A 57,671-nucleotide genomic window follows, 5' to 3' on the forward strand; every position below is an offset into this window, starting at 1 on the left:
GCATTTGTTGGTTTATATATCATAACAAAATATGTACAATTGCCATACACAGCAAAGCAAGATGATGCAATAGTTGTGACTACATGTATAGTTAACGTAATACTTGTATTTGCAGCAATTGGCACATACAATAATGTTTATATAAGACAGATGGAATATAAATATAAGATGCTACATAATATTGCAGATTTTGACCAATTAACTGGACTTGGCAATAGATATTATATGAATGATGTATTGCTTGAAATTGAGAATAGCAGAATTAATAAACAAAATTTTTGCGTGGCAATGCTAGATATAGATTATTTTAAGTCGGTTAATGACTCTTATGGACATGATAAGGGTGATGAGGTCTTAAAAACTATTGGTAAGATATTAAACGAGAATCTTCCAGAGGGGGTTACTCCTGGTAGATGGGGTGGTGAGGAATTCTTAATTGTAGCCCAACCTGATATTTCTCTTGAAGAATTTGTAAACCTTCTTGAAATTATTAGGCTTAAAATCAAACAGGTGAAATTTTCTACAGGTGAAGTTGATAAGACTTTTAGTTGTACTATTTCAGTTGGCGTTGCTCAGTATAATCCGAATTTATCAATACCTGATATAATAAAAAAGGCAGATGATAATCTTTATAAAGCTAAAAAACTTGGTAGAGATAAATTGATCTACAGTTAATCTAATTAGCGATTGATTAACATATAGATAAAACTAGAATATAGAATAAAGAATAATAAAAAATCCCCATAAAGGTTAAGTAGTTTGGTTTTTGGTGCCTTTATGGGGATTTTTAATATTTATTTAAAGAGAAAACAAAAAATGTGTGTTAATTAATAGTTAATTAACCGATAAGGATGTACATTAGCACAGCTATAATTGTACTTGTTAAACCAACTAAAGCTTCATAAGGGATGAGCTTCATTCTTGATTTAATTGACATTGATACTGAACCACCTGTGGCATGGAAGAATGAGCCATGTGGAAGAGAATCAATAACTGTAGAACCTGCATGAACCATAGCAGCTGCTGCTAATGCTGGAACACCACTTGCAATAAGTGTTGGTGCAAATGTCTGTGCTGCAATTGTAGCACCACTTGTTGTACTTGCTGTTGCACCGGCCATTAAAATACCAGAAAGCGGTGCTAATACAAATGCTGGCATATTTAATACTTCTAGGAGATTGATTACATCGTACTGTAATGCTGAAGCCTTAATAATACCAGAAATAGTACCTGTACCTATTAAAAGAATAGATACGCCAATAACCTTAGATAAACCAAATTCTGTAATAGAAATTGTATCCTTAAAGTTACTTGTAACTAAAATACAAACTAAACCACCAACAGGAAGTGCTATTAATGGATCAATTGTAATGCCAGCAATTGGTCTAAGGGCAAGAAGGATAATTACTACTAAAGGGCCTAATATAGCAGCAAGAAGGTTTGGTAACTTAACGTCTGATACTTCTATATCGCTATCTTCAACCATAAGACCATTCTTCTTCTTAGAAAGAAGAGATGCTAAAATAATTGTTACTACTAAAGCACAAAGTGCTGGAATAATGTTTTTAATCATAAGTGAAGTTAAGTCAACGCCGAAAGCTTCACTAGCTGCAATAGTATTTGGGTTTGGTGAAATAATATTACCAGCTTTACCGCCACCTATCATAGCTAATAAAAGGGATTCTTTTGAAATATTGGCTTTTTTGCCAATTGCAAGGGCGATAGGAGCAACTGTAATAACTGAAATATCAATAAATACACCTACTGCACAAATAATCATTGTAGCAATACTTACAGCGGCAACAGCACGTTTTTCACCTAATTTGTTTACGATTGTTTCTGCAATTTTTTGAGCAGAACCTGTCTTAATTAATGCACCAGCTAAAATACCGCTAGTCATAATTCTAAGAACAGATGACATCATGCCTGATGCACCTTTAACCATTGTGTCAACAGTAGTAGTTAAACCACCACCGCCAAGAAGTCCACCAATTAAAGCACCAAGTATAAGGCTGTATGCTGGATGAACTTTTTTTATAATTAATACGATTGCAATGGCAAGACCTATAAGGGCGCCGATTGTGTTAAAATCGTAAGTCATAATAAAAACCTCCTAGTTTTTAAGCTAAAAACTTATATGTACATTAAATTTAAATATAAAAGGGTTTTTCTTTTGTTTATTTTGCTATGCTCATACCTGCCTTAATGAATCTAAACATTCTAACAGCACCCTTGTAGTAGAGTTCTTCAGAACGCTCAATAGCTTCATCAAGTGACATTGGGGCATCAACAGTTGTCATTAGTGATACAATTCCTTCGTCAAAGATCTTCTCGGCATCTTTACCAAGACTTCCGCATAAACCAATTGCTGGAATATTCTTCTTCTTAGCACGGTTACCAACACCCTGCATAACCTTACCGAAACAACTTTGCCAATCAGTACGACCTTCGCCAGTTACGACTAAGTCTACACCTTCTAATCTTTCGTCAAAACGGATTAAATCAAGTACTGTGTCGATACCTGATTTCATCTCGCCATTTAAAAATACCTTTAAGGCAATTCCAAGTCCGCCGGCAGCACCAGCGCCCTGAATCTTGTCAGCATCAATGTTAAATTCTTTTTTAATTAAATCACGGTAATTAATCATGCCATTTTCGAGAATTGGAAGAATCTCTTTAGTTGCACCTTTCTGTGGACCGAAAGTATATGTGGCACCATTTTCACCGCAAAGAGGGTTTGTTACATCACACATAACTGTGATTTTTGTGTCTTTAAGACGGGAGTCAATACTAGTTGCATCAATAGTAACGATTTTATCTAAATCACGACCAAATCCTTCAACCTCGTTACCATCTTTGTCTAAAAATTTAACTCCAAGGGCTTTAGCACATCCGATACCACCGTCGTTTGTTGCGCTACCACCGATTGCGATAGAGATGTCTGTAAAACCTTTATCAAGAGCGTCTTTGATCATTTCGCCAGTACCAAGAGTTGTTGTATTAAGGGGATTACGCAACTCCTGCTTAACAAGAGGTAAACCTGAAGCAGCAGCCATTTCAATAACGGCTTTGTTACCGAACTTACCATAATAGCTCTTAATTTTATTCATTAATGGATCGTGTACTTCAACGTAGATTTTCTCGCCGTTCATAGCATCAATAACTGAGTCAGTTGTACCTTCACCGCCGTCAGCTACTGAAACTCCTGAAAATTCTACATCTTCAAACACGTCTTTAGCAGCCTTTGAAAGAAGTTCTACTGTCTTAGAACTTGAAAGACTGCCTTTAAATGAATCTGAAGCAAATAATAGTTTCATACAATGTCCTTTCCTGAGTGTTTTTAAAGGGATAATTATCACTCAAGTTTTTTAAAAGCCTAACTAAATTGTAAGACTGATATTATATTAACATTATGACTTCTTATTTAATATGTTAGGTGTAACATTTTAAATAGGATAAGAGTGTGTTATAATTGTTATAAATAACAAATTGATTGGAGACAATATGAAAATTGATATTAGAGAGCAGTTAGCTGGACAGATTGTTGATGCTATTAAATCTATATGTGATCACGATATTAATTTTATAAAGGTTGACGGATATATTAGTGCTAGTACTAATCCTGAAAGGGTTGGAGCATACCATGAAGCTGGAAAAAATGCGGCAATGACTGGTAAAACTGTTATTGTTAATAATGACAATAAGCTTCAAGGCACAAGGAAAGGTATTAATATGCCTATTATTCACAATGGAGAAACTGTTGCTGTTATTGGTATTACAGGCGAACCAAAGGAAGTACAAAAATACGCATATTTGGCCCAAAGAATTACGCTTTTACTTGTAAAAGAACATGAATTAGAGCTTAACAATCACGATAAAAAAGCACAGATAAATTATGTTATTCATTCACTTATTGATGAGGATAACATTAATATAGATTTTTTAAAGCAGGTAATGAGAAGTGCTGGTATTAATGATTTTGAGAAAGATTTTACAACTGTTGTGATAAAGCTAAGCAGTAGGTATAATCCACTTAATCTATCACTGATTGAGACAGATATTGTGGAGACTATTAAGCAACTAGAAGGCAGTATATATACCTTTAATTATCCTAATGAATACCTGATTATAAGTGATTCGTCAGTGCTTGATAAAAAGTTGTTTATTCTAGAGAATCTAGCTAGCAGAAATAAGAAAATATTAAAGATTGGCATTGGGGATGGCAGAGTTATTACAAGACAATGTGAATCTTATAAATTAGCTAATCTTGCACTTTTTTGTAATAATAAAGAGGGCTCTATTTCTAGATTTTCAGATTTAGATATTGAGATTTTACTTTCTCGTGTACCACTAGAATTTAAAAATACCTTCCTACAAAAAACGGTTGAGAATATAAATGATGAAGATAGGGAAATTCTAAAAATTTATTTTGAAGAGGATATGTCCCTTAAAAACACTTGCGATAAGCTTTTTATGCATAAGAATACCTTGCAGTATAAGCTTAATAGAATTGCAGCTAACACAGGTTATAATCCAAGAAGCTTTAAGGATGCCTGTGTCTTATATACAGCTTTAAAAATACTTGATATTAGTAAAAACTAAAAAGGAGATTGTATGTATTATTACGGAATTGATATTGGTGGAACAACTATTAAATGTGGACTTTTTGAAGAAAATGGACATCTGATAAAGGTAAATGAAATTCCTACTAGAAAGGAAGAGTGTGGTAAGTATATATTGCCTGATATTGCTGATTATATAGAAAAAAATAATCTTGAATTTGGATTGAAAAAAGAAGACATTGCTGCTGTAGGACTTGGGGTTCCTGGTTCTGTTACTGATGATGGAGTGGTTAATAAATGTATAAACCTTGGATGGGGTGTGGTTAATGTTAGTAAAGAATTTACAAAACTAACAGGAATTCCAAGTAAGGTTGGTAATGATGCTAATATGGCAGCCCTTGGAGAATATTATAAGGGCAGTGGAAAAAATTACAAAAGCATGGTCTTTGTAACAATAGGTACTGGTGTAGGTGGTGGAATTATAATTGATGGTAAGCCACTTAACGGTGTTAATGGTGCAGCTTGTGAAATTGGACATTTGCCAATTGTAAAGGAAGATGTGGGACAGTGTAATTGTGGTAAGAGAGGTTGCCTTGAACAGGTAGCATCTGCTACAGGTATTGTAAGAAAAGCTAGGAAACTTATAGCTAGAAAAGACCTAACTGCTAAGGATGTATTTGATTTAGCCAAGGCAGGAGACAAGCAATGCATAGAGGCTATTAATTATTCACTATCTTATCTTGCAAAGGGACTTGCCTGCATTTCTTGTGCTATTGATCCGGAAGTTTATGTAATAGGTGGTGGAGTTTCAAAAGCAGGAGATTATTTGATTGATATTGTAAGTGATTATTATAAAAAAGATGCCTTTCATCCATCAAGAGATACTAAGATTGTATTGGCAAGTTTAGGAAATGATGCAGGCATGTATGGTGCTGCATTCTTAGCCGGTTGTATGACTTTAAATTAAATTATATACAATTTAATTGTTTATTAATAAATTTTCTCAAAAATAGGCTTGATTTCTAGCTTGCTTTAATATTACAATTTTATGGTAGTAAATTTTAGAAAGGTAAGGTTATGGATAAAAATAATAGTTTTAGTAGAATTAATACTGTAAGACTAGTTGGCATTGGTATGCTTTCTGGTATTGCTTTTATATTAATGTTTTTTGAATTTCCAATTCCTGTGCTTATACCAAGTTTTATAAAGCTTGATTTATCTGATTTACCAGCACTTATTGGTGCTTTTGCATATGGCCCAATTGCTGGAATATTGATCGAATTAATTAAGAACCTATTACACTTACTTGATTCATCATCAGGCTTTGTAGGAGAATTATCAAATTTCCTTCTTGGTGCTTGCTTTGTTGGAGTGGCTGGATGTATTTATAAGATAAAAAAGACAAGAAAGGGAGCTATTTGTGGTGCTGTAATTGGTGCATTTGCAATGGCAATCTTTAGTTTAGTAACTAATTACTTTATCGTATATCCATTCTACACAAACTTTATGCCTATGGAGGCTATAATCGGGGCTTACGAGGCTATTTTGCCTGGAGTTGATAATTTATTTGAAGCATTACTAATTTTTAATGTGCCTTTTACTTTTGTTAAGGGGCTTATTTCTGTGCTTATAACTGTACTTGTTTATAAGCCATTGTCACCATTGCTTCATGGTTATAAAAAGACAGCATAAAATTTTTTTGCCTATCATGTGTAAATCTTTATTAAGATTTGCCTTGATAGGCTTTTTATAAAATATGTATTATAATGAATGCGTTAGAAACTTTAACAAAACGGGGGTAATTTTTATGTCAGTTCAGGATTACACAAGCGCATTAAAACTAGGAAAAAGGGCATATAATTCAGCTATGAATAGAGGTAAGTCTCCATATTTACCTGTTCTTGAGAATTTCTTAGACGAGGAAACAATAGAAAGAGAAGTAAATTTAGGGGAAGACCAAATCCCTTTAAGTCTAGTGGTTGGTACTTGTACAGCTGCTAGAACTAACGCTTTTGCAGAAAACTTTATGCCTTTGCTTGATTGGGGAACTGAATTTGCTGCTAAATGGGCTTCCCTTTCAGATAGCCAGGTTAATGAAGGAATCAGGGAACCAATTAAAGTTTACGAATATATGAATAAATTCTATGTTCTTGAGGGTAATAAAAGAGTATCAGTTCTTAAGTACTTTGGCGCTGTTACAATTAATGCCAAGGTTACAAGAAAAATACCTAAATATGATCCTAAGAATGTAAATGTAAAAATATATTATGAATTTATGGATTTTTATAAAGCTACTAAAATAAATGATATTTACTTTAGCAAAGAAGGCAGCTTTATTTCTCTTATGAATCTTGCTGGCATAAAAAAGGATGAAGCTCTAAATGAATCAGCAGTTAGAGATATGTGTTCGGCATATTATAATTTTAAAGTCGCTTATTTAGCACGTGGTGGCAATGAATTTGATTATCCTATTGGAGATTCTTTTTTAAGATTTGTCCATATTCATGGTTATGAAAATGTTGTTAAAATGATTCCATCAGAAATGTCTAAAAATGTGGCTAAAACATGGGCCGAGTTTGAACTTTTAGATGATAATAGTGAAGTTAATTTTAATCTTGCCCCTTCTAATAAGGCAAGAAAAAATATTCTTAGTTATTTATTGCCATTTGGTAGCACACAGACTAAGAAATTAAAGGTTGGTTTTATTTATGAGAAAAGCCCTAGTGATTCAGACTGGGTCTATGCTCATGAACTAGGTAGACAGTATATTGAAGAGACTTTTGGAAGCCAGATTGAGACCATAACTATGGAAAATGTTATTCCTGATGTTAATGATGAGAAGTGCATGAAGAAAATGGTTAAGGATGGAGTGGATATAATTTTTGTAACATCACCTTCTATGACCATTGCTTCTTTAAAGGTGGCTATTGCAAATCCAAAAGTTAAGATACTAAATTGTTCTCTTAAAATTCCACATAAATATATTAGAACATACTATGCAAGAATGTATGAAGCTAAGTTTTTAAGTGGTATTATAGCTGGTTCTATGGCTGAAAGTGGAAGAATTGGATATGTAGCTAACTGTCCTATTTTTGGTATTACTGCTAACATTAACGCTTTTGCCCTTGGGGCTAGAATGGTTAACCCTAGGGTTAAGGTCTATGTTGAATGGAGCGGAATTAAAGATAATGACGTGGAGGCTAATTTTGCTAATAACGGTGTTCACTGTATTTCAGATCAGGATATGATTACCCCAATTAAGGGAAAGAGAAATTTTGGTTTGTATTGTAATGGTGAGGGCTATAATGCGCATTTTGCTATGACTATATGGCATTGGGGTGTTTTTTATGAGAAACTAATTCAAAGTATAATTAGCGGTTCTTGGGAAAGAGAAGATGAGGACGATAATAGCGTTAAGGCACTTAATTACTGGTGGGGACTTTCTGCTGGCGTTGTAGAAATTATTGAATCTAATGCTATTCCAAAAACTACTAAGAAATTAGTTAACGTCCTAATGGATAGAATTATAAAAAATGACTTTAATATTTTTGAGGGAGAATTAATTGACCAAAATGGACGTGTTAGAAATAAAGAGGGCAATATTCTTACTCCTGAAGAAATAATTTCTATGGATTATTTACTTGATAATGTAGTGGGCAGTTTCCCTGATGTTGAAAGTCTTAATGATAGTGCAAAACGAATGGTTGCAAATCAAGGCGTAATTAAAATGGATAAGGAATTTAAGGCGAAATTGTCTAGAGGGCTTAAGGAAAAGATTATAAAAAAGAGAGGTCAATAAATGAAAATTTTGGTACTTGCTGATGTGGAATCTGAGTATTTATGGGACTATTTTAAAAAAGAGAAACTAGATGGTATAGATCTTATACTATCTGCCGGAGATTTAAACCCTAATTATCTTTCTTTTTTGGCAACTTTTTCTAAAGTACCTATTCTCTATGTTAGAGGGAATCATGATGATTGCTATAAGGATACTCCACCTGAAGGGTGTATATGCATAGAAAATAAGGTCTATGTCTATAAAGGTATTAGAATTCTTGGACTTGGAGGCTCTATTAGATATAGAAAAGGAGATAACCAATATACTGAAGCACAGATGAAAAAAAGGGTGAATAAGGCCTGGCTGTCTATAAAGAAAAATAAAGGAATAGATATACTTTTGACTCATTCGCCAGCAAAGGGTATTAATGATGGACCAGATCATGTACATACAGGTTTTGAGGCCTTTAATGAGCTTATAAACCGCTATAAACCTAAGTTTTTTATTCATGGTCATGTTCATAAAAATTATATGACAAGCTTTACACAAACCTTTAAATTAAATGAGTATACAACAGTGGTTAATGGTTATGAGAGATGTATTGTTGAGTATGATGAGAAAAATTGTACTGAAAATAATAACGAAGAAAAATAATATACATCTTGCATAAAAAATAGTTATTGTGTATAATTCATTTGTGAATAATTTACAAACAAGTGTGTAGCAAAACATAATGTATGTAATTTAAAACTATATATGGGGTCGAATAAACTCGTGAGTATGATGTATTGGGGGAATATGGCAAGGAAAACCATACAGTACGGAATATTTAGGAGTTATTCATAAAGGTTTGTTTTAACGGGGACAGGAAAGAATCGTTAAAGGAAACCTAAGACATGGTGGGCAGGAAAAACCCACCATGTTTTTTTATGCAGTAAATGAATTGGTAAAAATTTAAATTTGGAGCTTTATAGTTCTAAATAGAGCTAAAGTATAGTATAAATTGCATAAATAATACATTAGAATTATTTATTCTTTGTAAAATAGTACCTATAAAATGTATATGGTACTAAAATACCATGGGAGTACAGTATCTTTTATAAATTTATATTGCTAGAATGAAGCTGTTGTTGTTTTTATTGAATTCAAGAGTATTAACAAAAAATATGGGAGGCGAATTTATGAAACTACCTAAGAATTCAATCAGCACAAAGTGCTGGGCTATGGTACTTGCATTGGTAATGATGCTAAGTATTTTAATTCCAACTTCTCTATTACAGGCTAAGGCTGCAATAGGGAACATTACCTTGATAACTAGTTCTGGTTATCTTGAATCGGCTTATGCTACATGGAATCCAGTATCAGGAGCAGATTCATATAGTGTTTATGTTAAGAAGGCAAGTGCAGGGGATCAGTCTTATGTAAAGGTTGATAACGAATTAATTAGACACTATGGAAATTATGTAAGAGTAGACGTGTTAGGTTTAGAGCCAGGTAACTATAATTTAAAAATTGAGGCTAGTGGCTCAAATCAGACAAAGTCAGTTACAACATCATCACTTACAGTTACAGCACATGACCGTTCTGGTTTTGCTTTTGTATCTGGTAATGCTAATGGTGCTTACAATGCTAATGGTACTTTAAAGTCTAATGCAGTAGTTCTTTATATTACAGAAAATACTAAGAATACTGTTTCCCTTGACGTTGTAACAAGCTCAAAGGGTGCAACTACAAAGGCAGTAGGTTTACAGGCTATCTTAGATGCATACAAGAAGGGCTATGATTCTCGTCCACTTGATATTCGTCTTGTTGGTCAGATTACAGATTTTGCTAGCATGATGGATGGAGATATCTTAATTAAGGGTTCAAGTTCATCAAATAGACTTGCTTGCGGTGTAACATTTGAAGGTGTTGGTGAAGATGCAACATGTGATGGTTGGGGTCTTCGTATTGCTAATGCTTCTAATGTTGAAGTAAGAAACCTAGGTTTTATGAACTGTAATTCAGGAGAAGGCGATGATGTTGGTTTACAGCAGAATGATGATCACGTATGGGTTCACAATTGTGATTTCTTCTATGGTGATGCTGGTTCTGATGCAGATCAGGTAAAGGGTGATGGTGCTCTTGATACTAAGACATCAAGCTATATTACACATTCATATAACCATTTCTATGACAATGGTAAGTGCAATCTTCAAGGCATGAAGTCAGAATCAACTGAAAATTATATTACATATCATCATAACTGGTATGATCATTCAGATAGTAGACATCCAAGAATTCGTACTTGTACAGTACATATTTACAACAACTACTATGATGGAAATGCTAAGTATGGCGTAGGTGCTACAATGGGTTGTTCAGTATTTGTTGAGAATAACTACTTTAGAAATTGTAAGTATCCAATGCTAAGCTCAATGCAGGGCTCTGATATTGCTAATGGTACAGCTAATGCCACATTCTCAGGTGAAAATGGTGGTATTATTAAGTCTTATGGCAACACAATTGTAGGCGGTAAGGGCGTCATTACATATCAGCAGAATAGCCAGAGCTTTGATGTATATGAAGCAGCTTCAAGAAACGAGAAGATTTCATCATCCGTTAAAACAAAGCAGGGCTCTACAACATATAACAATTTTGATACTAATCAGTCACTTATGTATTCATATACAGTACAGTCACCAGAAGATGCTAAAAATGCAGTAGTTAAGTATGCTGGTAGAGTTAATGGTGGCGATTTTAAGTGGACATTTACTAGTGCAGATGATGAAAGCTACACAGTAAATACAGCACTTAAGGCTGCTTTATCAAATTATAAGACAAGTTTAGTCTCTGTAGGTGGAAGTGCTAAGGGTATAAATTACGATCCTGAAACAAAGGCACCAGAAGAGACAACAAAAAAAGAAGAGAATACAACTCAAACAACAACACCAGAAACACAGCCAACTAAGGAAGAAACAACAAAGGCTAACACAGACGGAAAATCTACAAAGATTACATTAAATGCTAACGATTTATCTGCTACAACAATTAAGTCTAATTTAACAAAGAATGGATTTAAGATTGTTGCTAACTCATCTAATGCAGTTAGTGTAGAAAATACATCTGTTAATTATAAGGGAATAAACTTTACAAAGCTAATTAACCTATCAGGTAAGGGAACTAATGCTTACCGTGGTATTGAATTTAAGGCTGCTGATGCATCAAAGGTTAGACTTTATGTTAAGACAGCTGGTAATAGTAAAGAAACAGTAGCTGTTCTTGATGCAAATGGAAATGTGATATCTTCAAAAACACTTTCAGCTAATAAGTTAGTATCTGTTAATTTAACAGTTCCAAGTGAGGGTACATATTCAATTGTTTCAACAACAGGTGCAGTAGATATTTATTATGTAGAAGTAGAAAATGCATATGCATATTAATTTAGTTTATAAGTAATTACTTCTCCTAATAAAGAGGGATAAAAAGGATAACTTTTTATCCCTCATTTTTATTTGTTAACAAAAAGTTTATAGATTGTTTTTACAAAATACAATTTACTTGTGCAACTTGTATAAAAATATAATAGATAATTAGTAAAAATTAAGGTATATTGATAACCCCTGAAAGTATGATTTGTTATAAAAACTGGTACTTTCAAAGAAATAATAGTACTAATAACCTATTACAGTACTATATTATATTTTATTAATAATTGCTAAAATAATCACAATGGTGCACGGGAGGTTATATAAAGTGCACAAATAAATCTATAAACAGAAATAATTATATTTTGGGAGGAGATAATTATGTCATGGTTTGCTAAAAAGGCAACTAAGGGAAAAGTTGCCGCTATTATGTCTGTTATTATGACTTTAACTGTTATTATAACAGCATCTATTGCAACTGCTAAAGCAGGTGTTAATGCAGTTGTATTCAATTTAACAGGGGGCTATTTTGAGTCAGCATATGCAAAATGGGGAGATGTAAGTGGTGCTGATGGATATGTAGCTTATGTTAAAAAAGATTCACAAGATGATAATGAATACAAAAGAATTGATAACGAATTAATTAGAAAGTACAAAGACGGTTGGAGAGTCGATGCTCTTGGTTTACCAGCAGGTAATTATAATTTAAAGGTTGTACCTGTTGTTGGTGATAAAGAGATAGAAGAAAAAGCTGCTAAGACAGGTGCTATTAAGGTTGATGCATATGACAGATCTGGATTTGCTTTTTCAAAGGATTCTAAATATAAGACAGCATCTGGTGCATACAATGATGATGGTTCATTAAAGTCTGATGCAATTGTTCTTTATGTTTATGATGATACAGCTAAGACTGTCACAGCTGATATTACAGTAGATAAAAAGGGTAAGAAGACTACATTTACAGGTTTACAGTCAATTATTGATGCTTATCAAAAGGGATGCGAGACAAGACCTTTAGATATTAGAATTATTGGCAATATTACAGCTGATACAATTGATCATTTTAGTAGCAAGGAAGAAGGTATTCAAATTAAGGGTAAGAATGCTTATTCTGAACTTGGTATTACTATTGAGGGTGTTGGTGAGGATGCATCTGTTTCAGGTTTTGGATTCTTACTTAGAAATGCAGCTAATGTGGAAATGAGAAATTTTTCAATTCTTAATTTCATGGATGATGGAATTTCACTAGATACTGAAAATGCAAATGTTTGGTTACATAACCTTGATTTATATTATGGCCAGGCTGGATCAGATTCTGATCAGGCTAAGGGAGATGGCTCAATAGATATTAAGGGTAATTCACAGTTTGTTACTGTATCTTATGTACACTTCTATGATTCAGGTAAATGCTCCCTTTGTGGTATGAAGTCTGAGTCAGGACCAAATTACATTACATATCACCATAATTGGTTTGATCATGCAGATTCAAGAATGGCAAGAATTAGAACAATGTCAGTTCATCTTTATGATAATTACTATGATGGAAATTCAAAGTATGGTGTTGGTGTAACAACTGGTTCTTCAGCTTTTGTTGAGAATAACTACTTTAGAGGAGTAAATCATCCAATGCTTAGCTCAAAGCAGGGTACTGATGGATTAGATCCTAAGGGCACATTTTCAGGTGAAAATGGTGGTATTATTAAGGCATTTAATAATATTATGGTTGATTCTGGTAATGTAATTTATGCTAATACAGAGGATGGCAATTCTACAGATTTTGATGCTTATTTAGCTAGTGATAGAAATGAAGTATTAGCAAGTTCTTATAAGACAGTACAGGGTAACACTTCTTATGATAATTTTGATACTAGTAAAGATTTAGGTGTTAATCCACAAAAAATTGATGATGCTAGTGCAGTTCCAAGTATTGTTACAGCTTATGCTGGTAGCCAAGGTGGTGGTGTAATTGAGCATACATTTAGCGAAGCAGATGATGCAAGTTACACAATTGATAAGGAATTAAAGGCAGCAGTAACAGCTTATGTTAATACAGAACTTGTGGCAGTTAAGGGTACATCTTCTAGCAAAACATCTCCAACACAGGAAGAAACTACAACTGCTATAGATGAAACAAAGCCACAGGAAACAAAACCACAAGAAACAAGCACACAAAAGCCTACAGAAGCTACAACAAAGGCTAATGAAGAAACACCTGCTGTTTCCGATGTTAAATATATTCATAATTTTACAACTGATGGTTTAAACAGTAATTTTTATAGTATTACAGGAAATTTGGCTAAGGACAAGGGTAGTGTAACTTATAATGGTTTAACTCTTACAACATGTCTTAAAATTGAATCAAGTACAAGTATTAAATTTAAGGCTCCATCAGATGGAAAATTAACACTTGTATCAGGTTATGCAAACAATAAGGATAAAAAGATTAAAGTTAACGGTAAAAAAATAAGCTCTAAGGGAAATATATTTACTATAGATATTAAAAAAGGTGATGTAGAAATTACAAAGGGCGATTCATTAAATATTTATTATATGGCTTTTGTGACAGGTGAAGAAATTGAGACAAGCTCAAAGGAAGATGAGACAATAAAGCCTACAGAGACAACAAAACCTGAGGAAACAACAAAAGCTGAGGAAACAACAAAGGAAACAAAGACTGAGTCAAGCACAGAAGCTCAAACACAGCCAGATTATTCACAAAAGGAAGTTATTCCTTTTGATGAATATAATAAAGCCAATACAACATATTCAGGAGCATATACAAGTTTAGCTGTTGCTAAGGATAGTGATTTTACTGATGCTATTTATGTTGATTCATCTGAAAAGATAATTGAGGCTATAAAGGCTGTAAAGCCTGGACAGGCAATTATTGTAAAACCAGGTAGATACAAATTTGATGAAACAGTTCTTATTGAAGAATCAAATAGTGGTTTAAAGGGTTCAATGAAGATTTTAAGAGCTTCTAATAATGGTGAAGTTATTTTTGATTTTTCTTCAATGGAAGAACTTGGCTCTAATAGAGGTGTGGTACTTGATGCTGATTACTGGTATGTAAATGGTATTAGATTCTATGGTGCTGGTGATAATGGTATGTTACTTTCAGGTAGCCACAATATAATTGAGGGATGTATATTTGAAGCTAATCATGATACTGGCTTACAGCTTTCAAGATATAATACAGATTATGCATCAGTTGATTTATGGCCTTCAAATAACCTAATTCTTAACTGTACATCATTTGATAATATGGATGTTAAGACACAGGAAAATGCTGATGGCTTTGCTGCAAAATTAACTTGTGGCGAAGGTAATGTCTTTGATGGTTGTATTTCATATTGCAATTCAGATGATGGATGGGATTTATATGCTAAGGTAGCAACAGGTCCAATAGGTAAGGTAACAATTAGAAACTGTGTAGCTTTTAATAATGGTAAGACAACAGCTGGTACATCATTTGGTTCTGGTGATATGAATGGTTTTAAGCTTGGTGGTTCAGGCGTTGGAACAGCTCATACAGTATTTAACTGCCTTGCATTTAATAATGGTGCAACAGGATTTACAGATAATAATAATCCTTCAGATTTATCACTTGTAAATTGTACAGCAGCAGCTAATGGCAACGCAGGAAAAGGCAAGGGTAATTTTATTTGTTATAGATCTGCTAGTAATGCAACATATAGAAATTTAATTTCTTATGATAATGCAAAGAAACAAAGTGATAAGTTTAATGGCGTAATGGCAAATAGCACTTATTACACAAATAATAAATATTATTCAATTAATTCATCAATTGGTACAGCTCTTAAAAATAACGAAAAAGTAGGTGATGTTGTTACATTAAAGAATTCTGATTTTAAGAATACTGATAACAAGATTGATGTAACTGCAGATATTAACAAATTATTTAGAACAAGCACAGGTACAGTAAATGTTAATGGTTTATATGAATCAGTAGGTGATATTAGTACTAGAGGTGCTAGATTTAATGTGGCATCACAGATGCTAACAATTAATAACACAATTGTAGATGAAGAAAAAGAGACACAGCCAGAGACACAGTCTGAAACAAATACACAGACACAGCCAGAGACACAGTCTGAAACAAATACACAGACAGAGCCTGAGACACAGTCTGAAACAAATACACAGGCAGAGCCTGAGACACAGTCTGAAACAAACACACAGGCACAGCCAGAAACACAGTCTGAGTCAACAACAGAAGCTACAAAGGCAGAGCCTGAGTCAACAACAGAAGCTACACAGGCAGTGGCTGCAGATGAGGATATTGTATACGAAATGCTTGAAGGTAATAATGTAAATATTACTAATGACAAGAATTTAGTATTAAGATCAGCAGCAGATTATTCATTATTTGTTGGTGTTAAGGTTGATGGTTCTTTTATTAGCAAGGATATTTATAAATCATATTCTGGCTCAACAGTTGCAGTTATACCTGCTAGTTTTTTAAAGACTTTAACAGTAGGAAATCATGAATTTGTTATTGTATCAAAGAACGGTAGTGCAACTGCTAATGTAAAGCTTAGTGAGAAAAAGGCTGAAGTTGCAGGAGATGAGGAAGTTGTTACTTTACCTGTTACAGATGAAGGTGAGGTGGCAGCTGATACAGGAGTAGTAGCAGCTGATACAGACCTAGTAGCAGATGCTGCGGCAGATGCAGTGGCAGAGGCTTATGCTGCTAAGCTTAGTGCAGCTAAAAGTGCAGCTGATAAAGTAAGTACAACATCAACAGAAGAGTCTTCTAACACAGGAGATCGTAACGGATTAGTTATTTATGTAATTATTTGCTTAATAGCTTTAGTGGTTGCTGTTGATAGAGTTTATAAAAAACAGTATTAATAAAAAGATAAGTAAAGAGATTGTAGTTTAAATAAGGTTACAAGATTTACTTCTCCTAATATATTGAAAACGGGGCTAATGCTCCGTTTTCTTTTGTTTAGAAGAAAATGATAAATAAAATTAATTGCTATATTGAAAACACAAAATTTTATGATAAAATATTGGAAAATAGCTTGTAAAAACCAAGTTATTATGATAATATTCTTTAGTGTAAAAACAAATGTCCGCCACACAAAGACAAGTTTTTGTTTGTAAATTTAAAAAAAGATTATGTAGTAGATGTCTAGTAAAAGTGGCAGAGGAAAGAGGTAGATAATGAGCGATAAGTTAAGAGTTGGTATCCTTGGTGGTACAGGAATGGTAGGTCAGAGATTCATCACATTACTTGAGAACCATCCTTGGTTTGAGGTATGTTTAGTAGCTGCATCAGGTCGTTCAGCTGGAAAGACATACGAAGAGGCTGTAGATGGAAGATGGAAGATGTCATGTGCTATGCCTGAATTTGTTAAGAAGATGCCAGTTTATGATATGGATAAGGATTTTGATAAGATTGTAGATTCTGTAGATTTTGTATTTTGCGCAGTTAATATGCCAAAGAATGAAATCAAGGCTTTAGAAGAGAAGTATGCTAAGGCTGAGGTGCCAGTTGTTTCTAATAACAGTGCTAACCGTTGGACAGAAGACGTTCCTATGGTTGTTCCAGAAATCAATCCAGAACACTTAGAAGTTATTGAAGCTCAGAAGAAGAGACTTGGTACTAAGAGAGGCTTTATTTGTGTTAAGCCTAACTGTTCAATCCAGAGTTATACACCAGCACTTAATGCATTAAAGGAATTTGGTCCTAAGCTTGTTGTTGCAACAACATACCAGGCTATTTCAGGTGCAGGTAAGACTTTTGAACAGTGGCCAGAAATGGTTGAGAATATTATTCCATACATTGGTGGTGAAGAAGAAAAATCAGAAAAAGAGCCACTTAGATTATGGGGTGAAGTTAAGGATGGTAAGATTGTTCCAGCTACAACTCCACAGATTACATGTCAGTGTATTAGAGTACCAGTATTAGATGGTCATACAGCTGCTGTATTTGTTAATTTTGAGAAGAAGCCAACTAAGGAACAGATTATTGAAAAATGGAGAAACTTTAAGGGTGTTCCACAGGAATTAAATCTTCCAAGTGCACCAAAGCATTTCATCCAGTACTTAGAAGAAGATGATCGTCCACAGGTTAAGTTAGATGTTAACTATGAGAATGGTATGGGTGTATCTCTTGGTAGATTAAGAGAAGATTCTGTATTTGATTATAAGTTTGTTGGTCTTTCACATAATACACTTAGAGGTGCAGCAGGTGGTGCAGTTCTTATTGCTGAATTATTAAAGGCTAAGGGCTATATTACAGCTAAGTAATTAAATTAGATAAAGTTTAAGATTAGTAATTAGATGATTTTTATAACTAGGAATAGGGTTTTATTATTGATAGAGCCTTGTTTCTAGTTATTTTTTTTGAAGGCAGTGGCATAAAGGGATTCTTAACGTCCCCTTTAATACTTGAAAAATTAGAATATATAGTATAAAATTAAATTTAAGTTTAACGCTATAGTAAACAATTTTTACAATTTAGATTCATAAAAATAGGGAGGGGTTTTATGAAGGACAATCATTTCTATGCCATGTTGTCTAGAATGAAGTATATAAATCGTTGGGGACTTATGCGCAATACAAGGGAAGAGAACCTATGTGAACATAGTCTTGAGGTTGCATATATTGCACATGCACTTGGTATCATTAATAATGAAATCTTTGGCGGTAATATTAATGCCGAAAGATTAGCAATTCTTGGAATGTATCATGATGTTACAGAGATTATAACAGGTGATATGCCAACTCCAGTAAAATACTACAGTCCAGTTATAAGAAATGCATATAAGGAAGTAGAACATGTGGCTAAAGATGAGATTCTATCTGGGCTACCAATAAATATGAGAAAAATATATAATCCTCTTTTACTTGAAACAAAGGAAGAAGAGGAATTATGGAAATATGTAAAGGCAGCAGATAAGCTATCTGCCTATATTAAATGTGTAGAGGAATTAAACACAGGAAATAAGGACTTTAGTCAAGCTCTAGAATCAACATATAAGGCTATTATTAAGCTTGATTTACAAGAAGCTAATTATTTTTTAAGGGAATATATTCCGGCTTACAGTTTAACTATTGATGAATCAAAGAATGAAGAGGCATAAAGTTTTGGGGGTAGAATATGTTACTAGGAAGAAGCGAAGAATTAAGCAAGTTAAATGATAGTTATATTGAGGATGGAAATACATTAACTATTCTTTATGGAAGATCTAATATTGGCAAAACAAGTCTTATAAAAGAGTTTATTAAGGATAAGGATGCCTTCTATTATCTGGCATGTCAAGCATCAGAAGAAGAGCAAATTAATCTACTTAAAAAAGAAATGATCGACTGCAATTTAATCGCTAAAGACGAAGGTTTTTTGGAAAAAATAGACGAGGAAAAAGAAAAACTAAAATTGCAAAAAAAGGACATGTATAGCGAATATGCGCACCTGCTTAATAACATTCGCAAGTTATCAGGAGATACTAAGCTTTTAATTGTGGAGGAATTCCAAAATATTGTTAAATCCAATAAGGAATTTATGGCTGTAATTAATGCCTTGGTTTCAGGCAAGCTTTTTGATGAAAAGGTATGCGTTGTACTTACAAGTTCATCCATAAGTTGGGTTGAGAACAGCATGATTAAGGCGGTTGGTGAGAACGCCAATGCTATTAGCTCCTTTTTAAAATTAAAGGAATTATCATTTGTTGATATTGTAAGAATGTTTCCAAAGCATTCAGTACTTGATGATATGGCAATTTATGCTATTACAGGTGGTGTACCAGGATATTTAAAAGAATTTAGCGACAAGTTAAGTCTTAGAGATAATATTATAGAAAATGTATTAAAAAAGGGAAAATTGCTTTATTTTGAGGGCTCTGATTATATTAAAGAGGAATTAAGAGAAACATCCCTTTATAATACAATTCTTTATTGCATTGCATCTGGTATGAATAAGTTAAACGAACTTCATATTCACACAGGTTTTGGCAGGGATAAGATTAGCGTTTATCTTAAAAACTTAATAGAGCGTGAAATAGTTGAGAAAGTGTATTCCTATGATATTGGAGGAAAGGAACATACAAGAAAAGGTTTATATAATATAAAATCAGGATATACAAAATTTTGGTTTAAATATATTTATGCCAATGGCTCTAGACTTAGTAAATTGGATGCTAGTGAGTTTTATGATAATTTTATAGGACCTAGTATTTATGATTTTGCAGGTGAGGCTTTTGTATCTGTTGGTACAGAATTTATAGAACTTCTTGATTCTATGGGCAAACTAGAAATTAAGATAAATTCCCGCGCTAGATGGTGGGGAAAAGATGGTAATATCGATATAATAGCAACTGATAATGCTGGAAGATTCGTAATTGGTAAGTGTAATTGGGAAAGCGATACATTTAAGTATGAACAGTATGAGAACTTACTTGATAATATTAAGCAGGCCAATGTTGGAAGTGATTATATTTATCTTTTTTCTAAGGACGGATTTGATGAAGAATTAAATAGAATTTCAAAGAACAATCCTAATTTAAAACTTGTTAGTCTAAATGATTTTTAAAGTGGAATTTTACTTTTTTTAGCTTTCGTTTTATAATCTTTAGGCGCAGTTTAGAAAGTAATAAGGAAAAAAGTGTGATATTCGTCACAAACAGGATGGAGGATAAAATGGGAAAATCCGTATTTATAGCGGAGAAACCTAGTGTAGCCCAGGAGTTTGCCAAGGCGCTACATGTTAATTTGTCGAGAAAAGACGGCTATCTTGAAGGTGGAGATGTTATTGTAACTTGGTGTGTAGGCCATTTAGTTACAATGAGTTATCCAGAAAGCTACGATCCTAATTTAAAAAGATGGAGCCTAGATACAATACCGTTTATTCCAACAAATTATAAATATGAGGTTTTACCAGCTGTTAAAAAACAGTTTGATATTGTAAGTGGACTACTAAATAGAGAAGATGTTGAAACAATCTATGTTTGTACCGATTCAGGTCGTGAAGGAGAGTACATATATAGACTTGTAAGACAAGAAGCTAAAGTTAGTGGTAAGAAAGAAAAAAGAGTATGGATAGATTCACAAACAGAAGAAGAAATCCAAAAAGGAATTAAGAATGCTAAGGATTTATCAGAATATGATAATTTATCAGATGCAGCATATTTAAGGGCTAAGGAAGATTATTTAATGGGTATTAATTTTTCTAGAGTCCTTACTTTAAAGTATGGCAGAAACGTGGCTAATTATTTGCATGAAGATAGGGCAAGCATTGCCGTTGGTAGAGTTATGACCTGTGTTCTTGGAATGGTTGTAAAAAGAGAGCGTGAAATTAGAGCTTTTATAAAAACCCCTTTTTATAGAATAATTGCTACCAATAATATTGAAGGTCATACCTTCGAATCAGAATGGAAAATTAGTGAAAAAAGCAAATACTTTAACACTCCATATTTATATAACGATAAGGGATTTAAGGATAAAACTAAGGCAGAGGAACTTATTAGATCCATTTCTAATCCTCTACCTAAAATAGGAGTGGTAGAATCTATTGAAAAAAAGAAGGAAACTAAAAATCCGCCACTTTTATTTAATTTGGCAGAACTTCAAAATGAGTGCAGTAAGCTTTTTAAAATAAGTCCTGATGAGACTCTTAATATTATTCAGGAACTTTATGAAAAAAAGCTCGTTACTTATCCAAGAACAGATGCTAGAGTTTTATCTACTGCAATTTCTAAGGAAATAAGAAAGAATATTGCTGGATTAACTAGATTTGAGCCTGTTAAGGAATTTGCTAATAATATAATCGCTAATGAAAGCTTTAAGGGAATTGAAAAAACTAGATACTGTAATGATAAAGCAATTACAGATCACTACGCTATTATCCCTACAGGGCAGGGCTTTAATAATCTTAATAGCTTATCAACTACAGCCCTTAGAGCATATGAGGTTATTTGCAGGAGATTTTTAAGTATATTCTACCCTGCAGCTATTTATCAAAAGGTGGCTATTAGTTTAAATGTTGATGGAGAGAACTTTAACTCATCCTTTAAGACTCTTGCAAGTGAGGGATACTTATGTGTAACTAAGAATTCCTTTAGTAAGCAAAAAAAGGATAGCTCTGGGTCAAAGGACGAAGAATCTAGTGAGCAGACAGAAGATGCAGAAACAAATGATACAGCTCTTTTTGAGGTATTGAAAAAAATTAAGAAAGGGGCTAATATAGAGTTCACTGATTTTAAGCTTAAGGAGGGTGAAACAAGCCCGCCAAAAAGATATACATCAGGTTCAATGATTCTAGCTATGGAAAATGCTGGTCAGCTAATTGAAGATGAAGAATTAAGGGCTCAGATTAAAGGTAGTGGTATTGGTACTAGTGCCACAAGAGCTGAAATTTTAAAGAAATTACAGACCAAGAAATATATTGGAATAGCTAAGAAGACGCAAGTGATAACCCCGACACTCTTTGGGGAAATAATATATGACGTTGTTGCTAATTCTATTTATCAACTTCTTAATCCTGAGCTTACCGCAAGTTGGGAAAAGGGATTAACTATGGTTGCTAATGGAGAAATTACTGCTAATGAATATATGGATAAAATGAATGGCTTTGTTAGCAGAAGAACTAACTATGTTAAGGCTTTAAATAATCAAGGAGTCTTATTTGGACTTTTTAATGAAAGTGCTAAGAATTACAAGAAGTAACAACTGTCTTAGGAGGATTTTTTATGTGTGGTATTGCAGGTTATGTAGGAGGTAGAGATAGTGCTGATGTTTTAATTGGAGCATTATCAAAGCTAGAGTACAGAGGTTATGATTCAGCTGGTATTGCAGTATTTGAAAATAACGCAATTAAGGTTAAAAAGTGCCAGGGACGTTTAAAGAACTTGGTGGATAAAATGGATAGAGAGGGTAAGCCAAATGGACATGTAGGTATTGGACATACACGTTGGGCAACACATGGTGAACCATCAGATATTAATTCACATCCACATGGTAATAAGAGAGTTACTATTGTTCATAATGGTATTATTGAAAATTATAAGCAAATCAAGGATTTCCTTTTAAAGGAAGGTTATAGCTTTGACTCTGAAACAGATACAGAAACAGTTGCTAAATTACTTGATTACTACTATGATGGTGATCCTGTTGCAACAATTACTAAGGTTATTGCTGAAATTAAGGGTTCTTACGCTCTTGGAATTATGTTTAGGGATTTTCCAGATGTAATTTATGCTGTAAGAAAAGAAAGCCCATTAATTGTTGGTATTGGTAAGAATGAAAACTTCATTGCTTCTGATATGACAGCAATCCTTGAATACACAAGAAACTATCTATTACTTGAGCAAAATGAAATTGCAATTGTTTCAAAGTCTAATGTAAAGATAGTAGATATTCACGGCAACGAAGTTCCTAAGGAAATGAATGTTGCTGATTGGGATATTGATGCTGCTCAAAAGGGTGGATATGAGCATTTTATGCTTAAGGAAATTCATGAACAGCCAGAGGTTGTAAAGACAACTATTATGCCAAGAATTATTAATCATGTTCCAACTTTTGAAGAAGAAGGAATTACAATTGATAAGTTAGCTAAATATAATAATATCTTTATTGTAGCTTGTGGTACAGCTATGCATGCTGGTATGGTTGGTAAGTATGTTATTGAAAAACTTGCTAGAGTATCAGTTACAGTTGATATTGCATCTGAATTTAGATATAGAGATCCATTAATTAGTGAAGATGACTTAGTTATTCTTATTTCACAGTCAGGTGAAACAGCTGATACAAAGGCTGCTCTTGAACTTGCTAAGGAAAGAAAGGCTGATACATTAGCTATTGTTAATGTTAAGGGTTCATCAATTGCTAGAGCTGCAGATTATGTATTATATACACATGCTGGTCCAGAAATTTCAGTTGCTTCAACAAAGGCTTATATGGTTCAGGTATCTGTAATGTATTTACTTGCATTCCAGTTAGCTTTTGCTAAGGGTAAGATTATTAAGGAAGAGTTAGTAGAATACACTAAGAAGCTTGAAGAAATGCCAGATACAATTGAAGAAGCTATAGGACTTAAGAATGCTTGTCAGTTCGCTGCATCTAAGCTTGTTAATGCAGATAGCTTATTATACATTGGTAGAGGACTTGATTATGCCTTAAGTATGGAAGGTTCTCTTAAATTAAAGGAAATCTCATATATTCATTCTGAATCTTATGCTGCAGGTGAATTAAAACATGGTACAATTTCTTTAATTGATGACGGCATGCCAGTAATTGCTATTGCTACTCAGAAGGATTTAGTAGAAAAAACTATTAGTAATATTAAGGAAGTTAAGGCTAGAGGTGCATTTGTTATTCTTATTTGTGCTCCAGGTGTGGATGTAGAAGATGGAGTAAGTGATGTTACAATTTGTCTTCCTGAAGCTAGCCAGATGCTTATGCCTATGGTGGCAGCAGTTCCACTACAGTTAATTGCATATTATACAGCTGTTCTTAAAGGTAATGATGTTGATAAGCCAAGAAATCTTGCTAAGTCAGTTACTGTAGAATAATTGTGGAGGAATGAATAATGGATATTACTATAAATAACTTATTTGACTTAAATGAAACTATTGCAAAGGATATTTTTACAGATGCTACATATCCTTGGGAAGTATTATCTAAAATTGGTGATTTTATAATTGAACTTGGAAAAAGCTTACCAGAGGATGAATATGAACTAAGAGGAGAAAATATCTGGGTTCACAAGACAGCAAATGTTTTCCCTTCAGCTTATATTGCTGGTCCTGTAATTATATGTAAAGATGCAGAAGTAAGACATTGTGCGTTTATTCGTGGTAAGGCTATTGTAGGTGAAGGAGCTGTAGTAGGTAATTCTACAGAATTAAAAAATGTTATTCTTTTTAACAAAGTTCAGGTTCCTCATTATAACTATGTAGGTGACTCAATTTTAGGCTTTAAGGCTCATATGGGCGCTGGCTCAATTACAAGTAATGTTAAGTCAGACAAGAAACTAATTGTCATTAAAAATGGTGATGAGAAAATCGAAACTGGAATTAAAAAGATTGGCGCATTCCTTGGTGATAATGTAGAAGTTGGATGTGGAAGTGTTCTTAATCCTGGCACAATTGTAGGTAGAGAATCTAATATTTACCCACTTTCAAGTGTTAGAGGAGTTGTAGCTTCTAATTCAATCTATAAAAACAAGAATGAAATCGTTTCTAAGAATTAAATCTAATTAGATTAGTTTTAAAGAGGTGAATTGTATGCGTAATGAATTAACAGAAAATGACATTAAGAAGATGGAAGAGGAAATTGACTATCGAATTAGTGTTGTTAGAAAAGAAGCACTAGAGGATGTTAAGGCTGCAAGAGCTCAGGGTGATTTAAGTGAGAATTTTGAGTATCATGCTGCTAAGAAATTTAAAAATCAAAATGAGAGTCGAATCAGATATCTTCAAAGAATGATTAACTCTGCTACAGTTATTAAAGAAACAGCAGCAGAGGATGAAATTGGAGTTAATAACACTGTTACAATTAAGTATGAAGATGATGATGAGATTGAGACAATAAAGCTTGTAACAACTGTTAGAGAGGATTCTCTACTTGGACTTATAAGTATTGAATCTCCACTAGGTAAGGCTCTACTTGGCAAAAAGAAGGGCGATAAGGTGTTAATTCATGTTAATGATTCATTGGAGTATTATGTCACTGTTCTTCAGATAGATAAAACAGATGATGCAGATGATAAGATACAAAGATACTAGGCAAGAAGCACTCGTATGAGATTGCCTGCGGCAAGACTCGTGCCTACATAGCAACAACTTCGTTGTTGCTACAACGGGGGAAGCACTCGTATGAGAGTGCCTACGGCAGAACTCGTGCCTACATAGCAACAACTTCATTGTTGCTACAATAATTGACAAGTTTATAAATTAATAGTATAGTGAAGGGACTTAAAAATTATTTTTAAGTCCCATATTTTTTTGAAAGGGAGAGAGTAATTTGTCTTTTAATGATGCACAAAAGCGGGCGGCTACTTTTAAAGATGGACCATGCCTTGTGATTGCTGGACCTGGAAGTGGGAAGACTCATACCATGATACATAGGATAAAGTACTTGATTAACGAATTAGATGTTAAAGCACATAATATCTTGGTGATTTCCTTTAATAAAACTGCTGTCCTAGAACTTAAACAACGTTTCTTAAAACTAAATAATGGTAATGGTAAAGGAGTATATTTTGCCACCTTCCATTCTCTATTTTTTGCAATTCTAAAAAATGCTTATAATCTTGGCAATGATTCTATTGTCACTAAAAAAATCCAAATTGAAATAATAAAAACTGAAATTCTTAAATATGAGCTTGAATACACAAATGAAGATGAAATTATTGATATGATTCTTTCTGAGATTGGTCTTATTAAAAATGATGATTTAAATATTGATGAATATAAATCGAAAACTATTCCTTATGCTACTTTTAGAAAAATTTATAAGACTTACGAAGAGAAGATTAAGAAGAGGGGCTTAATTGATTTTGATGATTTTGCAAAAATGACTGTAGATAAACTAAGAGAGGATGAAAATTTACGAAATAGCCTAAAGGAGAGGTTTAAATATATTCTAATTGATGAGTTTCAAGATATTAATAAGGTTCAGATGCAGGCTATTTCTTTAATATGTTCTAAGGCTAATAATTTATTTGTGGTGGGTGATGATGACCAAAGCATATATAAATTTAGAGGGTCTAATCCTGCTATAATGCTAGGTTTTTTAAAGGACTATCCAGATGCAACATCCATTTATCTTAATATTAATTATAGATGCACAAGGCCTATAATAGATGCAGCTAATAAACTAATTTCAAATAATAAGCTAAGGTATGAAAAATCTTTAGTTTGTGCCAATAAAGCTGGATCAGATATAAAATATCTTACAGTTTCTGATATAAATGAAGAGAAAAAATTCTTAGTTAGTGAAATAAAAAATCTTATGTCTATGGGTGTAAGCTTAAAGGATATTGCTATTCTTACAAGAACCAATGCCCTAGCAAGCCCGTTTATTAAGGAATTAAGAAATCTAGGTATAGGTTTAAATAGCGGTAATTTTACTAGTAATGCTTTTAATGGGCTTGTGGCATCTGATATTAGTAGTTATTTAAAAATTGCCATGGGCTCTAGGGATAGGGTGGAATTTTTACACATTATTAATAAGCCTATGAGGTATATTACCAGGTCTTTTCTTAATAATCCGGTATCTTTATATGATTTAAAAAACATATATCTTCTTGATAAGAATAGGAATTCCACGGTTTTAAATGAGATTGATAAATTAATATTTGATTTAAAGATAATAAAGGATATGTCTTCTTTTGCGGCTATTAATTATATTAGAAAAGGAATAGGATATGAAAGATTTATTTTGGAATATAGCTCTAAAATAAATGCTAATAAGGATTTGTTAATTGATGATCTTGAAAAAATTACGGAGGCTTCCAAGTCTTTTAAATCCATAAACGAATTTTTGAATTTTTTAGAAGAGAAGAAAAATGTTGTTAGGGAAAGACCAGAGGAAGGAGTAAATTTTTATACCTTTCATAGATCTAAGGGATTGGAGTTTAAGGTGGTTTTTATTATTGATGCTTGCGAAGATATTATTCCTTTAAAGCAGGCCTTGCTTGAAGAAGATATTGAAGAGGAGAGAAGGCTTTTTTATGTAGGAATTACAAGGGCTAAGGAGCTACTTTATATTATTAGTCCAAAGGAAAGATACAATAAAGAATATGTGCCATCTAGATTTATTGAAGAAATGGGACTTGAGGAAAAATAAACTTTGTGTTATCTTGTGTACTAGAAAGTATAAAGAAATGTTAAAGGAGACAATTATGGCAAATAATTCAGAATATTCTACAGTTACATTATCACTTGATGGTGGTGAAACTTGTGAGTGTGCAATTGTAAGAATTTTTCCAGCTGGTGATAATACATATATAGCTTTACTTCCACTTGAAGGTGAGGCAGCAGATAATGATGAGGTTTATCTTTACAGATACGAAGAAACAAGTGATGGTGAGCCAATCTTAGAGAATATCGGATCTGATGAGGAATATGAAATCGTATCTGATGCATTTGATGAAGAATTAGATGCAATGGAATACGAAGAGCTTTATGAAGCCGAGGATATTGAAGAAGAGAATAAGTAAATTAATTGTTACTAATAAAAACTTTATTTTCTTAAGAAAAAACTTGAAAATTTGCAAATTTCGGGTTATATTATATTTATATTTTATGAATGTCGAGGGAGACAATTCTAGTTAGAGGCTAGAGTTGTCTCTTTTTAATTAGGAGGATGTTATGGATAAGATAGATAAGAAGATAATTACTTTGCTACAGCAGAATGCAAGAATGCCCCTTAAGGCTTTAGCTGAAAACGTGTTTTTATCATCACCTGCAGTTTCAGCAAGAATAGAAAGACTAGAAAAAGAGGAAATAATTGAGGGCTATGAGGTTAAGATTAATCAGTTAAAGTTAGGTTACCATATAACAGCTTTTATTAATCTAGAAGTTGCACCAGCCCAAAAGCCAGAATTTTATCCATTTATTAAGTCATGTACTAATGTTGTTGAATGTAACTGCGTTACTGGTAATTATTCTATGCTTTTAAAGGTTATTTTCCCAAGTACTTTAGAGCTTGATACATTTATTGGCCAGCTACAAAAATTTGGTAGAACTTCAACTCAGATTGTATTCTCAACTCCAGTTCCACCAAGAGGCATTGATGTTAATCAGGATATGCCAAGCGATGAGCAATAATTTATAGCTTTTTTATTGAATGATAAATCTCTGATTGTTATACTAATTTTGTTGCGATTAACTGCTAATAGCAACAAAATTAGAAAAACGTCGGAGGTTTTTTTGTGTTAAAAAATAGAGAAAAGTGTAATCTAATATTAGATAATGTGAGTAGAGTTATTGTTGATAAAGAGAATGTTTCAAAATTAATTCTTACTTGTATTCTATCAGGTGGGCATTGCCTTCTTGAAGATGTGCCAGGAACTGGTAAGACAATGCTTGCTAAGTCTTTTGCTAAAAGTATAGATGGGGATTTTAAGAGAATTCAGTTTACTCCAGATTTATTACCAAGTGATATAACAGGTATTCATATTTACAATCAGAAAGAGGCTGATTTTAAATTTAGACAAGGTCCGATTTTTACAAATGTATTACTTGCTGATGAAATTAATAGAGCGACTCCAAGAACTCAGTCAGCCTTACTTGAATGTATGGAAGAGGGACAGGTAACAGTTGATAATACGACTTTTAGTCTAACTAAGCCATTTATTGTTCTTGCTACTCAAAATCCTATTGAAACTGCTGGTACTTATGAATTGCCAGAAGCTCAACTAGATAGATTTTTAATGAAGATAAATATGGGTTATCCTAGCAATTTAGGTGAAGTTGAGATTATTAATAGATTTTTAAATGCTAGTCCTATTGAGAATATTTCAAGCGTTGTTACTACTAGTGAAATCCTCGAAATGAGAGAAGAAGTTAAGAGCGTATTTATCCATCCATCTTTAATTGAATATATCGTTAATATTGTAAATAAGACAAGAAATTTATCAGAGGTGGCAATTGGTGTAAGTCCAAGAGGTACAATTAGTCTTGTTAATGCCTGTAGAGCATATGCTTATATTGAAGGTAGAGATTATGTGGTACCTGAGGATATTAAGGTTTTATCAAAGGTTTGTTTAGCTCATAGACTTGTGTTATCATCTGGCGGTTTTGCGAGAGATAATAAGGAGCAGATTATAGATAGAATCTTTAATGAAGTAGTGGCACCAACTGAGGAATGGAATAAATAATGAATATTATATTAATGTTTATAGGCGTGCTTTTGGTAGTGTTTATAGTTAATAGAGTCTATAAGAAAAATTGGACAAAGGCACTAAAAATGAATGTTACATTTGAAGATAAGAATGTTCTTAGAGGTGATAAAACCAACTTAATTCTTAGTGTGACTAATGCTAAGAAATTACCGCTACCTATGATTAATACTAAATTTAAACTTGATCCTAGTTTTATTTTTACTAATGCAGATGCCAATTCAACTAAGACAGATAATGTCTATAGAAATGACTGCTTTGCCCTTGGACCTAATACGAAAATCACAAGAAAAGTTGAAATCTTAGCCACAAAAAGAGGCGTTTATAATTTAAGCGAGGCTCAAATGGTCTTTAGCGGAATTTTTATGGATGAGGTTAATGTATTAAAGCAGAATCTAACAGGCTTTATTACTGTATATCCAAAGGCTGTTGATGTGGATAAAATTGGCATTGTAAAAACAAGACTTGAAGGAGATCTAAATAAAAGAAAGTATCTTTTTGAGGATAAATTTGCCTTCAGGGGTATTAGAGAATATAACTACAATGACAATTTAAAACTTGTAAACTGGAAAGCTAGTGCAAAACAAGGAAATTTAATGGTTAATGAATATGATGAATCTATGAGCAAAAATGTATGCATCTTACTTAATCTTGAAAAAGATAGGGAACTTGAGAATTTAAGCCTACTTGAATCAAGCATTGAACTTGCAGCAGGATTTGCAAATAAGTTCACTAACCAAAGAGCTAATATATGTCTTTATTCTAATGGCGTTGATTTTGTGGGAGAAGGGGAAGTAAGTGTTGAGCTTGGAAGTGGTATTTCTCACTTAAAGGCAATTAACACTGTACTTGCAAGAATAGATGCCAGTAAAGAAAAGAGGGATTTTAAAGAGGTTTTAAATAATTTAGTTATTGATGAATCTTATGTTTATGTAATTATAGGTGCTAATAGACAAAAGGATTTGCTTGACTTAATTAATGAGAAATTTAAAAATAGTCCTAATTCACTTTGGCTAGTGCCTGTTCTTCCTCTAGAAGAGCTAAAGATAGATACTAATCTTTCTCTTTGTAAATATGAAGTTAATGGAGATTTTGGAGGAAAGATAAATGGACATTAAGCAAAATAACACAAATAAATATTTTAATATGGCTCAGATTTTCCTTGAGATTTTTCTCCAGTATATATGTTTTTTAGGATTATTTCTTGCAGGAATTATAGGTATTGCCGGGAAAAATAATGATAGTATAAAGATATGTCTAACATGCATTATTCCTGTATTTATAACTTATCTTACAAGGAAGTTTATAAAAAGTTACACAGGCTTTATGGCAATTAATATAATCCTTCCTTTTCTTTATTTAGGATTTGCAAAAAATGACCTTGAAATAGTGATGTTTCTTATATGTGGATTTGCTATTTCTATAAAGTCAATAACTGTAAAGACTGCAATGAACAGGGTTACAGAAAGTGCTAAGGATTCACCGGTTTCAAAATCCTTCATGGAGACTGCGGCTAATAATAAAGATTATTATGATACCTTTAAGATAAATGAGAAGATGCATATTGCTTGGGTTATAGTAATGATTGTTGGTTATTATCTTGGTGAAAAAAATAATAATGCATTACTTTTATACTCAGAGCTTTTACTATTTGTGCTTTTTATACTTGGAAGTGTGATTTATAACCAAATCAGACAGTTAAATAAAGCCTTTAGTATTAATATGGGAAAGTCTAATTTTCCAATAAAGAGAATAATTAATATTAACCTTTATATGACAGTGGTTGTTATTATTCTTATGCTTGGCTTTATGCTTCTTTTTTATAATGGCAAGTATGGTAATTTTTTTACAATTATCGGAGGATTCTTTTTTGGAATTTTTAAATGGATAATAAAGGGATTATTATTCTTATGGGGTCTTGGACCTGATGAAACTAGCGATGTAACACCTACTAAAGAAGCGGTTAGTGAAGATGCTATAACAACTGTGTTAGATACTAGTAATAATAATGCTGCCATTCTTAATTCTTTATTTGAGGTAGTTGCCTTAAGCTTAGTTATTGCTTTAGTGGTTTTTGTAATCTATATGATTTTTAAATATGCCAAGGGCTTTAAAAAATCCAAGATGGATGAAATTGATGAGGTGGAATTTGCAGATAGCACAGATTCTTATGAACATGGCAAATTTACCATTAAGAAAAAGGAAAGCAATGTAAAACTAACTAATAATAAGGCCTATAGAAAGGCTTACAAGCATAAGGTTAAGACTAAGAGAAAGATAATTAAAGAGTCTAATAAAAGCTTTAGTGATCTGTCTTACATGCTTCCAAATGAGCTTTCATCTAAGTTAATTGTAACTGATGAGGAGAAAGCTATGAATATAACTAAGAGTTATGAGAAGGCTAGATACTCAAAAGAAGAGGTTACTAAGGAAGAAATTAAATATTTAAAGAGTCTCTAAGATTTCTTTAGTTTAAAGTGATAAATCGTGTTGACAAAGGAAAATTATTAGTTTATAGTTTTTATATAATTGAATATATAAAAAGCAAAGAAGAGGAATATTGGGAGAACATAGTATTACTATGAATTAAGTGGTAACGCGGATTTATTCGTCTTATTCGTCTCTTAAAGGGAAACCTTTAAGAGACTTTTTTAATAGCCTTTATAAATTAGTGGCTTTGTTTATAAGGGCTAGAAATTAGTAAACTATGCAAAAATTTTAGGAGGAAAATGATATGTTCGATTTTAGACAGTACAAGAGAGGCTATTTTATGCCTCCAACACAGTGCAATGATTGGGTAACTAAGGAGTATGTAGATAAGGCACCAATTTGGTGTTCTGTAGATTTAAGAGACGGTAATCAGGCATTAATTGAACCTATGAGCCTTGATGAAAAATTGGAATTTTACAAAATGCTTTTAGATGTGGGCTTTAAGGAGATTGAAATCGGCTTTCCTGCAGCATCTGAGACTGAATATGAGTTTTGCCGTACTTTAATTGAGAAGGATTTAATTCCAGATGATGTTACTATTCAGGTCTTAACTCAGGCTAGACCTCACATTATAAAAAAGACTTTTGAAGCGGTTAAAGGTGCTAAAAAGGCAATTATTCATGTATATAATTCTACATCACTAGCTCAAAGAGAACAGGTTTTTAAAAAATCTAAAGAAGAAATTAAGCAAATTGCCATTGATGGAGCTAAGCTTTTAAAGGAATTAGCTCTTGAGGATGGTGGTAATTATCAATTTGAATATAGCCCAGAATCCTTTACAGGTACTGAGCCTGAATATGCCCTAGAGGTGTGTAATGCAGTAATTGATCAGTGGGAACCAACAAGTGATAATAAGTGTATTATTAATCTTCCTGTAACTGTTGAAATGTCTTTACCACATGTGTATGCTAGTCAGGTTGAATACATGTGTAAGAATCTTCACAATAGAGATAATGTAATTGTTTCTCTTCATCCTCATAATGATAGAGGAACAGGCGTGGCTGATTCAGAGCTTGGTTTACTTGCAGGTGCTGATAGAATTGAGGGAACATTATTTGGTAATGGCGAAAGAACTGGTAACGTGGATATTATTACACTTGCTATGAATATGTATTCCCATGGAGTTGATCCAAAGCTTGATTTATCAGATATGCCAAGACTTTCAAAGACTTTTGAAAAATTAACACAGATGACAATTGACGATAGACATCCTTACTGTGGAAAGCTTGTTTTTGCGGCTTTCTCAGGATCACATCAGGATGCTATTTCAAAGGGTATGCATTATAGAATTGACAATAATCCAGAACTTTGGACAGTGCCTTACCTTCCAATTAATCCAGAGGATGTAGGCCGTACATATGACTCAGATGTTATTAGAATAAATTCTCAGTCAGGTAAGGGTGGCGTTGCATATGTTCTTGAAAGAAATTATGGTATGATTATTCCAAAGGCTATGAGAGAAGATTTAGGTTATGCTGTTAAGGATGTATCTGATGTGGCACATAAGGAACTTTCTGCCGATGAAGTTCTAGAAATTTTTGAAAAAAGATACAAAAAATATACTCCTCACTTTAAGATTAGTGAGGTACACTTTAAACAAACTAATGGCATAGATGCAGAAGTAACAATTGAAATTGATGGAAAAACAGAGCTTATTAAGGCTAATGGTAATGGTCGTCTTGATGCTGTTAGTAATGCCTTAGCTTCTAAATTTAATATGGCTTGTAATATTACTGTTTATGAAGAACATGCCCTTAGACGCGGTTCTAGCGCTTCAGCTATTGCCTATGTTGGTATTGAAGATGATAATAATAAGGGATTCTTTGGTATTGGTATTGACCATGATATTATTAGAGCTTCAATTGATGCTCTTGAATCAGCTATGAATAGAGAATTAGATTAGTAAGGAAAATATAGTGATATTTACCCTCTTTACTGGACAAACCAGTAAGGAGGGATTTTTTATACTAGAACAAAAGTTTTATTTTAGCACTTTAAATTTTTCCTAAACAATGTTAATATAGGACATGGTTAGGCGAGAAAGGAACATAGATTATGAGAATTATTTTGGCTTCAGCTTCTCCAAGAAGACGTGAGATTTTAAAGTCTGTTGGGATTGATTTTGAAGTAATTACAAGTGAAGTTGACGAGAATATTGAAGAGATGATGCCCTATGATTATGTTAAAGAACTTTCTAAATTAAAGGCTAGGGCAGTTAGTTTAAAGCTAAAGAATGAGATGGATTTAGGTGATACAATTATAATTGGCGCAGATACAGTTGTTTATCATAATGGTAGGATTTTAACTAAGCCAGCAGATAAAGAGGATGCATATAGAATGATAAGTGAATTATCAGGCAATACTCATCAGGTCTATACAGGGGTTACTCTTATTAAAGGAGATGAGACTGTTTCCTTTAGTGTAAAGACGGATGTTAATGTATATGCTTTATCTGAAGAGACTATTAGGGCTTATATTAATACTAGTGAACCTTATGATAAGGCTGGTGGATATGGTATTCAGGGACTTTTTGGAGCTTATATTAAGGGAATAGAAGGCGATTATTTAAATGTTGTAGGATTGCCTGTTTCACGCGTGGTTTATGAGCTTAATAAGTTTGGATATAAGATTGATTATGAAAGGTTAGACTAAAATGATACGTTTTATAGCAAGTGATTTAGATGGTACGCTTCTTCTTAATGGAGCACAAAGCGTAGATAGTGAAACACTTGAGGCTATAGCTAAATTATTAAAGGCTGGAATTTATTTTGGAGCTGCCTCAGGTAGACAGATAACTTCTCTTAAGCGACTTTTTGAGCCTGTTTCAAAGGACATGGTCTATATTGCAGAAAATGGTGCTTTAGTAGCTTACAAGGATAAGATTATTGGTAAGACTCCAATGGATAGGGACTTAGCCCTTGATATTATTGAAGATGTAATTGAAAGACCTAACTGTGAAGTATTAGTCTCTGGTGAGAAGACTGCTTATATTAAGCCTAAGACTAAGGAATATCATCATAGAATGACTGAGGTTGTTAATTATCACACTACTATAGTTGATAAATTCAGTGATATTGATGAGGATATTTTAAAGGTTGCTGTTTGTGATCTTTCTGGTATTTCTAATTCTAGAGATCATTTCTTTAAGAATTGGGAGGGAAAAGCTAGCATAGCTGTATCCGGTGATCTTTATCTTGATTTTATGGATACTAAAGTTAATAAGGGTAATGCAATTTTACAGATTCAGAAATTTTTTAATTTATCAAAGTCTGATTGTATGGCTTTTGGTGATAATTATAATGACATTACAATGCTTGATAATGTGAAGTATTCGTATGTGATGGAGAAGGCTGTAAGTGATATAAAAAAGCACGGTAATTATGAAACTGACAGAGTTCTTAATACATTAAGGGAGAGATTCCCTTCTATCTTAGGTTAAAGGAGATTTGTATGGATAATAAGCAATTAGAGAAATGTGCTAAGGTATTTTTAAAGGAACAGAGCAAATTATTTGATGAAGATGTGGTTTTTTCTATTGAAGAAGCTAAGGAGTTTTTAGAGGAAAGTTTTGCATTTTATTGTAAGGATATTAAGGAATTAAGAGAAGCTCTTAAAGAAGAAGGAATGGACGTTTCTGAATTTGATGATGAAGAATTATCTAACCAGCTTGAAGTTTTTAAACTTGATGATGGTGGATTTTTTTATGTTGAAGGATAGAGGTGAATTAAATTGAAGATTACTATATGCTGCGTGGGTAAGATTAAAGAAAAATTTTACACTCAGGCAATTGATGAATATTCAAAGCGTCTATCTAGATATTGTAATTTAAAAATCGTTGAAGTTGCAGATGAAAAAACGGTTGAGAATGCAAGCGATGCCTTAAATGAACAAATTAAGAAAAAAGAGGGTCAAAGACTTCTTTCTAACATTAAGGATGATTCCTATGTTATTATCCTTGCAATTGAGGGAAAGATGCTTGATTCTGTAGAATTATCTCAAAAAATAGATAGCCTGGGACTTAGTGGCAAAAGTGATATAACTTTTGTTATTGGTGGTTCTCTTGGTTTATCAAAGGAAGTTTATGATAGAGCTGATTATAAGCTAAGCTTTTCAAAGATGACATTCCCTCATCAGTTAATGAGAGTTGTGTTATTAGAGCAGATATATAGAAGTTTTAGAATTATGAAAAATGAGCCATATCATAAATAGACAAAATTAATTTAAGGAGTAGGGATTGTGAAAAATAAGAAAAGAAGACTAATATGCGCAATTATTGTTGTGGCTTTTATTGTTTTATGCGGTGTGTTTATTAAGTTTTTTAATGGAAATTTAGTATATTTTAGCACAGGGCTTGGTAAGAACACTATTCTTAAAGTAGGTGGTGAAAGTATAACTAGAAACGAAGCCTTAATTGCTATGTCTGATGCTAAGGGTCAGTATGAGGAACTACTAGGTTCTGATATATGGAACGAGGAAATTGATGGACAGAATTTCTATACTTATGTTGATGATCAGATTAGGGTTAAATTAATTCGTGTGGCCATGCTTAATAAGCTAGCTAAGGAAAGAGGAGTTGTTCTTTCAAGACAGGATGAAGAGAATGTAAAGTCTGCGGCTAAGGAATATTTAAATGGTTTATCTAGTGATGATAAGAATAATATAAAAATCGATGAAGATTCTTTAGAGGAGATGTTTACTAAATTTGCAATAGCTAAAAAGGTTTATGAAGAAATTGTATCAGAATATGATATTGAAGTTAGTTATGATGATGCTAGAGTTATAGATATTCAGTACATTGTAAGTGATTCTGAAGATGAAATAAAGGATGCTTATAATAAAATTAAAGATGGCACATCATTTTTTGCATTAGCTAAGGAAATCAATGATGATGGCGAATATGAAATTGAACTTAAACGTGGGGATATGGATGAGGAATTTGAAAAAGTTGCCTTTAACCTTGCCACAGGTGATATGAGTCAAATTATTAATATAGGTGATAAATACTACATTATTCGTTGTACATCAGATAATGATAAAACTAAGACAGAGGTTAATAAGACAACTATTTTAGAGAATAAGCAACTTGAAAAATTCAATGAATTTATGAATGAATATGAATCAAAGGTATATGTTGATTTTAACAATAAAGTATTTAACAAGATAAGCGTGCGTTCATGTAATGTTTTTTCAATGAATTTTGAAAGTGTGTTTAACTCATTTTTTAATAACTAATTATTAAGAATAAATTTAGATGTATAAGAAACTATTAGAAATAAGGAGCAAAAATAATGGCAGATAAAAAATATGATGCTAATAGTATATCTATCTTAGAGGGACTAGAAGCTGTTAGAAAAAGACCAGGTATGTACATTGGTAGTGTGGGTACTAAGGGTCTTAATCATTTGATTTATGAAATCGTAGATAATTCTGTTGATGAACATTTAGCAGGTTATTGTGATGAAATAGACGTTACTCTTAATGAAGATGGAACTGCAACAATTAAGGATAATGGACGAGGTATTCCTGTTGGTATTCATCCAAAGGCTGGAATTCCTGCAGTAGAAGTAGTATTTACAGTACTTCATGCTGGTGGTAAATTTGGCGATGGCGGATATAAGATTTCAGGTGGTTTACATGGTGTTGGTGCATCTGTTGTAAACGCCCTTTCAGTTTGGCTAGAAGTTGAGATTCGTCTTGATGGAAAGGTTTATAAGCAAAGATATGAGAAAGGAAAGGCGGTTGCCCCATTAAAAGAAATTGGAACTTGTAGAAAAAATGATACAGGTACAACAGTTACTTTCCTTCCTGATGGTGAAATTTTTGAAAAAACAAGATTTAAAGCTGATTCAATTAAGTCAAGACTTCATGAAATTGCTTATTTAAATAAGGGACTTACTATAAACTTTAAGGACCTTAGAGCTGAAGAAAAAGAAGAAATTTCCTTCCATGAAGAAGATGGTATTTTAGCTTACGTTAAGGACTTAAATGCAGGAAAGGAAGCTGTATGTGATATTGTTTATTTTAAGAATAAGCAGGATGACATTGAAGTAGAAGTGGCTTTTCAGTATGTTAATGAATTTGAGGAGAATATCCTTGGATTTTGTAATAATATCTATACTCAAGAAGGTGGTACTCACATTACTGGTTTTAAGACTAAGTTTACATCTATTATTAATCAGTATGCGAGAGAACTTGGTATCTTAAAGGATAAGGATAATAATTTTACAGGCTTTGATGTAAGAAATGGTATGACAGCTATTGTTGCTGTTAAGCATCCTGCTCCTAGATTTGAGGGACAGACTAAGACAAAGCTTGATAATCCTGATGCTTCAACAGTTGTTTCATCAATTACTAATGATGAAGTTCAACTTTACTTTGATAAGAATTTAGATGCCCTAAAGGCTGTTATTGCCTGTGCTGAAAAATCTGCTAAGATTCGTAAGGCCGAAGAAAAGGCTAAGACAAATCTTCTTACAAAGCAGAAATTCTCTATTGATAGCAATGGTAAGCTTGCTAACTGTGAAAGTAGAGATCCTAAGGAATGTGAAGTATTTATTGTTGAGGGTGATTCTGCCGGTGGTTCTGCAAAAACTGCAAGAAACAGACGTACACAGGCAATTCTCCCAATTAGAGGTAAGATTCTTAATGTAGAGAAGGCAAGTATTGATAAGGTTTTAGCTAATGCTGAAATTAAGACTATGATTAACTCTTTTAATTGCGGCTTCCTTGAGGGTTATGGCAATGATTTTGATATTAGTAAACTTCGCTATGACAAAATTATTATTATGACTGATGCCGATGTGGATGGAGCTCATATTGATACATTATTACTTACTTTTTTCTACAGATTTATGCCAGAGCTTATAAATCAGGGACATGTATATATTGCTACACCTCCTCTTTATAAGGTGGTTCCAAAAAAGAAAAATGATAAGAAGAGTAAGGATACTGGTGAATATTTATATGATGATAAGGCTCTTGAAAATTATCGTAAAAATCATGAAGCTGGCAGCTTTACACTTCAAAGATATAAGGGCCTTGGAGAGATGGATCCGGAACAGTTATGGGAGACAACTCTTAATCCTGAAACAAGAATTTTAAAACAGGTTGAAATTGAAGATGCTAAGATGGCAGCAGATGTAACATCAATGCTTATGGGTAGCGATGTTCCACCTAGACGAGCATTTATTTATGCTCATGCTAATGAAGCAGAAATCGATGCTTAAATTAAATACATAAGGAGGAATGTAAATCCAAAGGGATTTATTAACATAAAATGGCTGAACAAATAGTTAAGACAGAATTTTCTGAAATAATGCAAAAGTCATATATAGATTATTCCATGAGTGTAATTACAGCTCGTGCTCTTCCTGATGCTAGAGATGGCTTAAAGCCAGTTCAAAGAAGAGTATTATATGCAATGGATCAATTAAATCTAGGACATGATAAGCCTCATAGAAAATCAGCAAGAATTGTTGGTGATACAATGGGTAAATATCATCCACACGGTGATAGCTCTATTTATGAGACTTTAGTTGTATTATCTCAAGACTTTAAAAAGGGAATGGCTCTTGTTGACGGTCATGGTAATTTTGGCTCTATTGAAGGTGATGGAGCTGCTGCTATGCGATATACAGAGGCTAGACTTAAGAAATTTACAGAGGATGTATATCTTTCAGATCTTGATAAGAATGTGGTAGATTTTGTGCCTAACTTTGATGAAACAGAAAAAGAACCTGAGGTGTTACCAGTTAGGGTTCCTAATCTACTTATTAACGGTGCTGATGGTATTGCAGTAGGTATGACAACTAATATTCCACCTCATAACTTAAGAGAGGTAGTAGCTGCTGTATGTGCCTATATGGACAATGAAGATATTGAAACTAGTGATTTACTAGAAATCATGCCAGGACCTGATTTTCCAACAGGTGGTATTGTAATTAATAAATCAGAACTTCTTAATATATATGAAACTGGTCAGGGAAAAATTAAACTTCGTGGTAAGGTCGTATATGAACCTGCTAAGAAAAGATCAGAAAGAGATAAATTAGTTATTACAGAAATTCCATATACAATGATTGGTGCTAACATTTCTAAATTTATTTCTGACGTTGTAGATTTAATTGAGACAAAGAAGACTAGTGATATTGTTGATATTTCCAATGAATCTTCTAAGGAAGGTATTCGTATTGTTCTTGAATTAAAGAAAAATGCAGATTATAAGAACCTTGAAAATATGCTCTATAAAAAGACAAAACTTGAAGATACATTCGGTGTTAATATGCTTGCTATTGTTAATGGTAGACCTGAAACATTAAGTTTAAAGCAGCTTATCAAGCATCATGTAGATTTCCAGTTTGAGCTTGCTACTAGAAAATATACAACACTTCTTAATAAAGAAAAGGATAATAAGGAAATTAAGGAAGGTCTTATTAAGGCTTGTGATATTATTGATCTTATTATTGAAATCTTAAGAGGAAGTAAAAATCTTAAGATGGCTAAGGACTGCCTTGTTAATGGTAATGTAGAGGATATTAATTTTAAGACTGAAAAATCAAGAAAAGAAGCTAGCAAGTTAAGATTTACTGAAAGACAGGCAACAGAGATTTTACAGATGCGTCTTTATAAACTTATTGGACTTGAAATTCTTCAGCTTCAAAAAGAATACGAAGAATGTCTTAAGAAAATTGCTAAATATGAGAAAATCCTTTCTTCTAAGAAGGAAATGGCTAAGGTTATTAAGGCTGACTTAGTTTCTATTAGTAAGGAATATGGTATTGATAGAAAGACAGAAATTCTTGATGCTGAGGTTGCTGTATTTAAGGAAAAGGAAATAGAAGAAAAGCCAGTTGTGTTTATAATGGATAGATTTGGCTACGCAAAGACAATTGATGTGTCAGCTTATGAGCGTAATAAAGAGGCAGTTCATGCTGAAAATAAATATGTATTTACTTGTATGAATACAGGAAAAATCCTTATTTTTACAGATACTGGTAATCTTCATCAAATAAAGGTATTAGATTTACCATATACAAGATTTAGAGATAAGGGTACTCCAATTGATAATGTTGGTAATTACGATAGTAGTGGAGAGAATATTGTATTTATCGGCAGTGAAAGCAATATAAAGAACAAAAAATTATTATTTGTAACTAAGATGGGTATGATGAAGCTTGTAGATTCTACAGAATTTGAAGCTAATAAAAAGACTGTTATGGCTACTAAATTAAATGAGGATGATTTAGTTGTAAGTGTAAGTTTAACAGATGCTAAGATAGAAAAATATTCAAAATTTACCCTTGATGGTGAAATTGTAGAAGAGGAATCTATTGAAAGTAATTTAAATGTTGTCTTAGCTACTAAGGGTGGAATTTTCTTAAAATTCCCATTAACAGAAGTTCCAGAAAAGAAGAAGAATGCCATTGGTGTTCGTGGAATTAAATTAGCTAAAGATGATACAGTACTAGACGTTTACCTTTATGGCGATGGTGACGATGTGACTGTTGATTATAAAAAGAAAACTGTTGACCTAAGTAAAATGAAAATGGCACACAGAGATACTAAGGGAACAAAGGTAAAATTATAAATTTTTATTTACATATAATCTTACATTTGTTAAATTAGTATGGAATAATTTAATGATTTAACTCATTAAAATCAGGAGGAATGAAAATGAAACTTTGGGGCGGTCGATTTACTAAGGAAACTAATGAATTAGTAAATAATTTTAATGCATCAATATCTTTCGATCAGAAATTTTATAAGCAGGATGTTAGAGGAAGCATTGCACATGCAACTATGTTAGCTAAGGCTGGCATTATTTCTGAAGAAGAAGGCAAGCAAATTATTGATGGTTTAAATTCAATATTAGAGGATATTGAAAGCGGTAAATTAGTGATTAATGATGAATATGAGGATATTCATACATTTATGGAAGCTAACTTAATTGAAAGAATTGGAGATGCTGGTAAGAAATTACATACAGGTAGATCAAGAAATGATCAGGTTGCGCTTGATATGAGACTTTATACAAGAGATGAAGTCCTTGCAGTGGATGATGAATTAAAGGAATTACTTAGAGTTATTCTTCGCATTATGAAGGAGAATGTAGATACATTTATGCCTGGATTTACTCATTTACAAAAGGCGCAGCCAGTAACTGTAGCTCATCATTTCGGAGCTTATTTTGAAATGTTTAAAAGGGATAGATCTCGTTTAATAGACATTTATGAGAGAATGAATTATTGTCCTTTAGGCGCAGGTGCACTTGCAGGTACAACTTATCCTCTTGATAGAGAATTAACTGCGTCATTGCTTGATTTTTATGGTCCTACACTTAATAGTATGGACTCTGTATCTGATAGAGATTATGTAATTGAATTTTTAAGTGCTCTTTCTACAATAATGATGCACTTAAGCAGATTTTCAGAAGAAATTATTATCTGGAATTCTAACGAATACAAATTTATTGAACTTGATGATGCTTTCTCAACAGGTAGCTCAATTATGCCACAGAAGAAGAACCCTGATATTGCTGAACTTGTAAGAGGTAAGACTGGTAGGGTTTATGGTGCTCTTATGAGCATCTTAACAACTATGAAGGGAATTCCCCTTGCTTACAATAAGGATATGCAGGAAGATAAGGAATTGACTTTTGACGCAATTGATACGGTTAAGGGATGCATTAGTTTATTTAAGGGTATGTTAGATACTTTAGTATTTAATAAAGCTAGAATGGAAGAATCATGTAAACATGGCTTTACTAATGCAACAGATGCTGCCGATTACCTTGTTAAAAAGGGTGTTCCATTTAGAGAAGCCCATGGTATTGTTGGACAGTTAGTTCTATTTTGCATTGATAAGGGTATTGCCCTTGATGATATGAGTCTTGAAGATTATAAGAAGATTAGTCCTGTATTTGAGAATGATATTTATGATGCAATTAGTATTAAGACATGTGTAAATAAGAGACTTACATTAGGTGCACCAGGTCCTGATGTTATGAAGCAGGTTATTGAATTTAATGAGAATTATCTAAATACAATTTAGTTAGTTAGCAAAAGCAGATTCCAAATGTCAATTTAAAAGAAAACTAAATATAAAATTTCTTATAGCATATGTATTTGTTTTAAATAAATACATATGCTATAATTATTATAGTTTTTCTATACGTGACGAGGAGTATGTCTTTATGACTAAAATAATTTATTTTGATATTGCTGCCCTTTGTATTAATGTTGTAATTCTTTTTTCTTTTTATTTTAGAAAAATGACAAAGGGTACGTCCAATGCCCTTTTAATGCTTAATACTTTAAATGGAATATTTGTCTGTATATTTGATATTTGGGCAGTTACGCTGGATTTTACTGGAATGAGGATTGCTTATCCCTATATTCTAAAGTATATTCCAGATACGCTTTATTTGTTTTTTCATACATCTAATATATTTTTATATACACTTTACAATATTAGTGTTATTGATTTATGGCAGATTATGCTTAAGAAGACCTGGTTTTGGATTATTCATATTGGAGGAGTATGTCTGATTTTTACACTCCTTTTGGTTAATTTTAGATACCATATAATTTTTAGGATAAATAGTGATGGTATTTATGAAAGAGGCGACTATTTCTTTATAATTTATATTTATGCAGCTCTGATTTTCTTTTGCTCATTAATGTTTGTACTACAACATAAGTTTTTATATAATCCATATCAGTATAAATGCGTTATGGGAATGTACCCTATATTAATTATTGCTATTGTTATTCAAATGATTTTTCCATTTATGCTAATTGAATTATTTAGTATTTCTTTAGTGCTTCTGCTTATAATGCAGACTATACAACGTCCGGAAGTATTTACTGAAAACATTACGGGGCTTTATAATATGAATGCCTTTGTAACTGATGTGGAGCGCTTTAAAAAGACTAAGTTTAACAGAAATATTATTTTTATTAAGATTAAAAATGAAAATTCACTTCGTTCCTTACTTTCTTATGAGCATTATAATTCTATGATTCGTAGGGTAGGAGGTGTGATTTTAAGTTTAGCTAATAAAGATAAGAATAAATATAAGATTTACTATTTAGATTACGCTAAATTTGCTCTTGTTTCAAAAAAGGATGATGAGAAGAGTACCTTAATTCTTGGCAAGGAGATTAATGATGCGCTTTCAAAACCTATATGCTTTAATCATATAAATGTAGATATTAACTCATATACTTGTGTCGTTAATTTTCCTAAGGATTTTGATAAAATCAGGGATTTAATAAGCTTTAGTAATAGTTTTTATAATAGCAATCTATCAGGTAATTTGTTTATGGCGAAGGACATTTATAGTGATAGGGATGTTTATATAAATGCTAATATTGACAAGATAATTGAGAGGGCTTATTTAGCTAATAATTTTAGAGTGTATTATCAGCCAATTTATTCCATTAAGAAGGGAAGGTTTAATAGCGCAGAGGCACTACTTAGGTTATATGATGAGAAATATGGCTTTATTTCTCCTAATATTTTTATTCCTGCAGCAGAAAAAAACGGTGCTATTATTAGGATAGGCAATTTGGTCTTAAAGGAAGTAATGAAATTTGTAGCATCAAAAGACTTTGAAAAAATCGGACTTGATTATGTGGAAATTAATATTTCTGTACAACAGTGCTTAGAAATTGATATGGCTGATAATATCATAAATTATATGAAGAGTTTAAATATTAATCCAAGCAAGATTAATCTAGAAATTACAGAAAGCATAGCATCTCATTCCCAGGCTGTGGTTATGAAAAATCTGTTTAAACTACATGAATATGGTTTTTCATTTTCTCTAGATGATTTTGGAACTGGCTATTCTAACGTTCGTAGACTTGGTATTTTACCAATTAACGTGGTTAAGATAGATAGATTATTTGTTCTTGACTATAAGAATGAGATTATAAAGGTTATTATTAAGAACATGATTAAGATGTTTAAGGAGCTGGATTTAGAGATACTAATTGAAGGTATAGAGAGTAAGGAGCAGCTTGAGGAGTTTATAGAATTTGGCTGTGATTATGTACAGGGCTTCTTTTTTTCAATGCCTTTAAAATATGACGACTTTATTTATTACATTGATAGCGTCAATAGTAAGGGAATTGGTTACACTAGTATTGTTAGTAAGGATTCTTAAAAGCTGTATAAATAAGGCCTTAGAAATAATAGAGTAAAAAGAAAAAGTTAAAATAAAAAGTTAAAATAAAAATAAAAAGTAAAAAAGCTCCCTATTTTGACATGTCCAGGATTCAGGCTACATATCAACTAGGGAGGCTTTTTTATAAGAATTTTAATTTAGTCTATGCCATCTAATTTCTTTAGATCATCAACAGAATTTTTATCCATTACAGCATCTTCATCAATGGTAATATCTGGATTTTTTAAATCTGCATCTTTAATATCTTCATCACTATAGTCTTCTTCTTCAAGAAGTTCTTCATAAAATTCTTCTTCGATTTTATTGTTAATGGCAATCTTTTTATTAGGTTTTTCTGCTCTTTTCTTATTAAAGATGTATATTCCAATTAAGATAAGAATGCTAATTAATGTTATTAATATTCCAAGATATGCGTTAACTGGAGTAAATACAAGCTTTACTGTGTGTTCACCTTTTGATAGGTCTACCATTAAAAGTGCATCTTTAAAACTTGTTGTTGTTACCTTTCTTCCGTCAATATATACTGACCATCCCTTATCAAAAGGAATTGAGAAGAGGAGCTTTCCTGATTCGCTTGCATTAATTGTACCCTCAATTGAAGTGCTTGACCATTTAGTTACATTTAATCCGGATTTATTTAACTTATTCATAGCCTCTTCATAACGATCTGATTCAAGGGTATAAACCTGTAATCCCATAGAATTTTCAGATTCAATTTCAAAGGTATCAGTTGTTGTGTAATAACCTAAATCAAGAATTGTTCCTGCCTTAATACTTGTGAAATCCCTTGTTGTTTCGTTATTTATTGTAATATGAATAGATGAACAACTTGAATTGTTACAAATTAAATATATATGTCCATCTTTAACAGGGCTAAAGTAAACCCAGCTATCACCGCTATAACTGTAAGTTGATGTAAATACATCTGAAATACCGGTTAAGCTCTCAATAAGTGTATTGGTATTCTCGATTCCATCTCTTGATTTTAATGGATACCAGCTCTCTTCGGCATTTTCTGGAATCATAAAGCCAACAGGTAATACATTCTCATTCTCATATAAGAATTCACCGTTATTAGCTCCTACATATGTAAGAAGTGGACTTGTTGGTAAAATCTTATTGCTAATTTGATACTTAATTGAGAATAATGAATTTGTTACTAGTGTTTGGCCATTATAACCATAGGCATTAGTTGAGCTCTCAAATCCAAGATAAGAGTATAATTTTGACATTCCTGCACTAGATGTGGATGAGAATGTTGAAATTGAATGGTAATTATGCCAAGCTCCATCATTTTTAGTACGAGCACCTATCACTTTATCAGATCTAAAGAAGCTTGAATCTATACTATTTGCATAGTCTGTGATGTTTTTTACTCCTTCATAATCAGACTGATATGATGTAAGTGAAGTTGTTCCAAGTCCTGTTTCGTCCATGTTTATGGTTGCTTCAATAATTATGGTTGCAAACATAATTATTAACAGAATTGGTGATTTTTGCTTTGTATTTCTTTTTAAATAAATAAGCAGACCGTAGATTATAATAAATATTCCGCTTATATATACTGACTTAAAGTCGTAGTCATCACCCTGGCAAAATAGCTGTTCTACAAGGATTAAAAATCCAATAGAAATCCAAAATGCTGTGGATATTTCTTTGTTTGTCATTTTGCTAATATGTGAAAAACTTTCATAGCAAATTATTAAACAGAAGAATATGTAAATAAATGACTGTCTAGCTGGAAGGCTATTAGGATAGTGGAATCCATGCCAGATATAATTTGGTATATTAAGGTTAAATGACACAAGGAATATAAGTAAAAGGGCAATTTTACTGATTTTTTCCTGTGGTCTTACTTCCTTACAAATAACATACAGTGGTAGGAGTATTAAAACGGATACTCCACAGTATATATTTGGATGGTGTTCAAGTGCTGTGTGCACTGGAATATTAATTAAGTGTCTTGTGAATTCTTTTATAATACTAAAGTAGTTAGTCCAAGTCTTTGGAAAAGTAGTTGAACTAGATGCTGATAAAGAAAATGTATATACTTCTGGCAATAAAAGAATTGCAGACAATCCTCCTGCAAGTATTGAAAATCCCCCGAAATTAAGGATTTTCTTTAAATATACTAATAGAGATTTTTTGCCTTTATAGCTTACTAGTAAACAAATAAAGTATAGGCAAACACTTATACAAACCATTATTGAAATATAGTAGTTAGTATAGATACATAGTCCTAACATTATGCAATAAAAAATGCATTTATCTTCATTTACAAGTCTTTCAAGTCCAAGAATAATAAGTGGTAATAGTATTACGCAATCAATCCACATTATATTCCAACTAAAGGCTGCTAAGAATCCGCTAAATGCGTAGAATACGCCAAATGGAACTATTGAGATTTTCTTAGTATTAAAGTGCTTTGATATGTAGTAGCAAATTGCAACGCTTGCAAGGGATAATTTAACAGCTAGTAAATAATCCATAACTACTGGAATCATTTTTTGAGGAAATAGGGCAATTATAATATTTGCTGGACTTGCTAAATAGTAAGCAAATAGTGAAATAAAGTTTGTTCCCATTCCAACGTCCCAAGAATACCAAAGGGATTCACCGTTTCTTATCTTATGCCATAATTCTGAGAAAAATGGGGCATATTGATGATAACAGTCGGAACGAAGATATACATTAGTTCCAAAGGGATAAATTTCTTTTATGTAATAAAGTGCAATATACATAATTAGAGGTAAAATAAAAGCTAAAATAAATGTTATATTTCCGCTAGGAATTATTTCACCTTTTTGTTCAAGCAAATTTAGCTTGAGTTTTCTTTTCTTTTTTATTGATGATGATTTTTCTTCATCATTTGTAGAATTTTGTAAAGCTTCATCTTGTGAAATGTTTTCGTCTTTTTCTAACACGTGTAGCTTCCCCCTAAGATAATTTATAGTTTCCCGCAGTTGCCTGCATACCACATATTTTATCAAATATATTAAATAGTGTAAATAATATAAAGGCTCTAGAAATTATTACAGGATTAAAATACTCCCTTGTAAATTTTGTAACAATTTTGTAAAATATTAAATGTACGCAGAGGGACCTTTTTATAAAAAAGGAGTGTACATGATAATTTCAAAAATATATAAAGAATATAGAGATTGGCTAAAAATTGTGGCGCTTGTACTTATCTTTGTAATAAGTGGAGTGATTTATTATTTTAGCTATAATAATAAAAAATTAAGCATAGATGAAGCTTCAGATAAAGAATTTGAACTAGAGACAGTAATTTGTAGTGAAGAAATGACGACTAATAATAATTCTAAGTATTATGTATATGTATGTGGGGAAGTTCTAAACCCTGGTGTTTATGAGCTTGATAGCAATCAAAGAGTGATTGATGCTATTAAACTTGCAGGGGGAACATTAGAAGATGCTAATTTAGAAGCACTTAATTTAGCAACTTTGGTTAAGGATGGGGAGAAGATTTATATTCCAAGCATCAATGACCTTGAATTTGAGACTAATCCTAGTGGCGAGACATCTGTTTCTAGTAAAATTAATATAAATACAGCAACTAAAGATCAGCTAATGACTTTACCTGGTATTGGTGAATCAAGAGCCTTAGCAATTATTGCCTATAGAGATGATAAGGGGAAATTTATATCTATTGAGGATATAAAGAATGTTTCTGGCATTAAAGATGCTGCTTATAATAAAATCAAAGATTTAATCTGTGTTTAAAATATAGATTAGGAGAGTTAAAGATGGCTGACAAGGTTTTAGTAGTAGATGATGAAAAATTAATAGTTAAGGGTTTAAGATTTAGTCTTTTGCAAGACTATAAGACAGTTGATGTGGCCTATGATGGGGAAGAAGCTCTAAAGATGGCTAGAGAGAATACATACGATATTATTCTATTAGATATTATGCTTCCTAAGATGGATGGCCTTGAAGTTTGTCAGCAAATCAGAGAATTTTCAGATGTGCCAATTATCATGCTAACAGCTAAAGGTGATGACATGGATAAGATTTTAGGATTAGAATATGGTGCTGATGACTATATTACTAAGCCATTTAATATCCTAGAAGTAAAGGCTAGAATGAAGGCGATTCTTAGACGTAATAAATTTAAGGCAAGAGAAGAGAAAAAATCCAACATAATTACAGCAGGAAACATGACTATAGATATGGATAGTAGAAATCTTTTTATTGATAATAATGAGATTTATCTTACTGCTAAGGAGTTTGATTTATTAGAAATCCTTGCTTCAAATCCAACTAAGGTCTATAGTAGAGACCTTTTACTTAAGACTGTATGGGGCAGTGATTATCCAGGTGATGCAAGAACTGTTGACGTACATGTACGACGTTTAAGAGAAAAAATCGAGAAAAATCCATCAGATCCTAAGTATGTTCATACTAAATGGGGTGTGGGATATTATTTTAGTGTTTAAGCTGATGTGGTATTGATATGAGCAAAAATATAAATTTAAAAAATAAAAAAGGAAATAAAAAAAGGCTTTTTAAAATAAAATCAAGTTTGTTTAATTTTCTAACAAGCTTATCTACATTTGAATTTGTTATTATAGGTATACTATGTACTGTTTTAGTTTTTGCAACGACCATTGTATTAAATAGGGCATTTAATAAGGCTTTAATTAACAAATATAAGGCTAATTTACAGAATTCTACTGTTGTATGCGCCTCTGAATATAAGAATTTTTCATCCTTAGATGAGGCAAAGGAACAGGGGATTTATAATAGGTTAAATGTTGCATCTGCTCTTTCAAATTCTAGATATAGGGTTGTGAATTCTAATTTGGAAGTTTTGTGGGATACTTATTATATTGATGATGGTAGAACATTAATTAATTCTAATATCCTTCAGATTTTTAAGAAGGCAAGAACAATTTCGGAATTTAATAAACAAACTGGCAATATTGAGACTGCAACTCCTATTTATAATAAAAACAATGAGGTTATAGGCGTTCTTATTGGAAATATAGACCAATCAGATGTTAAGGAGATATTAACTTATATTAATGAGATAAGTTTTGCCCTACATTTAATATTAATTACCTTTGTATTTGTGATTTTGTTTATTGATTTTTATGTAATTAATAGACGTTTTAACAAAAAACTTAATGTGGTAAATGATATTGCCCAAGGTCATACAGATAAGCGATTAAGTGAAAAGGGCGTTTATGAATATAGGAGATTTGCTAAGGACTTTAATAAGATTTTGGATACTGCAAGTCAGGTAGATGATTCAAGATCAGAATTTGTATCTAATGTGTCTCATGAATTAAAGACACCTATTACATCTATTAAGGTTCTAGCGGATTCTTTAAATACGGGAGAAGATTTCCCTATTGAAGTTTATAAGGAATTTATGTCAGATATTGTTTCTGAAATTGATAGAGAAAGTAAGATTATAGAGGATTTATTAGCTCTTGTAAGAATGGATAAGTCAGCATCAGCTCTTAATATTACTGCGGTTAATATGAATGAAATGCTAGAACTTGTCTTAAAAAGATTACAGCCTATTGCTAAAAAGAAGAATATTGAAGTTCTTTTTGAAAGTTTTAGACCTGTAATTGCCCAGATAGATGAAGTTAAGATGACTAGAGTTATGACTAATCTTGTAGAAAATGCTATTAAATATAACGACAATAATGGTTGGGTTCATGTTTCTTTAAATGCGGATCACCAGTATTTTTATGTTAAGGTTGAGGATTCTGGTATGGGTATACCAAAGGAAAGCCAAAGCAAGGTATTTGATAGATTCTATAGGGTTGATAAAGCAAGATCAAGACAGACCGGTGGTACAGGTCTTGGCTTATCTATTGTAAAGAGTATTATTCTTATGCATCATGGAACAATTAAGTTACATAGTGAGGAAGATGTTGGAACAGTATTTACACTAAGGGTCCCAATTAACTACGTAGAACAGTAATGAGGAAAATATGAAAAAATTAGTAAGTTTAATGTTAGTTGTGGTCTTTGCAACGCAAATGTTTGCTTGTAATAAGATTAGTGGTAAGAAATATACTTATTATTACACAAATACAAATAAAGATGAATTAATTGCAAAGGAAGTTGTCATTAATTCTAATGATAACGAGGAAATAATAAATAAGTTAATAGAGAAGATGTCAAAGAAAAGTCGCAATAAGGAAGAAGTTGTTATTAAGCCTGATTACATATCTAATCCGACTATTTATATCACTGATAATCTAGTTACTCTTGATTATGATAAATCGTATTATGATTATGATTCCTATAATGAAGTACTTTATAGAGCAGCTATGGTTAAGGAAATTACTGCTATTGATGGAATAGATGGTGTAAGATTTATGGTGGATGGAAGTCCACTTGTAAAAAATGGTAAGGAAATTCCTATAATGATGAGGGGCGACTTAGTAGATGATACGGATGATGACATGCAGCCAATAGAATGGAGTAATGTAACTCTTTTTTATGCTAATAAGTCAGGGGATAAATTGATTAGATGTCAGAGAACCCTGCCTCATAATTCAAACACTTCAATTGAAAAATTAATTGTGGAGTCTTTGATTACAGGGCCATCTCAATCAGGTTATTACAGAACAATTCCAAGTGATGTGCGTCTTCTTAGTTTATCTGTAAATGATGGTATTTGTTATGTTAATTTCTCTGAGGAATTTATTACTGAAATGGTAAATGCTAAAAGTGAAATTCCTATTTACTCTTTAACAAATTCACTATGTTGTGTGGATGAAATTAGAGCAGTTAAGATACTTGTGGATGGAGATTCTAGTAAGTTATACAGAGAAAGCATTAGCTTAGATACTGTATTTGAATTTAAAGATGATTTAGTTAGTAATTAATTATTTTAAATTGCCTATGGTAATTTTATGGAAAGACCGATTTTTATAGTGGCTATTTTTGCTTTAATAGCTGCTTTTAGTTGTATTTTTATTGGGCCAGTCTTTAATATATGGCTGGCTCTTATTGGAGGATTAGTTATCTCATTATTTAAGTCTAAACAAAAACTATCCTCAATCTATTATTTATGTCTAATTATTATTCCTATTATTACAATAAGATTTTTAAATATTAATAGTCAGGCTAAGATGCTAAAAGGTGTAGATTCCAAAAATGCTATTAGCTGTGAACTAAGAGGTTATGTTTCTAATCTAGAAATTGATGAAGATAAGACCTCCTTTATTATATCTAATGGTCAAATTTTTAAGGATAAAAGCCTAGAGGATAGGTTTAGTGTAAAGGTTTATTCTTATGAAAAAATGGACATTATGGAAGGAGATTATGTAACATTAGAGGGTAAGCTATCTAACTTTGATAGGGCTAGAAATGAAGGGAATTTTGATTCTTATAATTATTATGCATCTCTTGGAATAAAGGGAAAATATCAAGTTTCTAATCTTTCTAGTAAAACTGATAAAAATGCAGGGATTAAGCCTTTTTTATACAAATTAAAATCAAAGATGATTGCTGTATATAATAATAATTTCTCCCCTAAAAAAGCGGGCCTAGTTATTGCAATGACTCTTGGGAATAAAAGCGACTTAGATGAGAATATAAAAAGTGATTTTAGAACTAGCGGAATTGCGCATTTATTAAGTATTTCTGCCCTACACGTGTCTTTAGTTGGGGTTAGTATATATAAGTTGTTAAAAAGGAAATTAGGGGTGTTTTACGCTGGAATCATCTCTAGCATTATTATGCTTTCATATTTAATAATAACTGGTAATGGAATTAGCTGTAGAAGGGCAGTTATTATGATTATTTGCCTTATTGTTGCTGATAATATTGGAAGATGCAATGATTTAATTACTACGATTTCATTATCTATTCTTGTATTAGTTACTGATAATCCGTATGTCATATGTAATACAGGCTTTTTGCTTTCCTTTCTTGCAATGGCAGGAATAGCATTTTTATATCCAATTCTTTTTAATGAGGATAGAATTTTTATCTTTATAAAAAGAAGTGATAGAAGGGATAAGGGCATAATTTTAAAATTATTTGAGAAAATAATTGATATGGGGATTTTAAGCCTTTCCATTCAGATAATGACTTTACCTGTGATATTATGGACTAATTTTGAGACTCCTATATACAGTGTGATTCTTAATATTATAGTAATTCCCCTTATGTCATTACTTATGGTTAGTGCCTTTTTATCAGGACTTATAGGCATAGCCTTTTTAAATTTAAGTCTTATTTTTTCAGGGGTTTGCAATTTTATATTGGATTTATATTTGGCCCTGGTGAAAATAAATTTAAGCCTTTGGCATAGTATAGTAGTAACAGGAAGACCAAGGATAAGAACTATTGTTATTTATTATATTTTGCTTGTTTTCTTGATTATTATATATAAGCTTATTTATGATGGCTATTTTGAAAAATATGTCCATATTTTTCAAAGGCTAATAATGTGTTTGCTTGTCTTTTTTATTCTAAACTTATTTAGCTTAAAATATGTCTTAGCTAAGGGTTTAAATATAAGTATGATTGATGTGGGACAGGGAGATTGTATTTTACTTACTTGTAAGAATGAGACATTTCTTTTTGATGGCGGTAGTAGTGATGTGGTGGATGTTTATAAGTACAGAATAGAATCGGCTCTTCTTTGTCGTGGAATAGACAGGATTAATACCATAACAATTAGCCACTTTGATGCAGATCATGTTAATGGAATAATTTCTCTTCTTGAAAGCAATAAAATAAAGGTGGGGACTATTGCAATTCCAAATTCTAGTTGTATTACTAATAACGAGAATTTTAAGAAAATAAAAGACTTATCTAAGAAGTTAAATATTAGGCTTATCGGTGTAAATTCAGGACTAATAATAGCAAATAAAAAAATAGATGGACTTGATTTTAAGATTACTTGCCTACACCCATCCACTAGTTTTAATTTAGATGATGCCAATGAAATATCTGCAAGTTATCTTATTAATTATGGCAATTTTAAGATGCTTACAATTGGTGATGCTGGAAGTGTAGGGGAAGCTTGTATTATGGAAAATGCCAAGAGTTTGGCTATTGATATTAGGGATGTAGATTTATTAAAGGTTGGTCATCACGGTTCTAAGACTAGTTCTAGTTTTGCTTTTGTTAATACTATAAAGCCTGATATTGGCCTGATTTCTTGTGGCGTAAATAATAGATATAAGCATCCAAATAAAGAGACTTTAGATACATTTTCGCAATTTAACACAAAGCTTTTTATTAGCTCAGAATGTGGCCAGACTAACATTAATGTAAGTAAAGACAAAAGGATTTTTATAAATACTCGTCTTTATAAATTAAGCTATCCATGATATATTTAGAAAGTAATTAAAAGAGGAGCGTTTAAGATGAAAGTTATTGCACAAGATATTAAAAACAACGATTTTAAAAAAGTGTATTTAATATATGGTGAAGAAGAATATCTAAAAAGACAATATAGAGATAAATTAAAGACTGCACTTGTGGGCGATGATACAATGAATTATGCCTATTTTAAGGAAGCTGAGTGCGATGTTAAAGAAATTATTGATACTTGTGATACAATGCCTTTTTTTAGCGATAGAAAGACGGTAATTGTGGAGAATAGTGGCTTTTTTAAAAAGTCAAATGATGAGTTGGCTAATTATATTAAGAACCTACCAGACTACATTGTATTGATTTTTATTGAAAGTGAAATTGATAAACGAAATAAGCTTTATAAGGCGGTTTCAAATGTAGGTTATGTAACTGAAATGACTTATCAAAGTGTGGCAGTTTTAAGAACCTGGATAGCAACTGTTTTAAAGGCCAAGGATATTAGAATTACAGCTAATGCCTGTGATGATATTATTTCTAAGACTGGCTCATCAATGAATCTTATTAAAATGGAACTTGATAAGCTTGAAAGTTATTGCCTTGAAAAAAAGGAAGTCACAACTAAGGATGTAGAAGAAATTGTCTCAACACAGACAGAAAGCCATATTTTTGATATGGTAGAGGCAATTGCTAATTGCGATCAAAAAAAGGCACTAAAGCTTTATTACGAACTTTTAGCCCTAAAAGAATCGCCTATGAGAATTTTATTCTTAATTGTGCGTCAATATAATGGTATGCTTCAGGTTAAAGAAATGAATAGCAGACATATTAGTAGTAAAGATATTGCAGCTGCTATTAAATTACCGCCTTTTGTTATTAATAAATATTTAAATCAAAGTAAGAAATTTAGTATGGAACAGATTAAAGATGCTCTAGAATATTTTGCTGATATAGAAGAGGGCGTAAAGAGTGGTAAATTAAATGATAAGATGGGTATTGAACTTGCTATAGTTAAGTATTCAAGCTTAGTTTAGAATTAAAACTAAACACTAAACATGAAAAATGAAAAATGAAAAATAGACATGAAAAAACCTCGTTGTGAGTGGGCTCCAACGAGGTTTAATTTCATATAATATTAATCAAGTCTATTAAGCTAATGTGTTAACAGCCTTTGTAATACGAGAAACTTTTCTAGCAGCTGTATTCTTGTGGAAAATTCCCTTTGAAGTAGCCTTAGAAATCTCGCTAATAGCAACTGGAAGAGCAGCTTCAGCAGCAGCCTTGTCGCCAGCAGCAACAGCAGCGTCTACCTTCTTAATATAAGTCTTAACCTTAGACTTAATAGCCTTATTTCTTTCAGCTCTGATCTGACTTGTAATTACTCTTTTCTTAGCAGATTTAATGTTAGCCAATCCGTACACCTCCATTTATTAAAAATATCATTTCAATTATTAACTGTTTCGCATTAAAGCCGGACACGGACGATCTAATGTAAACATACTCATATATCTTAAAGTAGAAATGGAATAATGTCAATATGAAAATAAAAAAAGTTTATTTAGTAATTATTCTATCGCTAGAATCATAGATATAAATGGAATCTGAAAGTATTTCATCTGGGGCAACTTCGCTTCTGTTAACAAAGTTTACTAACTTATTTAGTTCATCCTTATCAATATTGTTATTTTTAGGACATATTAGAATTTCATGTACTGAACTTGGGATAATATATAAATCAGAATTAAGACTTTGTGAGATTTTTTCTAGAATATTAGGATAGAATAGGGTTGCTGCACCGCATACCTTACTTTCGTTTGTAAGAATTAGTAGATCATATTCATTTAAAGATAAATTATCTAAGTCAAGGGGTTCATTTGAATATTTGTTATTAACAGAGTCAAATAGGGAATAGCAAACTGCTGGTAGAAAACTAGTTGTATTATTTAGTGCATCTTCATAAAGAACATCAAGGCCTATATTCCATTGCTTTAAGTGGGAGTTTTTTATTTGGATTGCTGCATGTTCCTTTGCCTTTTTCTCAACTACATACTGGAAAGTAATGGCTAAATCAAGACGTCTTATGTGGGGTACATTTTGTAAATAGTCCTTATTTTTCTCATAATTAACTAGTTTGATTGATAGACGTTTTTTTACTTTTTCGTAGTTTAGATAGTTTTGTAATTCATTGTTAAAATCGGGAATTTCTAGATTATTATATTGTTCTGTGATTTTTGAAACTATTGTTTCAATAGATAGCCCCTTTTCGTATTCGTTATAGAGGGGATTAAGATAAATAGTGGGTGATACATTACTTCCCTTTTTATTAAAGAGCAGGGCATCTAGCTTTAGGTCGTTATTTTTAACTACCTGCTTTAGACTTAAATTAACATCGGCATTCATATTTGCCTCTACCTGTTCTTTTAGGGTAATAGTAAAGTCTTTGTAATTTAATTTTTCCATAGATTGTTCTCCTTAAATGTTATCTTTTGGTAATTGGGTAAAATTTGGATAATTTGGATATAGACAAGGTCTATAATAGATTTTTCTAAAACATTATATAATAAACCATTGGTAAATTCAAGTATTGTTTTATTTGATAGATATTAAAAAATATAGTAAGATTAATAAGGCTGTACACATGTAGCTCAGTTGGATAGAGCGTTTGCCTCCGGAGCGAAAGGTCGCGGGTTCGACTCCCGTCATGTGTATTTTAGAAAGGAACTTAGTATGGAACGAATTAATAAATATTTAAGCGCAATTGGTATTTGTTCACGAAGAGAAGCTGACAGAATGGTGGATGCTGGTAGAATCAAGGTAAATGGCGAGATTGCTAGCCTTGGTACTAAGGTTTGTGATACAGATGAAATAGTAATAGATGGTAAATTAATTACAAAGCAAAAAACCAATACAAAGGATATTTTACTTGCTTTTAATAAACCCGTAGGAATTGTTTGCACTACAACTGATAATCAGGGTACTAACACAGTGGTAAATTATATTAATTACAAGGAGAGAATTTACCCAATAGGTCGACTTGATAAGGATTCCTGCGGACTTA

43 protein-coding genes and 1 tRNA gene (2 of these 44 cut by a window edge) are annotated in these 57,671 nt (G+C 32.2%); 39 read left to right on the forward strand and 5 right to left on the reverse strand.

Annotation, left to right across the window (positions count from 1 at the left end; translation table 11 throughout):
- Positions 1-675: the 3' portion of a GGDEF domain-containing protein gene (locus T537_RS0100580; protein WP_031555549.1), read on the forward strand. The gene continues 423 nt to the left of window position 1, outside the view; the window shows 675 of its 1,098 coding nt (coding positions 424-1,098); the start codon falls outside the window, past its left edge; its stop codon occupies positions 673-675.
- Positions 676-838: 163 nt separating this feature from the next.
- Here T537_RS0100580 and T537_RS0100585 read toward each other — a convergent pair whose 3' ends face one another.
- Complete coding sequence (locus T537_RS0100585; RefSeq protein WP_027438071.1) at positions 839-2,101, reverse strand: GntP family permease; 1,263 nt, start codon at positions 2,099-2,101, stop codon at positions 839-841.
- 76 nt (positions 2,102-2,177) lie between these two features.
- Positions 2,178-3,317 carry a glycerate kinase family protein gene (locus T537_RS0100590; RefSeq protein WP_027438070.1) on the reverse strand — a complete coding sequence of 380 codons (1,140 nt, stop codon included), beginning with the start codon at positions 3,315-3,317 and terminating at the stop codon, positions 2,178-2,180.
- Between the two features lie 187 nt (positions 3,318-3,504).
- Here T537_RS0100590 and T537_RS0100595 point away from each other — a divergent pair, with 187 nt between their 5' ends.
- The 30 genes from T537_RS0100595 to T537_RS0100740 all read left to right on the forward strand — a co-directional run bounded on the left by T537_RS0100595 (position 3,505) and on the right by T537_RS0100740 (position 45,277).
- The gene (locus T537_RS0100595; RefSeq protein WP_031555551.1) at positions 3,505-4,602 is read left to right on the forward strand and encodes a CdaR family transcriptional regulator; all 1,098 of its coding nucleotides are present in this window, start codon (positions 3,505-3,507) and stop codon (positions 4,600-4,602) included.
- A 12-nt stretch (positions 4,603-4,614) separates the two neighbouring features.
- Positions 4,615-5,529, forward strand: a complete 915-nt coding sequence (locus tag T537_RS0100600; RefSeq protein ID WP_027438068.1) for an ROK family glucokinase — start codon at positions 4,615-4,617, stop codon at positions 5,527-5,529.
- 110 nt (positions 5,530-5,639) lie between these two features.
- On the forward strand, positions 5,640-6,254 hold the full coding sequence (locus tag T537_RS0100605; protein WP_027438067.1) for an ECF transporter S component: 615 nt from the start codon (positions 5,640-5,642) through the stop codon (positions 6,252-6,254).
- 115 nt (positions 6,255-6,369) lie between these two features.
- Positions 6,370-8,361: a BMP family ABC transporter substrate-binding protein gene (locus T537_RS0100610; protein ID WP_051554968.1), complete on the forward strand. Its 1,992-nt coding sequence runs from the start codon at positions 6,370-6,372 to the stop codon at positions 8,359-8,361.
- Positions 8,362-8,994, forward strand: a complete 633-nt coding sequence (locus T537_RS0100615; RefSeq protein WP_027438066.1) for a metallophosphoesterase family protein — start codon at positions 8,362-8,364, stop codon at positions 8,992-8,994.
- A gap of 527 nt (positions 8,995-9,521) precedes the next feature.
- Positions 9,522-11,762, forward strand: a complete 2,241-nt coding sequence (locus T537_RS11865) for a pectate lyase family protein (protein WP_051554967.1) — start codon at positions 9,522-9,524, stop codon at positions 11,760-11,762.
- A gap of 366 nt (positions 11,763-12,128) precedes the next feature.
- On the forward strand, positions 12,129-16,622 hold the full coding sequence (locus tag T537_RS13020) for a pectate lyase family protein (RefSeq protein WP_051637122.1): 4,494 nt from the start codon (positions 12,129-12,131) through the stop codon (positions 16,620-16,622).
- 315 nt (positions 16,623-16,937) lie between these two features.
- On the forward strand, positions 16,938-18,026 hold the full coding sequence (gene asd, locus T537_RS0100630) for an aspartate-semialdehyde dehydrogenase (protein ID WP_031555558.1): 1,089 nt from the start codon (positions 16,938-16,940) through the stop codon (positions 18,024-18,026).
- Between the two features lie 239 nt (positions 18,027-18,265).
- Positions 18,266-18,862, forward strand: a complete 597-nt coding sequence (gene yfbR, locus T537_RS0100635) for a 5'-deoxynucleotidase (RefSeq protein ID WP_027438064.1) — start codon at positions 18,266-18,268, stop codon at positions 18,860-18,862.
- Between the two features lie 17 nt (positions 18,863-18,879).
- Positions 18,880-20,307: an ATP-binding protein gene (locus T537_RS0100640; protein WP_031555560.1), complete on the forward strand. Its 1,428-nt coding sequence runs from the start codon at positions 18,880-18,882 to the stop codon at positions 20,305-20,307.
- Between the two features lie 107 nt (positions 20,308-20,414).
- The gene (locus T537_RS0100645) at positions 20,415-22,439 is read left to right on the forward strand and encodes a DNA topoisomerase (protein WP_031555562.1); all 2,025 of its coding nucleotides are present in this window, start codon (positions 20,415-20,417) and stop codon (positions 22,437-22,439) included.
- Positions 22,440-22,462: 23 nt separating this feature from the next.
- Complete coding sequence (glmS, locus tag T537_RS0100650) at positions 22,463-24,283, forward strand: glutamine--fructose-6-phosphate transaminase (isomerizing) (RefSeq protein WP_031555565.1); 1,821 nt, start codon at positions 22,463-22,465, stop codon at positions 24,281-24,283.
- A gap of 17 nt (positions 24,284-24,300) precedes the next feature.
- Positions 24,301-24,963: an LbetaH domain-containing protein gene (locus T537_RS0100655; RefSeq protein WP_031555568.1), complete on the forward strand. Its 663-nt coding sequence runs from the start codon at positions 24,301-24,303 to the stop codon at positions 24,961-24,963.
- Positions 24,964-24,997: 34 nt separating this feature from the next.
- Entirely contained in the window at positions 24,998-25,498 is a 501-nt protein-coding gene (locus T537_RS0100660; RefSeq protein WP_027438059.1) for a GreA/GreB family elongation factor, read from the forward strand.
- A 238-nt stretch (positions 25,499-25,736) separates the two neighbouring features.
- A complete protein-coding gene (locus tag T537_RS0100665; RefSeq protein WP_031555571.1) occupies positions 25,737-27,563 on the forward strand; it encodes an ATP-dependent helicase in 1,827 nt (608 codons plus the stop codon).
- Between the two features lie 37 nt (positions 27,564-27,600).
- Positions 27,601-27,936 (forward strand): DUF1292 domain-containing protein, encoded by a 336-nt coding sequence (locus T537_RS0100670; RefSeq protein WP_027438057.1) that lies wholly within the window; start codon positions 27,601-27,603, stop codon positions 27,934-27,936.
- Between the two features lie 151 nt (positions 27,937-28,087).
- Positions 28,088-28,546 carry an Lrp/AsnC family transcriptional regulator gene (locus T537_RS0100675; RefSeq protein WP_027438056.1) on the forward strand — a complete coding sequence of 153 codons (459 nt, stop codon included), beginning with the start codon at positions 28,088-28,090 and terminating at the stop codon, positions 28,544-28,546.
- A 104-nt stretch (positions 28,547-28,650) separates the two neighbouring features.
- A complete protein-coding gene (locus T537_RS0100680; protein WP_031555574.1) occupies positions 28,651-29,598 on the forward strand; it encodes an AAA family ATPase in 948 nt (315 codons plus the stop codon).
- Complete coding sequence (locus T537_RS0100685) at positions 29,598-30,737, forward strand: DUF58 domain-containing protein (protein ID WP_027438054.1); 1,140 nt, start codon at positions 29,598-29,600, stop codon at positions 30,735-30,737. Before T537_RS0100680 ends, T537_RS0100685 begins: the two co-directional genes overlap by 1 nt.
- A complete protein-coding gene (locus tag T537_RS0100690) occupies positions 30,727-32,079 on the forward strand; it encodes a hypothetical protein (protein WP_027438053.1) in 1,353 nt (450 codons plus the stop codon). Before T537_RS0100685 ends, T537_RS0100690 begins: the two co-directional genes overlap by 11 nt.
- A gap of 274 nt (positions 32,080-32,353) precedes the next feature.
- Positions 32,354-34,012, forward strand: coding sequence for a 2-isopropylmalate synthase (locus tag T537_RS0100695; RefSeq protein WP_031555577.1), 1,659 nt, complete (start codon positions 32,354-32,356; stop codon positions 34,010-34,012).
- Positions 34,013-34,161: 149 nt separating this feature from the next.
- Positions 34,162-34,761: a Maf family protein gene (locus T537_RS0100700; protein ID WP_027438051.1), complete on the forward strand. Its 600-nt coding sequence runs from the start codon at positions 34,162-34,164 to the stop codon at positions 34,759-34,761.
- Between the two features lies 1 nt (position 34,762).
- Positions 34,763-35,548, forward strand: coding sequence for a Cof-type HAD-IIB family hydrolase (locus tag T537_RS0100705; protein ID WP_027438050.1), 786 nt, complete (start codon positions 34,763-34,765; stop codon positions 35,546-35,548).
- Positions 35,549-35,559: 11 nt separating this feature from the next.
- Positions 35,560-35,826 carry a glyoxalase gene (locus tag T537_RS0100710; protein WP_027438049.1) on the forward strand — a complete coding sequence of 89 codons (267 nt, stop codon included), beginning with the start codon at positions 35,560-35,562 and terminating at the stop codon, positions 35,824-35,826.
- Positions 35,827-35,838: 12 nt separating this feature from the next.
- Positions 35,839-36,318: a 23S rRNA (pseudouridine(1915)-N(3))-methyltransferase RlmH gene (rlmH, locus tag T537_RS0100715; RefSeq protein WP_027438048.1), complete on the forward strand. Its 480-nt coding sequence runs from the start codon at positions 35,839-35,841 to the stop codon at positions 36,316-36,318.
- 27 nt (positions 36,319-36,345) lie between these two features.
- On the forward strand, positions 36,346-37,341 hold the full coding sequence (locus tag T537_RS0100720; protein ID WP_031555579.1) for a peptidylprolyl isomerase: 996 nt from the start codon (positions 36,346-36,348) through the stop codon (positions 37,339-37,341).
- A gap of 56 nt (positions 37,342-37,397) precedes the next feature.
- A complete protein-coding gene (locus tag T537_RS0100725) occupies positions 37,398-39,335 on the forward strand; it encodes a DNA gyrase/topoisomerase IV subunit B (protein ID WP_027438046.1) in 1,938 nt (645 codons plus the stop codon).
- A gap of 50 nt (positions 39,336-39,385) precedes the next feature.
- On the forward strand, positions 39,386-41,695 hold the full coding sequence (locus tag T537_RS0100730) for a DNA gyrase/topoisomerase IV subunit A (RefSeq protein ID WP_031555582.1): 2,310 nt from the start codon (positions 39,386-39,388) through the stop codon (positions 41,693-41,695).
- 86 nt (positions 41,696-41,781) lie between these two features.
- Complete coding sequence (gene argH, locus T537_RS0100735; protein ID WP_031555585.1) at positions 41,782-43,158, forward strand: argininosuccinate lyase; 1,377 nt, start codon at positions 41,782-41,784, stop codon at positions 43,156-43,158.
- Positions 43,159-43,300: 142 nt separating this feature from the next.
- Complete coding sequence (locus tag T537_RS0100740; protein WP_031555588.1) at positions 43,301-45,277, forward strand: EAL domain-containing protein; 1,977 nt, start codon at positions 43,301-43,303, stop codon at positions 45,275-45,277.
- A gap of 158 nt (positions 45,278-45,435) precedes the next feature.
- Here T537_RS0100740 and T537_RS0100745 read toward each other — a convergent pair whose 3' ends face one another.
- Complete coding sequence (locus tag T537_RS0100745) at positions 45,436-48,222, reverse strand: YfhO family protein (RefSeq protein ID WP_051637123.1); 2,787 nt, start codon at positions 48,220-48,222, stop codon at positions 45,436-45,438.
- Between the two features lie 202 nt (positions 48,223-48,424).
- On the opposite strand from T537_RS0100745, the gene T537_RS0100750 reads away from it, so the two are divergent.
- From T537_RS0100750 to holA, 6 genes are read left to right on the forward strand one after another with little or no spacing between them, the layout of a single operon-like run.
- Entirely contained in the window at positions 48,425-49,042 is a 618-nt protein-coding gene (locus tag T537_RS0100750) for a helix-hairpin-helix domain-containing protein (RefSeq protein WP_031555594.1), read from the forward strand.
- Between the two features lie 23 nt (positions 49,043-49,065).
- Positions 49,066-49,755, forward strand: coding sequence for a response regulator transcription factor (locus tag T537_RS0100755; protein WP_027438041.1), 690 nt, complete (start codon positions 49,066-49,068; stop codon positions 49,753-49,755).
- Between the two features lie 17 nt (positions 49,756-49,772).
- A complete protein-coding gene (locus T537_RS0100760; RefSeq protein ID WP_051637124.1) occupies positions 49,773-51,257 on the forward strand; it encodes a sensor histidine kinase in 1,485 nt (494 codons plus the stop codon).
- A 10-nt stretch (positions 51,258-51,267) separates the two neighbouring features.
- Positions 51,268-52,170 carry a GerMN domain-containing protein gene (locus T537_RS0100765; RefSeq protein WP_027438040.1) on the forward strand — a complete coding sequence of 301 codons (903 nt, stop codon included), beginning with the start codon at positions 51,268-51,270 and terminating at the stop codon, positions 52,168-52,170.
- 27 nt (positions 52,171-52,197) lie between these two features.
- The gene (locus T537_RS0100770; RefSeq protein ID WP_031555600.1) at positions 52,198-54,630 is read left to right on the forward strand and encodes a DNA internalization-related competence protein ComEC/Rec2; all 2,433 of its coding nucleotides are present in this window, start codon (positions 52,198-52,200) and stop codon (positions 54,628-54,630) included.
- A 36-nt stretch (positions 54,631-54,666) separates the two neighbouring features.
- On the forward strand, positions 54,667-55,647 hold the full coding sequence (gene holA / locus T537_RS0100775) for a DNA polymerase III subunit delta (protein WP_027438038.1): 981 nt from the start codon (positions 54,667-54,669) through the stop codon (positions 55,645-55,647).
- Between the two features lie 114 nt (positions 55,648-55,761).
- Here the strand turns inward: holA and rpsT are convergent, their stop codons facing one another.
- Positions 55,762-56,025 (reverse strand): 30S ribosomal protein S20, encoded by a 264-nt coding sequence (gene rpsT, locus T537_RS0100780; protein WP_031555604.1) that lies wholly within the window; start codon positions 56,023-56,025, stop codon positions 55,762-55,764.
- A 142-nt stretch (positions 56,026-56,167) separates the two neighbouring features.
- Positions 56,168-57,073, reverse strand: a complete 906-nt coding sequence (locus tag T537_RS0100785; protein ID WP_031555606.1) for a DUF5688 family protein — start codon at positions 57,071-57,073, stop codon at positions 56,168-56,170.
- Between the two features lie 174 nt (positions 57,074-57,247).
- Here T537_RS0100785 and T537_RS0100790 point away from each other — a divergent pair.
- Both T537_RS0100790 and T537_RS0100795 read left to right on the forward strand, forming a co-directional pair.
- Positions 57,248-57,321 (forward strand) — tRNA-Arg (locus T537_RS0100790).
- 19 nt (positions 57,322-57,340) lie between these two features.
- A protein-coding gene (locus tag T537_RS0100795; RefSeq protein ID WP_031555608.1) for a pseudouridine synthase crosses the window boundary here: on the forward strand, positions 57,341-57,671 show its 5' portion. Its footprint extends 383 nt past the window's final position; 331 of the gene's 714 nt are visible here — the first part of the coding sequence; its start codon is at positions 57,341-57,343; its stop codon lies off the right edge, out of view.

Source organism: Lachnospira multipara LB2003, from assembly GCF_000702205.1.
In the GTDB taxonomy this organism is placed as follows: Bacteria; Bacillota; Clostridia; order Lachnospirales; family Lachnospiraceae; genus Lachnospira; species Lachnospira multipara_A.

Bases quoted from the DNA above. Each gene is read 5' to 3' on its own strand.
- T537_RS0100585 (WP_027438071.1), bottom strand. From the start codon at position 2,101: ATGACTTACGATTTTAACACAATCGGCGCCCTTATAGGTCTTGCCATT.
- T537_RS0100590 (WP_027438070.1), bottom strand. From the start codon at position 3,317: ATGAAACTATTATTTGCTTCAGATTCATTTAAAGGCAGTCTTTCAAGT.
- T537_RS0100595 (WP_031555551.1), top strand. From the start codon at position 3,505: ATGAAAATTGATATTAGAGAGCAGTTAGCTGGACAGATTGTTGATGCT.
- T537_RS0100600 (WP_027438068.1), top strand. From the start codon at position 4,615: ATGTATTATTACGGAATTGATATTGGTGGAACAACTATTAAATGTGGA.
- T537_RS0100605 (WP_027438067.1), top strand. From the start codon at position 5,640: ATGGATAAAAATAATAGTTTTAGTAGAATTAATACTGTAAGACTAGTT.
- T537_RS0100610 (WP_051554968.1), top strand. From the start codon at position 6,370: ATGTCAGTTCAGGATTACACAAGCGCATTAAAACTAGGAAAAAGGGCA.
- T537_RS0100615 (WP_027438066.1), top strand. From the start codon at position 8,362: ATGAAAATTTTGGTACTTGCTGATGTGGAATCTGAGTATTTATGGGAC.
- T537_RS11865 (WP_051554967.1), top strand. From the start codon at position 9,522: ATGAAACTACCTAAGAATTCAATCAGCACAAAGTGCTGGGCTATGGTA.
- T537_RS13020 (WP_051637122.1), top strand. From the start codon at position 12,129: ATGTCATGGTTTGCTAAAAAGGCAACTAAGGGAAAAGTTGCCGCTATT.
- asd (WP_031555558.1), top strand. From the start codon at position 16,938: ATGAGCGATAAGTTAAGAGTTGGTATCCTTGGTGGTACAGGAATGGTA.
- yfbR (WP_027438064.1), top strand. From the start codon at position 18,266: ATGAAGGACAATCATTTCTATGCCATGTTGTCTAGAATGAAGTATATA.
- T537_RS0100640 (WP_031555560.1), top strand. From the start codon at position 18,880: ATGTTACTAGGAAGAAGCGAAGAATTAAGCAAGTTAAATGATAGTTAT.
- T537_RS0100645 (WP_031555562.1), top strand. From the start codon at position 20,415: ATGGGAAAATCCGTATTTATAGCGGAGAAACCTAGTGTAGCCCAGGAG.
- glmS (WP_031555565.1), top strand. From the start codon at position 22,463: ATGTGTGGTATTGCAGGTTATGTAGGAGGTAGAGATAGTGCTGATGTT.
- T537_RS0100655 (WP_031555568.1), top strand. From the start codon at position 24,301: ATGGATATTACTATAAATAACTTATTTGACTTAAATGAAACTATTGCA.
- T537_RS0100660 (WP_027438059.1), top strand. From the start codon at position 24,998: ATGCGTAATGAATTAACAGAAAATGACATTAAGAAGATGGAAGAGGAA.
- T537_RS0100670 (WP_027438057.1), top strand. From the start codon at position 27,601: ATGTTAAAGGAGACAATTATGGCAAATAATTCAGAATATTCTACAGTT.
- T537_RS0100675 (WP_027438056.1), top strand. From the start codon at position 28,088: ATGGATAAGATAGATAAGAAGATAATTACTTTGCTACAGCAGAATGCA.
- T537_RS0100685 (WP_027438054.1), top strand. From the start codon at position 29,598: ATGAATATTATATTAATGTTTATAGGCGTGCTTTTGGTAGTGTTTATA.
- T537_RS0100690 (WP_027438053.1), top strand. From the start codon at position 30,727: ATGGACATTAAGCAAAATAACACAAATAAATATTTTAATATGGCTCAG.
- T537_RS0100695 (WP_031555577.1), top strand. From the start codon at position 32,354: ATGTTCGATTTTAGACAGTACAAGAGAGGCTATTTTATGCCTCCAACA.
- T537_RS0100705 (WP_027438050.1), top strand. From the start codon at position 34,763: ATGATACGTTTTATAGCAAGTGATTTAGATGGTACGCTTCTTCTTAAT.
- T537_RS0100710 (WP_027438049.1), top strand. From the start codon at position 35,560: ATGGATAATAAGCAATTAGAGAAATGTGCTAAGGTATTTTTAAAGGAA.
- T537_RS0100725 (WP_027438046.1), top strand. From the start codon at position 37,398: ATGGCAGATAAAAAATATGATGCTAATAGTATATCTATCTTAGAGGGA.
- T537_RS0100730 (WP_031555582.1), top strand. From the start codon at position 39,386: ATGGCTGAACAAATAGTTAAGACAGAATTTTCTGAAATAATGCAAAAG.
- argH (WP_031555585.1), top strand. From the start codon at position 41,782: ATGAAACTTTGGGGCGGTCGATTTACTAAGGAAACTAATGAATTAGTA.
- T537_RS0100740 (WP_031555588.1), top strand. From the start codon at position 43,301: ATGACTAAAATAATTTATTTTGATATTGCTGCCCTTTGTATTAATGTT.
- T537_RS0100750 (WP_031555594.1), top strand. From the start codon at position 48,425: ATGATAATTTCAAAAATATATAAAGAATATAGAGATTGGCTAAAAATT.
- T537_RS0100755 (WP_027438041.1), top strand. From the start codon at position 49,066: ATGGCTGACAAGGTTTTAGTAGTAGATGATGAAAAATTAATAGTTAAG.
- T537_RS0100760 (WP_051637124.1), top strand. From the start codon at position 49,773: ATGAGCAAAAATATAAATTTAAAAAATAAAAAAGGAAATAAAAAAAGG.
- T537_RS0100765 (WP_027438040.1), top strand. From the start codon at position 51,268: ATGAAAAAATTAGTAAGTTTAATGTTAGTTGTGGTCTTTGCAACGCAA.
- T537_RS0100770 (WP_031555600.1), top strand. From the start codon at position 52,198: ATGGAAAGACCGATTTTTATAGTGGCTATTTTTGCTTTAATAGCTGCT.
- holA (WP_027438038.1), top strand. From the start codon at position 54,667: ATGAAAGTTATTGCACAAGATATTAAAAACAACGATTTTAAAAAAGTG.
- T537_RS0100785 (WP_031555606.1), bottom strand. From the start codon at position 57,073: ATGGAAAAATTAAATTACAAAGACTTTACTATTACCCTAAAAGAACAG.